Source organism: Cellulosimicrobium sp. ES-005 (assembly GCF_040448685.1).
Taxonomy (GTDB): Bacteria; Actinomycetota; Actinomycetes; order Actinomycetales; family Cellulomonadaceae; genus Cellulosimicrobium; species Cellulosimicrobium cellulans_G.
In genome coordinates this window covers 1,207,067-1,264,737 of record NZ_CP159290.1, presented here as the reverse complement: position 1 = coordinate 1,264,737, position 57,671 = coordinate 1,207,067, and the positions used below count along the sequence as shown (strand labels likewise).

Annotated in this window: 35 protein-coding genes and 3 rRNA genes (2 of these 38 running past the window's edge); 7 read left to right on the top strand and 31 right to left on the bottom strand. The window is 71.5% G+C overall.

Annotated elements, in window-relative coordinates; genetic code table 11:
* The 12 genes from pucL to ABRQ22_RS05280 all read right to left on the bottom strand — a co-directional run.
* A protein-coding gene (gene pucL, locus ABRQ22_RS05335) for a factor-independent urate hydroxylase (protein WP_253050653.1) crosses the window boundary here: on the bottom strand, nucleotides 1–39 show its beginning. It extends 903 nt beyond the left edge of the window; the window shows 39 of its 942 coding nt (coding positions 1–39); its start codon is at nucleotides 37–39; its stop codon lies beyond the left edge, outside the window.
* A gap of 1 nt (nucleotide 40) precedes the next feature.
* The gene (gene uraH, locus ABRQ22_RS05330) at nucleotides 41–409 is read right to left on the bottom strand and encodes a hydroxyisourate hydrolase (protein WP_253050656.1); all 369 of its coding nucleotides are present in this window, start codon (nucleotides 407–409) and stop codon (nucleotides 41–43) included.
* A complete protein-coding gene (gene uraD / locus ABRQ22_RS05325) occupies nucleotides 406–903 on the bottom strand; it encodes a 2-oxo-4-hydroxy-4-carboxy-5-ureidoimidazoline decarboxylase (RefSeq protein ID WP_353708817.1) in 498 nt (165 codons plus the stop codon). Before uraD ends, uraH begins: the two co-directional genes overlap by 4 nt.
* Nucleotides 904–1,257: 354 nt before the next feature.
* Nucleotides 1,258–1,863 carry a GNAT family protein gene (locus tag ABRQ22_RS05320; protein ID WP_253050660.1) on the bottom strand — a complete coding sequence of 202 codons (606 nt, stop codon included), beginning with the start codon at nucleotides 1,861–1,863 and terminating at the stop codon, nucleotides 1,258–1,260.
* A 4-nt stretch (nucleotides 1,864–1,867) separates the two neighbouring features.
* Nucleotides 1,868–3,373 (bottom strand): Asp-tRNA(Asn)/Glu-tRNA(Gln) amidotransferase subunit GatB, encoded by a 1,506-nt coding sequence (gene gatB / locus ABRQ22_RS05315; protein ID WP_253050662.1) that lies wholly within the window; start codon nucleotides 3,371–3,373, stop codon nucleotides 1,868–1,870.
* Nucleotides 3,370–4,911 (bottom strand): Asp-tRNA(Asn)/Glu-tRNA(Gln) amidotransferase subunit GatA, encoded by a 1,542-nt coding sequence (gatA, locus tag ABRQ22_RS05310; protein WP_253050664.1) that lies wholly within the window; start codon nucleotides 4,909–4,911, stop codon nucleotides 3,370–3,372. The genes gatB and gatA overlap by 4 nt, the downstream gene beginning before the upstream one ends.
* 1 nt (nucleotide 4,912) lies before the next feature.
* Nucleotides 4,913–5,209 (bottom strand): Asp-tRNA(Asn)/Glu-tRNA(Gln) amidotransferase subunit GatC, encoded by a 297-nt coding sequence (gene gatC, locus ABRQ22_RS05305; RefSeq protein WP_253050666.1) that lies wholly within the window; start codon nucleotides 5,207–5,209, stop codon nucleotides 4,913–4,915.
* A gap of 1,258 nt (nucleotides 5,210–6,467) precedes the next feature.
* Nucleotides 6,468–6,584, bottom strand: a 5S ribosomal RNA gene (gene rrf / locus ABRQ22_RS05300).
* 94 nt (nucleotides 6,585–6,678) lie between these two features.
* A 23S ribosomal RNA gene (locus ABRQ22_RS05295) occupies nucleotides 6,679–9,784 on the bottom strand.
* A gap of 482 nt (nucleotides 9,785–10,266) precedes the next feature.
* Nucleotides 10,267–11,784, bottom strand: a 16S ribosomal RNA gene (locus tag ABRQ22_RS05290).
* The 16S, 23S and 5S rRNA genes sit together here, the layout of an rRNA operon.
* A gap of 683 nt (nucleotides 11,785–12,467) precedes the next feature.
* On the bottom strand, nucleotides 12,468–14,183 hold the full coding sequence (locus ABRQ22_RS05285) for an urea amidolyase family protein (RefSeq protein ID WP_353708816.1): 1,716 nt from the start codon (nucleotides 14,181–14,183) through the stop codon (nucleotides 12,468–12,470).
* On the bottom strand, nucleotides 14,180–14,974 hold the full coding sequence (locus ABRQ22_RS05280) for a 5-oxoprolinase subunit PxpA (protein ID WP_353708815.1): 795 nt from the start codon (nucleotides 14,972–14,974) through the stop codon (nucleotides 14,180–14,182). Before ABRQ22_RS05280 ends, ABRQ22_RS05285 begins: the two co-directional genes overlap by 4 nt.
* An 81-nt stretch (nucleotides 14,975–15,055) precedes the next feature.
* Between ABRQ22_RS05280 and ABRQ22_RS05275 the strand changes: the two genes are divergently transcribed.
* Nucleotides 15,056–15,661: a GNAT family N-acetyltransferase gene (locus tag ABRQ22_RS05275; RefSeq protein WP_353708814.1), complete on the top strand. Its 606-nt coding sequence runs from the start codon at nucleotides 15,056–15,058 to the stop codon at nucleotides 15,659–15,661.
* An 81-nt stretch (nucleotides 15,662–15,742) separates the two neighbouring features.
* On the opposite strand, the gene ABRQ22_RS05270 is transcribed toward ABRQ22_RS05275, so the two are convergent.
* From ABRQ22_RS05270 to ABRQ22_RS05195, 16 genes are all read right to left on the bottom strand, one after another.
* The gene (locus ABRQ22_RS05270) at nucleotides 15,743–20,734 is read right to left on the bottom strand and encodes a ThuA domain-containing protein (protein ID WP_353708813.1); all 4,992 of its coding nucleotides are present in this window, start codon (nucleotides 20,732–20,734) and stop codon (nucleotides 15,743–15,745) included.
* A gap of 201 nt (nucleotides 20,735–20,935) precedes the next feature.
* Nucleotides 20,936–21,826 (bottom strand): hypothetical protein, encoded by an 891-nt coding sequence (locus tag ABRQ22_RS05265; protein WP_253053595.1) that lies wholly within the window; start codon nucleotides 21,824–21,826, stop codon nucleotides 20,936–20,938.
* Between the two features lie 111 nt (nucleotides 21,827–21,937).
* Nucleotides 21,938–27,520, bottom strand: coding sequence for a ThuA domain-containing protein (locus ABRQ22_RS05260; RefSeq protein WP_353708812.1), 5,583 nt, complete (start codon nucleotides 27,518–27,520; stop codon nucleotides 21,938–21,940).
* A 105-nt stretch (nucleotides 27,521–27,625) separates the two neighbouring features.
* On the bottom strand, nucleotides 27,626–28,525 hold the full coding sequence (locus ABRQ22_RS05255) for a sugar phosphate isomerase/epimerase family protein (protein ID WP_253053583.1): 900 nt from the start codon (nucleotides 28,523–28,525) through the stop codon (nucleotides 27,626–27,628).
* Between the two features lie 235 nt (nucleotides 28,526–28,760).
* Nucleotides 28,761–29,990, bottom strand: a complete 1,230-nt coding sequence (locus ABRQ22_RS05250; RefSeq protein ID WP_253053572.1) for a substrate-binding domain-containing protein — start codon at nucleotides 29,988–29,990, stop codon at nucleotides 28,761–28,763.
* A gap of 127 nt (nucleotides 29,991–30,117) precedes the next feature.
* Nucleotides 30,118–31,200, bottom strand: a complete 1,083-nt coding sequence (locus ABRQ22_RS05245; protein ID WP_353708811.1) for an ABC transporter permease — start codon at nucleotides 31,198–31,200, stop codon at nucleotides 30,118–30,120.
* Nucleotides 31,197–32,243: an ABC transporter permease gene (locus tag ABRQ22_RS05240; RefSeq protein WP_253053568.1), complete on the bottom strand. Its 1,047-nt coding sequence runs from the start codon at nucleotides 32,241–32,243 to the stop codon at nucleotides 31,197–31,199. The genes ABRQ22_RS05245 and ABRQ22_RS05240 overlap by 4 nt, the downstream gene beginning before the upstream one ends.
* Nucleotides 32,240–33,913 (bottom strand): sugar ABC transporter ATP-binding protein, encoded by a 1,674-nt coding sequence (locus ABRQ22_RS05235; RefSeq protein ID WP_353708810.1) that lies wholly within the window; start codon nucleotides 33,911–33,913, stop codon nucleotides 32,240–32,242. The genes ABRQ22_RS05240 and ABRQ22_RS05235 overlap by 4 nt, the downstream gene beginning before the upstream one ends.
* Nucleotides 33,910–35,157: a Gfo/Idh/MocA family oxidoreductase gene (locus ABRQ22_RS05230; RefSeq protein WP_253053555.1), complete on the bottom strand. Its 1,248-nt coding sequence runs from the start codon at nucleotides 35,155–35,157 to the stop codon at nucleotides 33,910–33,912. The genes ABRQ22_RS05235 and ABRQ22_RS05230 overlap by 4 nt, the downstream gene beginning before the upstream one ends.
* Nucleotides 35,158–35,431: 274 nt before the next feature.
* Nucleotides 35,432–36,433, bottom strand: coding sequence for a sugar phosphate isomerase/epimerase (locus ABRQ22_RS05225; RefSeq protein ID WP_253053553.1), 1,002 nt, complete (start codon nucleotides 36,431–36,433; stop codon nucleotides 35,432–35,434).
* 41 nt (nucleotides 36,434–36,474) lie between these two features.
* Nucleotides 36,475–37,221 (bottom strand): hypothetical protein, encoded by a 747-nt coding sequence (locus tag ABRQ22_RS05220; RefSeq protein ID WP_353708809.1) that lies wholly within the window; start codon nucleotides 37,219–37,221, stop codon nucleotides 36,475–36,477.
* Between the two features lie 256 nt (nucleotides 37,222–37,477).
* Entirely contained in the window at nucleotides 37,478–42,460 is a 4,983-nt protein-coding gene (locus ABRQ22_RS05215; protein WP_353708808.1) for a ThuA domain-containing protein, read from the bottom strand.
* Between the two features lie 278 nt (nucleotides 42,461–42,738).
* Nucleotides 42,739–43,911, bottom strand: a complete 1,173-nt coding sequence (locus ABRQ22_RS05210) for a Gfo/Idh/MocA family oxidoreductase (protein WP_253053547.1) — start codon at nucleotides 43,909–43,911, stop codon at nucleotides 42,739–42,741.
* 135 nt (nucleotides 43,912–44,046) lie between these two features.
* The gene (locus ABRQ22_RS05205) at nucleotides 44,047–45,114 is read right to left on the bottom strand and encodes a substrate-binding domain-containing protein (RefSeq protein WP_353708807.1); all 1,068 of its coding nucleotides are present in this window, start codon (nucleotides 45,112–45,114) and stop codon (nucleotides 44,047–44,049) included.
* 85 nt (nucleotides 45,115–45,199) lie between these two features.
* A complete protein-coding gene (locus ABRQ22_RS05200; protein ID WP_353709503.1) occupies nucleotides 45,200–46,135 on the bottom strand; it encodes an ABC transporter permease in 936 nt (311 codons plus the stop codon).
* A 101-nt stretch (nucleotides 46,136–46,236) separates the two neighbouring features.
* On the bottom strand, nucleotides 46,237–47,757 hold the full coding sequence (locus ABRQ22_RS05195) for a sugar ABC transporter ATP-binding protein (protein WP_353708806.1): 1,521 nt from the start codon (nucleotides 47,755–47,757) through the stop codon (nucleotides 46,237–46,239).
* A gap of 410 nt (nucleotides 47,758–48,167) precedes the next feature.
* Here ABRQ22_RS05195 and ABRQ22_RS05190 point away from each other — a divergent pair, with 410 nt between their 5' ends.
* The 3 genes from ABRQ22_RS05190 (at nucleotide 48,168) to ABRQ22_RS05180 (ending at nucleotide 51,026) form a co-directional block, all read left to right on the top strand.
* Nucleotides 48,168–49,349 (top strand): ROK family protein, encoded by a 1,182-nt coding sequence (locus ABRQ22_RS05190; protein WP_253053541.1) that lies wholly within the window; start codon nucleotides 48,168–48,170, stop codon nucleotides 49,347–49,349.
* A gap of 70 nt (nucleotides 49,350–49,419) precedes the next feature.
* A complete protein-coding gene (locus tag ABRQ22_RS05185) occupies nucleotides 49,420–50,085 on the top strand; it encodes a ThuA domain-containing protein (RefSeq protein ID WP_253053539.1) in 666 nt (221 codons plus the stop codon).
* Between the two features lie 35 nt (nucleotides 50,086–50,120).
* On the top strand, nucleotides 50,121–51,026 hold the full coding sequence (locus ABRQ22_RS05180; protein ID WP_353708805.1) for a dihydrodipicolinate synthase family protein: 906 nt from the start codon (nucleotides 50,121–50,123) through the stop codon (nucleotides 51,024–51,026).
* A 34-nt stretch (nucleotides 51,027–51,060) separates the two neighbouring features.
* Here the strand turns inward: ABRQ22_RS05180 and ligA are convergent, their stop codons facing one another.
* Nucleotides 51,061–53,481, bottom strand: a complete 2,421-nt coding sequence (gene ligA / locus ABRQ22_RS05175; RefSeq protein ID WP_353709502.1) for an NAD-dependent DNA ligase LigA — start codon at nucleotides 53,479–53,481, stop codon at nucleotides 51,061–51,063.
* A 149-nt stretch (nucleotides 53,482–53,630) separates the two neighbouring features.
* On the opposite strand from ligA, the gene ABRQ22_RS05170 reads away from it, so the two are divergent.
* A complete protein-coding gene (locus ABRQ22_RS05170) occupies nucleotides 53,631–53,825 on the top strand; it encodes a hypothetical protein (RefSeq protein WP_353708804.1) in 195 nt (64 codons plus the stop codon).
* 17 nt (nucleotides 53,826–53,842) lie between these two features.
* Here ABRQ22_RS05170 and ABRQ22_RS05165 read toward each other — a convergent pair whose 3' ends face one another.
* Nucleotides 53,843–54,418 carry a M15 family metallopeptidase gene (locus tag ABRQ22_RS05165; RefSeq protein ID WP_353708803.1) on the bottom strand — a complete coding sequence of 192 codons (576 nt, stop codon included), beginning with the start codon at nucleotides 54,416–54,418 and terminating at the stop codon, nucleotides 53,843–53,845.
* Nucleotides 54,419–54,614: 196 nt separating this feature from the next.
* On the opposite strand from ABRQ22_RS05165, the gene ABRQ22_RS05160 reads away from it, so the two are divergent.
* Both ABRQ22_RS05160 and ABRQ22_RS05155 read left to right on the top strand, forming a co-directional pair.
* On the top strand, nucleotides 54,615–55,838 hold the full coding sequence (locus ABRQ22_RS05160) for a histidine kinase (RefSeq protein ID WP_353708802.1): 1,224 nt from the start codon (nucleotides 54,615–54,617) through the stop codon (nucleotides 55,836–55,838).
* Nucleotides 55,835–56,614, top strand: a complete 780-nt coding sequence (locus ABRQ22_RS05155; protein WP_353708801.1) for a response regulator transcription factor — start codon at nucleotides 55,835–55,837, stop codon at nucleotides 56,612–56,614. The genes ABRQ22_RS05160 and ABRQ22_RS05155 overlap by 4 nt, the downstream gene beginning before the upstream one ends.
* Here the strand turns inward: ABRQ22_RS05155 and ABRQ22_RS05150 are convergent.
* Nucleotides 56,593–57,671, bottom strand: partial view of a hypothetical protein gene (locus tag ABRQ22_RS05150; protein WP_353708800.1) — the final stretch only. The gene runs 1,150 nt beyond the window's last position; only the last 1,079 of its 2,229 coding nucleotides appear in the window; its start codon lies off the right edge, out of view — the gene reads right to left on this strand; the stop codon is at nucleotides 56,593–56,595. The two genes, ABRQ22_RS05155 and ABRQ22_RS05150, sit on opposite strands and share 22 nt — an antisense overlap.

Sequence of the window (57,671 nt, the reverse complement as noted above, 5' to 3'; positions counted from 1 at the left end):
GGCCGCCGGCTGCGCGGCGGTCGTGGTGGTGGTGCTCATGTCAGCTCCCTCGATAGGTCGAGTAGGCGAACGGGCTGAGCAGGACGGGGACGTGGTAGTGCTGCTCAGCGCTCGCCACCCGGAAGACGATGACGACCTCCGGGTAGAAGGACACGGTGTCTCGCCGGTCGAAGTACTCGCCCGTGTCGAACACGAGCCGGTACGTACCGGGGACGAGGGTCTCGGGCCCGAGCTGGGGCACGCGACCGTCGTCGTTCGTGCGGGAGGACGCCACCAGGGACCAGCCCTGCCCCGTCGTCCTGTCCGCGATCTCCGGAGCCGCCTCCAGGCGGACGGCGATCCCCTCGGCGGGCCTACCGCTGGCCGCGTCGAGTACGTGCGTGGTGATGTGGCTGGCGTGGGTGCTCATGGTGTCAGCATTCCCTTCAGCCGCAGCGCGGCGATCTCGCGCAGGTTGCGGGCGGCGTTCGCCCGCTCGGTCTCGGCGTCGTTGCCGAGCCGCTCGGTGAGCTGCTCGAGGATCTCCTCGGCGCTGCGTCCGGCGGCCCGGATGAGGAACACGTGCCCGAACCGCTCCTCGTACGCGCGGTTGCCGTCGGCGAGCCGGCGCGTCACGTCGTCGTCGGAGGTGTCGACGCCGGACTGCTCGGACCGCGACATGCTCGCGTCCGCGGCGTCCCCCTGCGCACGCTCCCCGATCCGGGGGTGGCGGGAGAGCGCCGCGTCGACCTCGTCGTCCGTCCACGGGTCGGCCGCCGCGAGGGCGGCCTCGGCCGCGTCCTCGACGGTCGCGTAGGGGCGCCCGTCGGCGACGGCGTCGGCCCAGCGCGTCACGTGCGCGCACGCGAGGAGCGCGTCGCGCGCCGCCGACGGCGACAACCGGTTGAACTCGTCCAGCGTCATCGCTGCGTGTCCCTCTCGACGTCCGGCCGGTCGGCGGTGCCCGACCTGACCTGGCCTCTACGATGTCATTCCACATCTCGGAAGTTTGTTTCCGTCTTATGAATGTACGTCGGACGACTCCGTCATGTCAACCACGGTCCCCCGCCGCCGGGGTCACCGCACGTCGCTCCGAGGCGGCAGGTGCGACCTCCGCTCACGCGACACGGACTCTCCGCCGAGGGACGACACGGACCGGCTCGCGGAGTCGGCCGGGACGAGACAGACCGGGTCGCGGCCTCCCCCGGAGACGACGAAGGGCCCGGCAGCAGCTGCTGCCGGGCCCTCCGGTCGGTCGGACGCGTGGTCTCCCGCCGCTCAGGACGTACCGAGTCCCGCCCGGAACTCGTCCTCGAGGATGCTCATGACGGTGGCGTCGGCCCAGCCGTCGCCGTCGCGGTAGACGTCGCGCAACCGGCCCTCCTCGCGGAAGCCCAGCGACTCGTAGAGCATCTGCGCGCGCGGGTTGATGCTCAGCACGTCCAGGCTCACGCGGTGCAGGCGCGGACCTTCGTGCCGGTTCCCGTCGACGTCGGTCGCGCCCTCGAACGCGAACCGCAGCACCTCGAAGATCGCCTCCCGGCCGTAGCCACGGCCCCGGTAGTTCGGGAGCAGCGCGAGGCGCAGGTTCGCCGAGCGGGCGTCCTCGTCGAGGTCGTTGAGCACGATCTCGCCGATCATCTCGTCGCTCACGGGCTGACCGTCGCGCACGGCGCCCGCCGTGATGGCCCAGTCGTACCGGCCCTCACGGTCGCTGATCGTCGCCGACCACGTGTCGATCTGGTCGCGGGTGAACGTCGCCGTCGTCCCCGTGAGCCGGTTCGACTCCGGGTCCTGCAACGACTCCCACATGCGGTCGGCGTCCCGCGCCTCGATCGGGCGCAGTCGCACCATCTCCCCGAGCAGGACCGGTCCGCGCGTCACGGCGTCAGCCGATCCGCTCGAGGATGAGCTCGCGCACACGACCGGCGTCCGCCTGGCCGCGGGTCGCCTTCATGACCGCACCGATGATCGCGCCGACGGGCCCGAGATTGCCGCCCCGCACCTTCTCGACGACGTCCGGCTGCGCGGCCAGCGCCTCGTCGATCGCGGCCAGGAGCGCGCCGTCGTCCGACACGACCTCCAGGCCGCGCGCCGTGACGACGTCCTCCGGCTCCCCCTCGCCGGCGAGGACGCCGTCGAGGACCTGGCGCGCGAGCTTGTCGTTGATCCTGCCCGCGTCGACGAGCCCCTGCAGCGCCGCGACCTGCGCAGGCGTCACGGGAAGCTGCTCGAGCGCGACCTCGTCCTGCTTCGCGCGACGGGCGAGCTCGCCCATCCACCACTTGCGCGCACCGGCCGGGCTCGTCCCGGCCGCGACCGTCGCCTCGATGAGGTCGGTCGCACCCGCGTTGACGACGTCCCGCATCTCCGCGTCCGCGTAGCCCCACTCGCCCTGCAGCCGACGGCGGCGCGCGACCGGAAGCTCCGGCAGCGCGACGCGGATCTCCTCGACCCACTCGCGCGGCGGCGCGACGGGGACCAGATCGGGCTCCGGGAAGTACCGGTAGTCCTCGGCGTCGGACTTGACGCGCCCCGACGTCGTGATGCCGGTGTCCTCGTGCCAGTGCCGCGTCTCCTGGATCACCGTGCCACCCGCGTCGAGGACGGCGGCCTGGCGCGAGATCTCGTACCGGACCGCGCGCTCCACGGAGCGGAAGGAGTTGACGTTCTTCGTCTCCGTCCGGGTGCCGAGCGGCGACTCGGGCGTCGGACGCAGCGACAGGTTCACGTCCGCGCGGACGTTGCCGCGCTCCATGCGCGCCTCGGACACGTCGAGGGCCCGGAAGATGTCGCGCAGCGTCTGCACGTACGCGCGCGCGACCTCGGGGGCCCGGTCGCCCGCACCCGTGATCGGCCGCGTGACGATCTCCACGAGCGGGATGCCGGCACGGTTGTAGTCGACGAGCGAGTACTCGGCACCGTGGATGCGACCGGTCGCGCCACCCACGTGGGTGTTCTTGCCGGCGTCCTCCTCCATGTGCGCGCGCTCGATCTCGACGCGGAACACGGTCCCGTCCTCGAGTTCGACGTCGATCCACCCGTCGTACGCGATGGGCTCGTCGTACTGCGACGTCTGGAAGTTCTTCGGGACGTCCGGGTAGAAGTAGTTCTTGCGCGCGAACCGGCAGGTCTCGGCGATCTGGCAGTTCAGCGCGAGGCCGATGCGGATCGCGTACTCGACGGCCTTGCCGTTGACGACCGGCAGCGCGCCCGGCAGCCCGAGCGAGACCGGGGTGACCTGGGTGTTCGGCTCGGCGCCGAAGCTCACCTCGGCGGGGCAGAACATCTTGGTCAGCGTGCCGAGCTCGACGTGCACCTCGATCCCGATGACGGGGTCGTAGCGGCGCGTGGCGTCGGCGTAGTCGACGAGGTCGACGGTCGTGGCGGTCATCCGACCTGGCCTTCCTTCTCGATGGTGGCCGTGGGCAGCGCCGGAGCACGGTCGAGCAGCGGCCCGCCCCACGCGGTGAGGAGCGCGGACTCGAGCGCGGCACCCACCCGGTACATGCGGTCGTCCGCCTTGGCCGGCGCGAGGATCTGGAACCCGACGGGCAGGCCGTCGTCCGACAGGCCCGACGGCACCGACATCCCCGGGACCCCCGCGAGGTTCGCGGGGATGGTCGCGACGTCGTTGAGGTACATCGCGAGCGGGTCGTCGAGCTTCTCGCCGAACCGGAACGCCGTGGTCGGCGCCGTCGGCGAGACGAGCACGTCCGCCTGCTCGAAGGCCGCGGCGAAGTCGCGCTGGATGAGCGTGCGGACCTTCTGCGCGCTGCCGTAGTAGGCGTCGTAGTAGCCCGCCGACAGGGCGTACGTGCCGAGGATGATGCGGCGCTTCACCTCGTCGCCGAACCCGGCGCCGCGCGTCGCGGCCATGACGCGCTCTGCGGTCACGGGGCCCTCCTCGGGCTCCACGCGCAGGCCGAAGCGCATCCCGTCGAACTTCGCGAGGTTGCTCGACGCCTCCGACGGCATGATCAGGTAGTACGCGCCGAGCGCGTACTCGAAGTGCGGGCAGGACACCTCGACGATCTCCGCGCCCAGGCCGCGCAGGAGGTCGAGCGACTGCGCGAACCGCGCGCTCACGCCCTCCTGGTAGCCCTCGCCGTTGAGCTCCTTGACGACGCCGACGCGCACTCCCGAGAGGTCGCCCGTCGCACCCTGGACCGCGGCGTCGACGAGCGCCGGCCCACGACCGGGGATCGACGTCGAGTCACGCGGGTCGTAGCCGCCGATGAGCTCGTGGAGCAGCGCGGAGTCGAGCACGGTGCGCGTGACGGGGCCGGCCTGGTCCAGCGACGACGCCATCGCGATGAGGCCGTAGCGCGAGACGCCGCCGTACGTGGGCTTCACGCCGACGGTGCCGGTGACGGCACCCGGCTGGCGGATCGAGCCACCCGTGTCCGTGCCGATCGCGAGCGGCGCCTCGAACGCGGCGACCGCCGCCGCGGAACCGCCACCCGAACCACCGGGGATCCGGTCGAGGTCCCACGGGTTGCGCGTGTTGCCGAAGGCCGAGTGCTCGGTCGACGAGCCCATCGCGAACTCGTCCATGTTCGTCTTGCCGAGGATCGGCAGCCCGGCGGCACGGATCTTCTCGACAAGCGTCGCGTCGTACGGCGGCACCCACCCCTCGAGGATCTTCGAGCCGGCCGTCGTGGGCATGCCCTTCGTGACGACGACGTCCTTCACGGCGATCGGCACGCCCGCCAGCGGGTGCAGCTCCTCACCGGCCACGCGCCGCTCGTCGACGGAGCGCGCCGTCGCGAGCGCCTCCTCCGCGTTCACGTGCAGGAACGCGTTCACCGCACCGTCGACCGCGGCGATCCGGTCCAGGTGCGCCTGCGTCGCCTCGACGCTCGAGAAGTCCCGGGCGGTCAGCCCCTCCGCCAGCTCCGCGGCGGACAGCCTGGTCAGGTCCTCGCTCATCTCACTCCTCCCCGAGGATCTGCGGGACGGCGAAGCGCCCGTCCTCGGCCGACGGCGCCGCGGCGAGGACGTCCTCGACCGGCAGCGGCGGCTCGGGGACGTCGTCCCGGAAGACGTTGGTCATCGGGAGCGGGTGGCTCGTCGCGGGGACGTCGGGCGTCGCGACCTCGCTGACCTTGGCGATAGCGTCGACGATCACGTCGAGCTCGCCGGAGAGCCGGTCCAGCTCCTCGGGTCGCAGATCGATGCGGGCCAGCGCGGCGACGCGCGCGACCTCGTCACGGGAGATGGTGGACATGGTCGCCATTCTAGTGGGGCCCGACGCCCTGCCCACCGCGCCCCCAGCCCTCCCGCCACACGGGCGCGACCGAGCCCGCCCCGCCGAAGAGAGCCCAGCCGCACGAGGCCCGACCGCGGCCCCGAGATGGACCCACGGTCACGCGAGACAGAACAGTGGACGCGCGAGGTAGAGCCATGGACGCGCGAGGCAGAGCCATGGTCACGCGAGGTAGAGCCATAGTCGCGCGAGGCAGAGCCATGGTCATGCGAGATAGATCCGTGGTCCGGATTCATGCTCGCGGAGCCCGCTCCGCGGTGCTGCTCGGCCTCGGGCCCGCCGGGGCCGAGTCTGCGAGCCGGGTCCGCCATGCTCGGGCCGCGGTGCTCGGGGCCGCGAGTCGGCTGCGCGGTGCGGGCGGGCTCGATGCTCGGGTCTGCGGCGCCGTCGCCCCGGCCCTCCGGCCGTGGGCCCTGGAAGCGCCGCTCTGACGCCCCTACGCCTCCGAGCCCACCCCCACCGCTCGGCCGTCGGCCCACGATGGCCCGGGGACCAGCCAACCAGGCGGTCCTGGCAGCCCGACCAGCCGACCAGGCGGTCCTAGCAGTCCGACCAGGCGACCATGGCGCTTCAGAAACCCAAGACGAACCGAGACCGCCTGCTCGCGGAGGCCTCGCGACAAACCCGGTGTGGCCTCGCCGGGATTCGGCGCACGAAGGTCGCGACGACCGGGTTGACTGGCGACCGTGTCGCGACCACAGCCCTGGCCCGACGTCGGGCACCAGCGGCGCCACCGCAACTCGCCGAATGCAGCGTGCGCCGCGCGGACCTGCTGCGGCTTCACGCGGCATGCGTACGCAGCGGCGGGAACGTGCCGGCGACACCGGCACCGCGGGCGGTCGCCCAGGTGAGCGACGACGAAGGCGAGACGACGTCGGGCGGGGTGGGTGGTGGTGCCGCGTCGTGGTCGGGCCTGGCGGGAGCCGCGAGGAACGAGCGGCGGATGGAAGACGCGGCACCACCACCCACCCCGACCACCCCAAGCAACCACACGCCGTCGAACACAGAAGAACCAGGGCTCTACCTCGCGCTACCAGGGCTCTACCTGGAGCGACCAGGGCTCTACCTCGACCGACCAGGGCTCTACCTCGCGTGACCGTGGCTCTACCTGGCGTGGCCGGGTTCTGTCTTGCGGGAGTGGGGTTCGGTCCTTGGGCGTGTTGGGGTCTGGAAATGCCGAAGGCCCACCCCGTGTGGGGTGGGCCTTCGGTGAAGGGTTGTCCGGCGGCGTCCTACTCTCCCACCCCGTCTCCAGGGCAGTACCATCGGCGCTGAAGGGCTTAGCTTCCGGGTTCGGTATGGGACCGGGCGTTTCCCCTTCGCTGTGACCGCCGTAACTCTGTGAACCTGTCAACACGCTGGGGCACCCCTTGGGGGTGTGGTGTTGGTGGTTCGGGAACCGCACAGTGGACGCGTAGCAAAGTGTGTTGGTGTTGAAGTTGTCGGCTGATTAGTACCGGTCAGCTGCACGGGTCTTTCGTCCCCGCTTCCACGTCCGGCCTATCGACCCAGTGTTCTGCTGGGTGCCTCTCACCCCGTAGGGTATGGAAACCTCATCTTGAAGCAGGCTTCCCGCTTAGATGCTTTCAGCGGTTATCCCTTCCGAACGTAGCCAACCAGCGGTGCTCCTGGCGGAACAACTGGCACACCAGAGGTTCGTCCGTCCCGGTCCTCTCGTACTAGGGACAGCCCTTCTCAAGTTTCCTGCGCGCGCAGCGGATAGGGACCGAACTGTCTCACGACGTTCTAAACCCAGCTCGCGTACCGCTTTAATGGGCGAACAGCCCAACCCTTGGGACCTACTCCAGCCCCAGGATGCGACGAGCCGACATCGAGGTGCCAAACCATGCCGTCGATATGGACTCTTGGGCAAGATCAGCCTGTTATCCCCGGGGTACCTTTTATCCGTTGAGCGACGGCGCTTCCACAAGCCACCGCCGGATCACTAGTTCCGACTTTCGTCCCTGCTCGACCTGTCAGTCTCACAGTCAAGCTCCCTTGTGCACTTGCACTCGACACCTGATTGCCAACCAGGCTGAGGGAACCTTTGAGCGCCTCCGTTACATTTTAGGAGGCAACCGCCCCAGTTAAACTACCCACCAGGCACTGTCCCTGGTCCGGATCACGGACCGAGGTTAGACATCCGAAGCGGCCAGAGTGGTATTTCAACGTTGACTCCACCCGCACTGGCGTACGGGCTTCACAGTCTCCCACCTATCCTACACAAGCCGCACCGAACACCAATACCAAGCTATAGTAAAGGTCCCGGGGTCTTTCCGTCCTGCTGCGCGTAACGAGCATCTTTACTCGTAGTGCAATTTCGCCGAGTTCGCGGTTGAGACAGCGGAGAAGTCGTTACGCCATTCGTGCAGGTCGGAACTTACCCGACAAGGAATTTCGCTACCTTAGGATGGTTATAGTTACCACCGCCGTTTACTGGGGCTTAAATTCTGAGCTTCACCCCGAAGGGTTGACCCGTCCTCTTAACCTTCCAGCACCGGGCAGGCGTCAGTCCGTATACATCGTCTTGCGACTTCGCACGGACCTGTGTTTTTAGTAAACAGTCGCTTCTCCCTGGTCTCTGCGGCCGTCCACGCTCCCACCGCGAGGGTGTTCACGCTTCGGGCCCCCTTCTCCCGAAGTTACGGGGGCATTTTGCCGAGTTCCTTAACCACGATTCTCTCGATCGCCTTAGTATTCTCTACCTGACCACCTGAGTCGGTTTTGGGGTACGGGCGGCTAGAACCTCGCGCCGAGGCTTTTCTTGGCAGCATAGGATCACCCAGTTCGCGCTTGTGCGCTCACCGTCAGCTCTCAGCCTGTGTGTCTGGCGGATTTGCCTACCAGACGGCCTACGGCCTTGGACGTGGTCTACCATCGCCACGCCGGGCTACCTTCCTGCGTCACCCCTGTTAATACGCTTACCTACTACCGGTTCGGGTCCCGCGCGCCCCTGCCCGGTGGCCCCGAAGGGCCGGTGGACAGGTTTGGGCGGTTAGCATCACCGGGCTCGGTATGGGCGGTTCTTCGCCGGTAGGAGAATATCAACTCCTTGTCCATCGACTACGCCTGTCGGCCTCGCCTTAGGTCCCGACTTACCCAGGGCGGATTAACCTGGCCCTGGAACCCTTGGTCATTCGGCGGACGGGTTTCTCACCCGTCTTTCGCTACTCATGCCTGCATTCTCACTCGTGTGGGCTCCACCACTGGGTTCCCCCGCGGCTTCACTGCCCACACGACGCTCCCCTACCCACCTGCGCCTCTGGACCACGAAGGCCTGAGTTGAGCGCAGATGCCACGGCTTCGGCGGTGTACTTGAGCCCCGCTACATTGTCGGCGCGGAATCACTTGACCAGTGAGCTATTACGCACTCTTTCAAGGGTGGCTGCTTCTAAGCCAACCTCCTGGTTGTCTGTGCAACTCCACATCCTTTCCCACTTAGCACACGCTTAGGGGCCTTAGCCGGTGGTCTGGGCTGTTTCCCTCTCGACTACGGAGCTTATCCCCGCAGTCTCACTGCCACGCTTCCACTTACCGGCATTCGGAGTTTGGCTGACGTCAGTAACCTTGTAGGGCCCATCGGCCATCCAGTAGCTCTACCTCCGGCAAGAAACACGTGACGCTGCACCTAAATGCATTTCGGGGAGAACCAGCTATCACGAAGTTTGATTGGCCTTTCACCCCTAACCACAGGTCATCCCCCAGGTTTTCAACCCTGGTGGGTTCGGTCCTCCACGCGGTCTTACCCGCGCTTCAACCTGCCCATGGCTAGATCACTTCGCTTCGGGTCTAGACCCAGCGACTATGGGCGCCCTGTTCGGACTCGCTTTCGCTACGGCTTCCCCACACGGGTTAACCTCGCCACTGAGCACTAACTCGCAGGCTCATTCTTCAAAAGGCACGCTGTCACCCCAACCAAGGAGGCTCCAACGGATTGTAGGCACACGGTTTCAGGTACTATTTCACTCCCCTCCCGGGGTACTTTTCACCTTTCCCTCACGGTACTGGTCCGCTATCGGTCACTAGGTAGTATTTAGGCTTAGCAAGTGGTCTTGCCAGATTCACACGAGATTTCTCGGGCCCCGTGCTACTTGGGATCCCCTTCGGGAGGCCACGCCATTTCGTCTACCGGACTCGCACCGTCTATGGTCCGCCTTTCAATGCGGTTCGACTATGACACGACTTTCTCACTCCCCGGCGGACTGTCAGATCCACCAGAAGGGTCCCACAACCCCGAACACGCAACGCCTGACAGCTTTACCACGCGCCCGGTTTGGCCTCATCCGCTTTCGCTCGCCACTACTCACGGAATATCTCTTCCTGTCGGTACTGAGATGTTTCACTTCCCGACGTTCCCTCCACACACCCTATATATTCAGGTGCAGGTCACACGACATGACTCGTGCGGGGTTCCCCATTCGGAAACCCTCGGATCACAGCTCGTTTGCCAGCTCCCCGAGGCTTATCGCAGGCTACCACGTCCTTCTTCGGCTCCTAGTGCCAAGGCATCCACCCTGTGCCCTTAAAAACTTCAACAAAAACAACAAAACTGCAGAGAACCAAGAACCACACCCGAAGGCGTGTCTTGATCTTTACAAAGATGCTCGCGTCCACTGTGCAGTTCTCAAACAACCAACGACCCCGACCCCCACCAGACCCGCCTACCACCCCCACCCCTCCACGAAGGAGGACCAAGGACAGCGGTTCGTGGCCCGAGGACCGGCCCGTACCAGGCACCCCACCAACCGGTGGCCGGTGACCTGAGGACCCAACAGTGTGCTCGACAAGCCCCCCCCCCACCAGCGATGTTCCACCACCACCACACCCGACCCCGACACCCCGAAGGGACGACCAGAGCCTGGCGGGCCGGCAGGTACTGACACCAGCGAAGACCAGGACGCTCTTTCGTCAATGTTCCACCCATGAGCAACCACCCACCACACGTGCGGCGATGGCGTGGCACCTGTTCAACCCACCCACCAGCGAAGCCGGCCGGGCGAGCGTTGGTAGCTCCTTAGAAAGGAGGTGATCCAGCCGCACCTTCCGGTACGGCTACCTTGTTACGACTTAGTCCCAATCGCCAGTCCCACCTTCGACCACTCCCCCGCGAACGGTTGGGCCATGGGCTTCGGGTGTTACCGACTTTCGTGACTTGACGGGCGGTGTGTACAAGGCCCGGGAACGTATTCACCGCAGCGTTGCTGATCTGCGATTACTAGCGACTCCGACTTCATGGGGTCGAGTTGCAGACCCCAATCCGAACTGAGACCGGCTTTTTGGGATTCGCTCCACCTTACGGTATCGCAGCCCTTTGTACCGGCCATTGTAGCATGCGTGAAGCCCAAGACATAAGGGGCATGATGATTTGACGTCATCCCCACCTTCCTCCGAGTTGACCCCGGCAGTCTCCCATGAGTCCCCGGCATAACCCGCTGGCAACATGGGACGAGGGTTGCGCTCGTTGCGGGACTTAACCCAACATCTCACGACACGAGCTGACGACAACCATGCACCACCTGTGCACGAGTGTCCAAAGAGACCACCATCTCTGGTGGCTTCCCGTGCATGTCAAGCCTTGGTAAGGTTCTTCGCGTTGCATCGAATTAATCCGCATGCTCCGCCGCTTGTGCGGGCCCCCGTCAATTCCTTTGAGTTTTAGCCTTGCGGCCGTACTCCCCAGGCGGGGCACTTAATGCGTTTGCTGCGGCACGGAACTCGTGGAATGAGCCCCACACCTAGTGCCCAACGTTTACGGCATGGACTACCAGGGTATCTAATCCTGTTCGCTCCCCATGCTTTCGCTCCTCAGCGTCAGTTGCGGCCCAGAGACCTGCCTTCGCCATCGGTGTTCCTCCTGATATCTGCGCATTCCACCGCTACAGGAATTCCAGTCTCCCCTACCGCACTCTAGTCTGCCCGTACCCGATGCAAGCTCGAGGTTGAGCCTCGAGTTTTCACACCAGACGCGACAGACCGCCTACGAGCTCTTTACGCCCAATAATTCCGGACAACGCTTGCGCCCTACGTATTACCGCGGCTGCTGGCACGTAGTTAGCCGGCGCTTCTTCTGCAGGTACCGTCACTTGCGCTTCTTCCCTGCTGAAAGAGGTTTACAACCCGAAGGCCTTCATCCCTCACGCGGCGTCGCTGCATCAGGCTTGCGCCCATTGTGCAATATTCCCCACTGCTGCCTCCCGTAGGAGTCTGGGCCGTGTCTCAGTCCCAGTGTGGCCGGTCGCCCTCTCAGGCCGGCTACCCGTCGTCGCCTTGGTAGGCCATCACCCCACCAACAAGCTGATAGGCCGCGAGCCCATCCCTGACCGAAAAACTTTCCAACCACCCCCATGCGAGGACGGCTCATATCCGGTATTAGCCCCGGTTTCCCGGAGTTATCCCGAAGTCAAGGGCAGGTTACTCACGTGTTACTCACCCGTTCGCCACTAATCCACCCAGCAAGCTGGGCATCATCGTTCGACTTGCATGTGTTAAGCACGCCGCCAGCGTTCGTCCTGAGCCAGGATCAAACTCTCCGTAAATGAACAACGCCCACCACCAGGACAAACCCAGCAGTGAACAATCCATACGAAGCGAACCCACCAGGGTTCACAAAACTGGCATCAACACGAAAGATGACATCATCTTCCGAAATCAACCAAAGGAATCCCAGACACAACCAACCACCCCACCCGACGGGCGAAGACGATCAGCCATGCCACAGGGACAAAAAATTGGCATTGACTAACAAGCACACTGTTGAGTTCTCAAACAACCGACACACACCAACTCAGCACCACCCGACCGGGCAGAACCTCGCTTGGGGCAACCCTTCAACCTTACCAGGCCTTCCCCGAATCCTCAACCCGGCTGTTCGCCGTGGTCCAGTCGTCCTGGGACTTCCTCGCTGCGGGCAGGAGAACATCCTACGCCATGCGGTGGAAGGGTTTCGACCCCGGGACCAGCCACCCTCGATCGTTCGAGGCGGTGTCTGTTCCTCCCTGTCGGGCCGACATCCAGAACATTACGCGGCCCGTCGCGCCAGGGTCAAGCCGGGTCCGGGTGACCCGGCACACACGCCGCGCACCCGTTCGTCGGTCCTGGTCCAGGTCAGCGCCTCGGCCCTCGCCCACGCGCCGCCGGCACCTCCGTCCGCGCGTCTCCCACCCGGCGCTGCGCACCAGGCCGTGCGCACCCGTCGTGCGCGCGTGGGCGTGCGTCCTCGTCAGTACCCCCGTGTCCCCCGGAGCACGACCCGGTCGCCCGGACGGAGCTGCGCCGCGCGGTCGACGTCCTCCTCGCGCAGCACCCCGATGACGGGGTACCCGCCGGTGACGGGACGGTCCGCCAGGAACACGACCGGCCGGCCGTCGGGCGGGATCTGCACCGCCCCGCGGACGAGGCCTTCGGACGGGAGCTCGCCCGCCCGCCGCGGGACCGCCTGCCCGCCGAGGCGGATCGCGACGCGGTCGCTGTCCGCGCTCACGGTCCGCAGCGCCCGCAGCGCCTGCCACGCCCCGGGGAGGAACCAGTCGCCTCGCGGGCCCGGGATCACCTCGAGCACGGCGCCCACCCGCTCCCCCGGGCGCAGGACGCCCGGGACGTGCCGCACCGGCGCTACGTCGACCGGCAGCCACGAGCCCGGGGGCGGTGCTCCGACCCGCAGCACGTCCCCCGGGGCGAGCGGGTCCGGGCCGATCCCGGACAGGACGTCGCGGGACCGCGAGCCGAGCACCGCGTCCGCGACGATCCCGCCCCGGACCGCGACGTAGGTCCGTAGCCCTCGCGCGGCCTGGCCGAGCCGCAGCACCGCCCCGTCGGGCACCCGCACGGGCGCGTTCATGCCCACGGGAACCCCGGCGACCGTCGCCGGGACCGCCGCTCCGGAGAGCGCGACGACCGCGCGTCCCCGGAACCGGAGCGCGAGCCCGCCGAGCGTGACCTCGAGGGCCGCGGCGCCCTCACGGTTGCCGACGAGGCGGTTGGCGAGCCCGTGGGAGGTCCGGTCCGCCGCCCCCGACGGGCCGACGCCGACCGCGGCGAGGCCGGGCCGGCCGTCGTCCTCGACCAGGACGAGGGGACCCGTCGCGAGCACCTCGACGCCCGCACCCGCTCGGCTCTCTCCGTGCGGCGCGACCACCCGGTCCTCCCCCGCGGCCGCGGTCGCCGGCTCACCCCGCGTCTCGACCGGTGGCGCCGTGGGGACGGCGGGCGGCGGCCCATTCCGCGTCCCGACCGGCACGTCCTCCGGTGGCGACGCGGAGACGGCGGTCGGCGGCTCGCCGCTCGGCCCTGGGCGTCGGGGCGTGGCGCCTCCCTGCACGGGCACGAACCGGACGCGCGCTCCGGGTGCGACGAGCGCGGGTGGGTCGCGGTCGACGTCGAACATCCGTGCGGCGGTGCGGCCGAGCAGGCGCCACCCGCCCGGGGACTCGCCGGGATAGACGGCCGTGAGGTCGCCGGCGAGCGCGACGGACCCCGCGGGGACGCGCGTGCGCGGCGTCGCGAGGCGCGGCGCCGCGATGACGGGATCGACGCCCACGAGGTACGTGAAGCCCGGCGCGAAGCCGCCGAACGCGGCCTCGTACTCGCGCCCGGAGTGCCGGGCGACGACCTCCTCGGCGCTCACCCCCGCCCAGCGGGCGACGTCGTCCAGGTCGGGGCCGTCGTAGCGCACCGGGATCTCCACCACGGGACCGGCGGCCGGAGGCTCGTCGTCCGACGACGCGCGGAGCAGCGCCTCCAAGACCCAGGCGCGGGCACGGGCGACGTCACCGCGCGCCGCGCACCGGACCAGGACGGTCCGCGCGGCCGGGACCACGTCCACGACCCCGGGCGGCACGTCGGCCGCGAGCGCCCGGTGCAGCGACCGCACGGCCGCCAGGTCGGGCAGGTCGACGAGCAGCGCGGTCTCACCGAACCCGTGGACGGCACCCGTCACGGCGCGGTGCCCTCGCCCGCACCCGGCCGGGCGTCGGCGAAGGGCCGCAGCTCGACGCCCGCACCCTGGAGGGCGGCGCGGACGGCGCCCAGGAGCCCGACGGCGCCCGGCGTGTCGGAGTGGACGCACACCGAGTCGGCCTCCACGCGCAGGGGCGAGCCGTCCGCGGCGAGCACCGTGCCCGACGTGGCGAGCTCGACGACGCGCCGGGCGACCTGCTCGGCGTCGTGCACGACGGCGCCCGGCAGGCCGCGCGGGACCAGCTCGCCCGTGGGGAGGTAGGCCCGGTCGGCGAACGCCTCGCGCACCGTGGGGAGCCCGGCCGCGTCGGCGAGGCGCAGCACCGCGGAGCCGGGGAGGCCGACCACGGGGAGGGCGGGGTCGTAGGCGCGGACGGCGTCGACGACCGCGCGCGCCTGCGCCTCGTGGTGGACGATCGCGTTGTAGAGCGCCCCGTGCGGCTTGACGTAGCGCACCCGGTCCCCCGCGAGCCGCGCGAAGCCGTCGAGCGCGGCGAGCTGGTAGAGGACGTCGTCGGCGAGCTCGGCCGGGCCGACCTCCATGAAGCGCCGCCCGAAGCCCGCGAGGTCGCGGTAGCTCACGTGCGCGCCGACGCGCACGCCGCGCGCGACGGCGTCCCGCGTCACGCTCCGCATCGTCGCCGGGTCGCCCGCGTGGAACCCGCAGGCGACGTTCGCGCTGGTCACGAGGCCGAGCAGGGCCTGGTCGTCGGCGAGGGTCCAGCGGCCGAAGCCCTCGCCGAGGTCGGCGTTGAGGTCGATGCGCGTCACGCGTCCATCATGCCCGGAGGCGCCGCCGCGCGGGCGGGTGCGGGACCCGCCCGCCCGGCTCGCGGGCGTAGATTCGCAGGCATGCCCGACGACCTGACCACCGCCCCGGCCGCCGTCCGCGTGCGCCGCGCGACGACCGCCGACGCACCCGCGCTCGCCGGGCTCGCCGCCCTGACCTTCCCGCTCGCGTGCCCGCCCGGTACGTCGCCCGAGGCGATCGCCGAGCACGTCGCGACCCAGCTCTCGCCCGAGCGGTTCCGCGGGTGGGCCGCGAGCGCCGCGCACGCGCTCCTCCTCGTCGAGCCGGTGCCCGACGACGTCACGGACGACGTCCCCGACGCGCACGACGACCCGGGCCTCCTCGGGTACGCGCTCCTCGTCCGCGGCGAGCCGGACGACCCGGACGTCGCGGCGGCCGTCGGGCCCGGCGAGGCGGTCGAGCTGTCGAAGATCTACGTGCACCCCGACGCCCAGGGCACGGGTGTGGCGGGCGTGCTCATGACCGCGGCGACCGACGCGGCCGCTCGGCTCGGTCCCGGCCTGCGCGTCTGGCTCGGCACGAACGGTCTCAACGCCCGGGCGCAGGCGTTCTACCACAAGCACCGCTTCGACGTCGTCGGCGGGCGCACCTATGTGGTCGGCGGCGAGACGCACACCGACGTGGTCATGGCGCTCCCCCGCGCCTGACGCGGCGCGACGTCCCGCGCGACCGAGGGCCGGTCGGGGACGTCCCCGACCGGCCCTCGGCCTGCTGCGCGAGCTGCCGCGTCAGCCGCAGCTCGTGGCGTCGTACGCGAGATCGGCCGCGAACGTGCGGCCGTCGCCCGTCGCCGCGACGCCCACGACGCCCGCCTCGACGGACGTCGCCCGGGCGGCGAACGACTGGTACGCCGAGGCGCCCGGCCGGACGGCGGTGAACGCCTTGGTGCCGAACGGCGTCGTCAGCGTGACGTCGATCGGGACGCCGTCGGCGTTCGTCGCGCGCACCGCGACGTACGCCTTGCCGGCGAGGCACCGGACCTGGACCTCGGTCGTGACGTCGAGCGGCTGCTCGACCACCTCGCCCACGAGGACGAAGTCCTCGAACGCGACGACCGTGGGCTGGGTCTGGTTCTTGCCGAGCGCGAACGGCCCGACCCCGATCCCGTCGAGCTGGTCGTTCGTCACGGCCGCGAGCTCGGTCCACTGCTCGCCGTCGAGCGACCACGAGCCGACGAACGTGTCGCCGGACCGGGCGAGACGCACGTGGTACGTCCCGTCCGCCTCGCGCGGCAGCGAGCCGACGCCGGGCTGCGGCTGCAGCACGACGTCGCCCGTCTCGCTGCGGACCTCGAAGCCGACCGTCCCGGCGGTGCCGCCGTTGTGGATCACGCCGACCTTCACGTAGTTGGCCTGGTCCTTGTAGACCATGAGGCCGCCCTGGTGGTAGTTCTGCGTGAGGTCGGCGCGCACCGTCGTCTCGACGGTCCACTCGTCGCCCGTCACGACCTTCGAGCGGACGATGTTGGGCACGGTGGAGTTCGTCGCGCCGTACACGTCGTCGTCGGTCGTGGTGAGCTGCAGCGCGCCGTCCGCGACGGCGAGCCGCGACGGGTCGGCGTTGACGACGTACCAGCGGCACGGGTCGAGGCCGAGGCCGGACCCGCTGCCGTCGAACGTGTCGCTCGCGGTGACGTCCTCGCACACGGGGACGCCGCTGCCGTCGACCTCGCGCACGTGGTCGAACGCGACGTCGATCTGGTTCGCGCCCGCGCTCTTGCCGAGCGCGAACACGCCGACGCCCGCGTCGCCGAGCCCCGCGTGCGTGACCGCGCGCGTGGTCGGGACCCAGGTCTGCCCGTTGTCGAGCGAGAACGACCCGGTGAACGAGTCGCCGTCGCGCGACAGGCGCAGCAGGTACTCGCCGTAGACGGGCTTCGCGACGTCGAGGACGTCGCCGTTCGTGGACTGCACGACGTCGCCGATCTCGCTGCGGAGCTCGACGCGCAGGCCACCGGGGTGCTGGACCACGGCGAGCTTGACGTAGTCGGACTCCGACGCGCGGACGATGAGGCCGCCCTGCTGGTACTGGTTCGCGAACGCGGCCGTCATCTTCGTCTCGACCGTCCAGGAGTCGCCCGGCTGGTCGGTCGTGATGATGTTCGGCACGCGCTGGTTCCCGGTGCCGGCGAAGTCGGCGTCGGTCGTGCGCACGACCCACTTCCCGTCGCGCACCTGGGCGAGGTCCGGGCGGAGGTCCACGACGTCCCAGCGGCAGCCGTCGAGCGCCTCGCCCTCGAACTCGTCCGCGGGCCCGCGCTGCGGGTCCGGCTCGGTGCACTCGAGCGTGCCGTACACGGAGACCGCGACGGTCCCGGTCGCGCGTGCGCCCGACGGGTCGCTCACGGTGACCGTGGCCGTGTAGCTCCCGGCCTCGGCGTAGGTGTGCTGCGCCGTCGCGCCCGTCGCCGTGCCGCCGTCGCCGAACTCCCACGCGTACGTGAGCGCGTCGCCGTCGGCGTCGGTGGCCTGCGCGGCGAACGCGACGTCGAGCGGCGCGTCGCCCGTGGCGGGCGTCGCCGTCACGGAGCCGACCACCGGGGCCACGTTGTTCGCCGCGCCCCGGCCCGTGAAGGTGACGGAGTCGACGTCGAACATGTCGCCCGTCGCCCCCGTCGTCGAGCGCGCGACGAAGTAGAGCGTGCGCGTGCCGCCCGGGTCGGTGACCGGGACCGCCTGCGTGCGCGCCGGCGTCTCCCAGCTCCCGGTCGGCGACAGCGTGAGCGTCGCGAGGAGCGGGCCGTCCACGGCACCGTCCCGCACGTCGAGCACGCCGCCGGAGCCGCCCGAGCTGTACCGCGCGGAGATCGCGTCGATGCCCGCGAGGTTCATCCGGTCGAACGCGAACCAGTCGCCGGCCGCGATGTAGCCGAGCTGCTTGCCGCCCTCGGAGACGTCCTTCGCGACGACCTGGACGCCCTGGCTGTCGGTGAAGTACTCGGCCTGCTTGGTGCGCGTGTGCAGGACGGCCTCGTCGTCGGACGCGAGCGCGGGCACGCCGTCGGCGCCCCCGCCGTCGGTGTACGTCGCGTTGACGACGCCGAAGATGTTCGCGTCGAGGCCGTGCCCCTCGTCCTTGGCGGTCGTGAGGACGCCCTCGCAGCCCGTGGCGCTGGACAGCGGGTGGCCGTGGTTGTCGTGGCCGAGGATGTACTCGACGACGACCCGGCTGCAGTCGACCTGCGCGCCGTCCTCGGCGTCGGTGACCGTGACCCGGAAGGGGACCTGGTCGCCGAAGTCGAAGAACTGGCCGTCGGCCGGGAGCTCGAGCGTCACCTCGGGCGCGGTGTTGCCCACGGTGACGGTCGTGGTCGCCACGCCCTGCTTGCCGTCGGCGTCGGTGACGGTGAGCCGCACCTCGTGCTGGCCGTTCTCCGTGAACGTCCGCGAGACCTGGGCGTCGGTGGCGTCGGTCTCGCCGTCACCGTCGAGGTCCCAGGCGTACGTGAACTCCTTGCCGTCCGGGTGCGAGGAGCCGGTGCCGTCGAACGACACGACGAGCGGCGCCTGGCCGTTCGTCGGCGTCGCGTCGATCTGCGCGACCGGCGAGCGGCCGCCGCGCACGTAGTCGATCCGGTAGACGGCCGAGAGGGCGTCGCCCCCGAAGTAGCCGCCGCCGTAGTCGAGCACGTAGAGCGAGCCGTCCGGGCCGAACTCGAGGTTCATCGGCCGGCGCAGGTCCATGAACTCCAGCGCCGGCACGAAGCCCGCGGGGCTGCCGTCCTCGTTCCGGATCGCCTCCTTGATCCACGCGCGGTCCCACTCGTAGAGCAGCGGCTTGCCGTCGTAGTACGCGGGGAACTTGGTCTCGGACTCGAGCTCGGGGTCGTAGTCGTAGACGACGGCGCCCATCGGGGACTCGCCGCCCGTCCCGAACGCGGGCACGGACCCGCCGTCGTACGGCTGCCACGCCGGCACGGCGGGCGGGAGGTCGACGAGGCCCGTGTTGTGCGGGCTCGTGTTCTTGGGTGCCGCGCAGTCGAACTTCGGCCCGGAGACCTTCGTCTCGAAGTCGTAGTCGTTGTACGCGAGGTTGTCGCCGATGCAGTACGGCCAGCCGTAGTTGCCCGCCTCGGAGATGACGTTGAACTCGACCGTCCCGCCAGGGCCGCGGTTCGCGTTCGCGCCGCCCGCGTCGGGGCCGTAGTCGCCGAGGTGGACCTCGCCGGTCGCCTTGTCGACCGCGAAGCGGAACGGGTTGCGGAAGCCCATCGCGTAGATCTCCGGCCGGGTCTTGCCGGCCTCGTACTCGCCCTCGGGGAAGAGGTTGCCCTCGGGGACCGTGTACGACCCGTCCTCGGCGACGGTGATGCGCAGGAGCTTGCCCCGCAGGTCGTTCGTGTTGCCCGAGCTGCGGCGGGCGTCGAACGCCGGGTTGCGGGTCGCCCGCTCGTCGATCGGCGCGTAGCCGTCCGACGCGAACGGGTTCGTGTCGTCACCGGTCGACAGGTAGAGGTTGCCCTCGGCGTCGAAGTCGATCTCGCCGCCCGCGTGGCAGCACAGCCCGCGGTCGGCCGGGACCTCGAGGATCTTCTGCTCGCTCGCGAGGTCCAGCAGGTTCTGCTCCGTGAGCCGGAACCGCGAGAGCTGGTTGTACCCCTCGAACGCCTCGAACGCGGCCGGGTCGGCCGACGTCTCGGGCGCGTCGCCCGGCGGCGTGTCGAGCTTGGGCGCGTAGTAGAGGTAGACCCAGCGGTTCTCGGCGAAGCCCGGGTCGATCGCGACGCCCTGGAGGCCGTCCTCGTCGTGCGTGTACACGGGGACGGTGCCCGCGAGCGCCGTCGTCGCGTCCGCCGTCGTGTACCAGACGCGCCCGTCGCGCGAGGTGTGCAGGACGTCGCCGTCCGGCAGGACGGCCATCGCGATCGGCTCGCCCGTCTTGGCCGCGCCCTTGGCGAGCGTCACCTGCTCGAACGAGGCGTCGACCGTCGCGCCGCAGTCGGCGTCGACGGCCCCCGCGGCGGTCTGGATGCCGCCGAGCAGGTGCTGGACGAACGCCGGGTCGGTGTACGACTCGTCGGTGTGGCCGCCGCCCGTGTACCAGGACCGGCCGCCGCCGTACTCCTGGCACCACGCGATCGGGTGGTCGGCGCCCATGGCGCCCGACCCCGGCGAGTACGAGGACTCGTCGAGGCTCGCGAGCACGTGGACCTGGCCGCGCGGGTTCTCGCGGTAGTTGTACCACTCGTCGTACCGGTCCCAGGCCGCCGGGAGGTGGGCGGTCGAGGGGTGCTCGTCGTCGGCGACGACGACCGTCGCGTCCTGGTTCTGGGGGTGGCTGTTGAAGTACGCCCCGACGAGCTCGCCGTACCAGGGCCAGTCGTACTCGGTGTCGGACGCCGCGTGGACGCCGGCGTACCCGCCGCCGGCGGCGATGTACCGCTCGAACGCGCCCTGCTGCTCGTCGTTCAGGACGTCGCCCGTGGTGGACAGCCAGACGACGGCGTCGTACTGGGCGAGGTTCTCGTCCGTGAAGGCTCCCGCGTCCTCGGTCGGGGTCACGGCGAAGTGGTGCTCGGTGCCGAGCTGCTGGATCGCCGCGATGCCCGCGGGGATCGAGCCGTGCCGGAAGGCTGCGGTCTTGCTGAAGACCATGACGGAGAACTCGTCGTGCGCGGCGGCGGGGGCCGCCGTCGCGAGGGTGAGCGCCGGCGCGACGAGGGCCGCGGCGGTGACCGCCGCGACCCCCTGGCGCCGACCCCTCGAAGGTCGTGCTGTCACTTCTCCTCCTTGAGAACTGATCGGTGCGGCTCGGCGACGTCGCCGTGCCGCTGGTCGTGCTCCCCTTCCTCGTGGTGCGTCGTGCTCCGCGCGTCGTCGTGCGGAGCGCTGGGGTCAGGTCCCGGTCGGGCTCGGCCTGCACCCCGGAGGGCGCCCGACCGGGAGGTCGGTGGGGCGGCCCGTCCGTGGGGCCGCCGTGGGTCAGTGGTCGTGGTCCTCGTGCGCGTCCTCGTCCGCGGAACCGCCCTCGTGCCCGAGGTCCATGCCGCCGTCGAGCGAGTCGTCCGGGTGCACGGGCAGGAACACGTGGACGTGCCCCTGTCCCCCGGCGGTCGAGCGGAGGTCGAGCTGGATCGCGGCGAGGCCCCACGCGTCCACGGCGCGGGTGCGCAGCTCACCGGCGAGGGTGTAGAGGTCCGCGGCGGTGGTCGGGTCGCTCGCGTCCGCGGCGGCCGCGAGGCCGACCGCGTCGAGCGTGTCGCCGACGAGCCGGAGCGAGGTGAGCATCCCGTTGCGGACGATGTTGTGCTCGGAGGAGCCGCTCTGGAGCGACTCGGTCTCGGCCACGAGGCCGTCGACGGTCGCGCGCCAGTCCGCGATCTCGGCGGGGTCCGCGGGGACGGCGGTCGAGCCGTCGACGGGGAGCACCGCGTGCAGCCCGTGCAGGACGGGGACGAGCTCGGCCTGCACGTGCTCGGCGTGCTCGATCGACGCGACGAGGTTGTCGGCGTCGCGCTCCTCCTCGGCGGCCTCGAGCTCGGCGACGCGCGCGGGGTCGACGGCGAAGCCCTCGTCGGTCGCGGCCGGCGCCTGACGGGTCAGCACCACGACGAGTGCGACCACCACCGCGACGACGGCGAGCGCGGCGAGCACCAGGAGCACCCGGCGCCAGGGGTCGAGACCCGCGAACCACCGGCGCGCGCGGACGCGCGCCGGCGGCCGGGGCTCGGGGCGGCCGGCACCGCCCCGGTCGGCGGGGCGGGAGCGGGCGGGCGTCGTCGTCGGGCCACCCGTGCGGCCGGAGCCCGTGCGGGCGTCCCTCGCCGCCGGCGTCCGGGTCGCGGACGTCCGTCCTGCGGTGCGCTGTGCCACCTGTCGCTCCTGTCCCTGGGTCGTCCCGCTCGGTGTGCGCCGGCCCGGCCGCGAGGCCGGGCCGGCGCGGTGGCCGGTGACGGGAGCGGGTCGCCCGTCACCGGCCCGCCGTCAGCCGCAGCTCACGGCGTCGTACGGCACCTCGATCTCGGTCGTGACGTCGCCGAGCGTCGCCGTGACCGTGGCCGTGCCCGCGTCGAACGACGTCGCACGCGACGCGAACGACTGGTAGGCGTTGCCGCCCACCTCGACCGCGCCGAACTCCTTGGAGCCGAACGGCGTGGTCAGGGTGATCGCGACGGGCGCCTCGTCGACGTTCGTCGCCCGGATCGCGAGGTACGCCTTGCCCGCGAGGCAGCGGGCGGACGCGGTGACCTCGACGTCGACCGTCGGCTCCGGCTCGGACTCCGTCGTGAGACGGAACCAGTCGAACGCCACCGTGACCGGGGTCTCCTGCTCCGGGCCGATCGCCATGAGGCCGACCTTCGTCAGCGCCGCGTCGTTGGTGACCGGGGCGCCCAGCGGCGTCCAGGTCACCCCGCCGTCGCTGACCCAGCCCTGGTAGGTGCTGCCCACCTTCTCGAGCCGCAGGTACCAGTAGCCCGACTCGGTCGAGTCGGCGAGCTCGAGCTGGCGGTTGCCGCCGTTGCCGAACTGGCCGCCCTTCTCCGAGACGAGCTCGGCGCCGAGGTTGAGCGCCGCACCCGGTGCGTTCTTCGCGAGCACGTCGGCCTTGACGTAGTTGTCGTCGTCGCCGTACGCGATGAGGCCCGCGAGCTGCCACCGGTGCACGAGCGGCGCCTTGAACCGCGTCTCGACGACCCAGTCACCCTCCGGAGCGGTCTGGAGGACGAAGTTGCGCGGGTCGCCGTTGTTCCCGGCGTTGATGTCGCCCGGCTGGGTCGTGATGCGCAGCTCGCCGTCGGCGACGGCGACCTTCGACCCGTCGTAGCGCACGATCGCGTCCCAGCGGCAGCCGTCGAGGGCGTCGCCCTCGAACTCGTCGCTCGGCTCGCGCACGCCGTCGTCCGGCTCGGCGCCGGTGACGTGGACGTAGTCGACCTTCGCGACCGTGTCGGCGGTCGCCGTGTCGCCGCCCGCCATGACGCCGAACGTGGCGCCGGGCTTGACGGGCGCGGAGCCCCCGAGCGCCGTCCACGCCTGGCCGTCCGCCGAGTACGCCGCCGTGATCGCGGACCCGTCCGAGACGAGGCGCAGGTGGATCGACGACGGGAAGTCCGTCGCCACGTCCGTCTGGCCGTGCCACGTCCGGGCACCACCGGTCTCGGTCTGGAACTCGAGGAAGCGGGCGCCGCTCTGGTTCTTGGTGAACGCGAGCTTGGTGTACTCGTCGTCGTTCACGTGGACCAGGAGGCCGGCGTGCTGCCAGTGCCGGGCGAGCGGGACGTCGAGCTTGGTCTCGAGCGTCCACGACCCGGCGGGCGCGGGCTGACCGAGGTAGCTGATCGGCCCGGTCTGCGCCTCGTTGATGTCGCCCTGCACGACCGGCAGGACGGCGTGGCCGTCGGCGACGGTGATCGGCTTGCCGTCGGCCTGGCGGACGACCGTCCATCGCGGGTCGATCGCGTCGCCGTCGAACTCGTCGGACGAGTCCGCGAGGCACTGCGGCGGGTTCCCGCCGCCGGGCTCCTCGGTCTGCGGGTCGTCGTCGAACACGAAGTCCTGGAACTCGACCGCGCTCGTCGCCGTCGTGCTGTGCGCCGTGACGAAGAGACCCACGTCCTGGACGGACGCCGCACCCGGCAGGGCCTGCGGCTCGCCGATCTGCGTGAAGTTCTCGCCGTCCTTGCTCCAGGAGGCCGTGTACAGGTCGCCGTCGCGCACGATCCGCACCCACGCGGGGTAGCTCGTCGTGCTCGCGCCGGTCGACGCCGTGAGCTGCCCGCTGGAGTTGCCGCGCAGCCACTCGAAGCCCCCGCTCGGGCGCATGCCCAGGGCCGCGTAGCCCTGCGAGTTCGCCGTCTGCGTGACGTCGTTGCGGACGATGATCCCGGCCTTGGCGGACCCGTTCGAGTTGCCCTGGCTGTTGATCTTCACCGTCGCCGACCAGTTCTCGTCGGCGCCCTGCTCGCGGTAGATGGTCGAGTACTCGTTGGTGCCCTGCCACATGTTCGCGCCGCCCGACGTGACGAGGTACTTGCCCTCGGCGAGCTGCTCGAACGTCCCGTTCGCGTTGGTGAAGGTCTTCATCCCCGCGAAGAGGTCGCCGACCTGGGCGAGCACCACGCGCGAGCGCGTGTACAGACCCTTGTCGTTCGTGGCGACGGCGGTCAGCTCGTAGTAGTTGTCCGCCGTCGGGTTCCACGTGGCCTCGTACGGAGCCGTGTCGTCGACGCCGATCGACTCGCCGTCGACGAAGAACTCGACCTGGGTCACCGTGTTCTCGGTGTCGTCCGCCTCCGCGGTGACCGCCATCTCGCCCTGCTCGAGGCGGACGCCCGCCTCGGGGGACGTGATGCGGACCTTGGGACGGGTGGTGTCCGAGACGCCCTTGCCGTCGGCCTCGATGAAGTTGAGACGACGCTCGCCCTCACCGGGGAAGACCACGTAGAGCGTGAACGGCTCCATGGGGTCGGTGACCTCGACGGTCACGTCCGTGAACGTGCCGAGCCCGGTCTGCGGGATCTCGGCCGTGCCGAGGAGCTCGCCGTCGGCCGCGTCGCGACGCAGCTCGATCGTGCCCTCGGCCGCCGCCGCGACGCGCAGGTTCAGCGCCTGCACGCCGTAGAGGCTCACGGGGTCGTACGACGCCCAGGAACCGTTCGACCCGGTGATGACGGAGCCGCCGCCCTCGACGTCCCGGCTCGGGATCGTCGTGGTGCCGTCGGAGGTCGTGTGGAACTCCGCCTCGCGCTTCTTCGGGAAGATCAGCGTCGTGTCCGACCCGGTGAGCGCGGGCACGTCGCCCTCGCCGCCGCGGTCGGTGTAGCGCGCGTCGATCACGTAGAAGACGTTCATGTCCTCGCCGTGGCCGCCGCCGAGGCTCGTCGCCACGGTGCCCGTGCGGCCGTGCAGCGGCTCGGCGGGGTGCGCGTGCGCGTCGTGCCCGAGCGCGGGCTGGATGATGACCTGCTCGTCGTCGATCTCGTCGCCCTCGGGCGAGTCCTCCGCGTCGGTCACCGACACGTCCCACGTGATGTCGTCGCCGAACGTGAAGAAGGACCCGGTGGGCGGGAGGCCGAAGTCGACCTCGGGCCGCGTGTTGCCCACCGTGATCGGCACGGTCGCCGTGCCCACCTTGCCGGCGGGGTCGGTCACCGTGAGGCGGGCGTCGTAGACGCCGTTCTCGGTGTAGGTGTGGCTGGGCGCGGCGGACGTCGAGTCCGTCGTGCCGTCACCGTCGAAGTCCCACGCGTAGGTGAGCTCCTCGCCCTCGGGGTCGGTGCTCCCCGTGCCGTCGAACGTCACCTCGAGCGGCGCGATGCCGGAGTCGGGCGTCGCGACCGGCTTCGACACCGGCGAGCGCGAGCCCGACAGGTAGTCGATGCGGTGCAGCCCCGAGTTCGGGTTGTCGCGGCCGAAGCCGCCGCCCCAGTCGAGCACGTACATCGCGCCGTCGGGGCCGAACTTGGAGTCGATCGGCGCGAGGAACTGCTCCTGCGGGAGGAACGGGTTGACCTTCTCGACGTCGGTCGCGCCGGGCGCGGCCTCGGGGTCCTTGAGGTCGATCGTGTACATCTTGTTGCGGGCCCACTCGTAGAAGAAGGCCTTGCCGTCGTACGACGCCGGGAACTTCGTGTCGGAGTCGAGCTCCGGGTCGAACTGGTAGAACGGGCCGCCCATGGGCGCGAGACCGCCGCCGGCGTTGATCACGCCGGGGACGGACGAGCGCTGGTAGCCGTACCAGAGGTCCGCCGGCTGCGCGGGGGGCAGCTCGGTGAGGCCCGTGTTCTTCACGGAGTCGTTGACGGGGTTGTCGCAGTCGAAGAAGTCGCCCACGGTGACGGGGTTCGTCCGGTAGTCGACGTCGCGGAACGGCTCGTTGTTGCCCATGCACAGGGGCCAGCCGTAGAAGCCGGGCTCCTTGATGAGGTTCCACTCGGCGATGCCGGCCGGGCCGCGGTTCGCGAGGTTGTCCGACCCGTTGTCGGGCGAGTAGTCGGCGACGCCGAGGTTGCCCGTCTTCGCGTCGATCGTGAACCGGAACGGGTTGCGGAAGCCCATCGCGTAGATCTCGGGCAGCGTCTTCTCGGTGCCCGGGGCGAACAGGTTGCCCTCGGGGATCGAGTAGGTGCCGTCGGCCTCGGGGTGGATGCGCAGGACCTTGCCGCGCAGGTCGTTCGTGTTCGCGGACGTCGCGCGCGCGTCGTGGAACGTGCCGTCACGCTCCGAGATCGGCGCGTAGCCGCCCGACGGCTCGGAGTGCGGGTTCACGTCGTCGCCGACGCCGATGTACAGGTCACCGGTCTCGTGGTCGACGAGGAGGCCGCCGCCCGTGTGACCCGGCTCGTCGGGCAGGCGCCCGGCCGGGATCTCGATGAGCACCTTCTCGGACGCCGGGTCGATCACCGTGGAGCCGGGCCCCTCGGAGGAGACCGTGAACCGCGAGACGCGGCTGAAGAAGTTCGCCGGGTCGGAGTCGTTCGAGCTCGCCGGCGCGTAGTACTGGTACAGGTACCCGTTCTCCGCGAAGTCCTTGTCGAGCGCGATGCCGAGCAGGCCGTCCTCGCCGCCGGAGTACACCGGGATGGTGATGGCGGTCGTGGTGTTCTGCGTCCGGGGGTCGTACACGCGGATCTGCCCGCGCACGAGCTCGGTGTAGAACACGCGGCCGTCGGGCGCGACGTCCATGCCGAAGGGCGCGCTCGTGTTGGTGTCGAGCGCGATCTTCTCGAACGAGCCCCAGTCGGTGCCGCCGCAGTCGCCCTCGACGAGGCCCGCGGCCCACTGGACGCCGCCGACGATGTGCTGCACGAGGTCGGGCTCGTCGGTGTAGTGCGCCCCGAAGTGGCCCATGCCGGTCATCCAGGCGCGACCGCCGTCGTAGGGCTTGCACCACGAGATCGGGTGGTCGTAGCCCATCTTGTTGCTGCCCGCGTCGTACGTGGACTCGTCCATCGTGGCGAGCACGTGCGCGCTGCCGCGGACGTTGGCCGAGTAGTTGTACCACTCGTCCGCGCGCGTCCAGCGCTGGGACAGGTGCTCGGTCGACGGGTGCGTGCGGTCCTCCACGCGGACCGTGCCCGGCAGGCCGGGGCTGGTGCCGGTGGCGGCGTGACCGGGCATGAGCGCCCCGATCATGTCGTCCCACCAGCCGTAGCTGCCGCGCATGTCCGTGGCGTTGTGGATCGCGACGATGCCGCCGCCCGCCTGCTGGTAGCGCTCGAGCGCCGCCTTCTCGTCGGCGTTCCACGGGTCGCCCGACGTCTGGAACATGACCAGGGCGTCGTACTGCGCGAGGGTCTCGTCGTTGAAGACGGTCGAGTCCTCCGTGTGGTCGGACGCGATGCCGACCTCGGCGAACGCCGCCTCGAGCACCGGGGTGCCCTGCGTGATCGCCTCGCTGTGCCGGAACTGGGTCGTCTTGGTGAAGATGAGCACCTTGTGCTCTTCGTCCGCGGGGACGGGGTCGTCGGCGGCGCTGGCCATCGTGACGGGCGCGAGCGTGAACGCGAGCGCTCCGATGGTCAGTGCCGCGACGGACCTCGCCCTGCGTGGGCGTCGTGCGGTCATCGTGCTGCCTCCAGGGGCATGACGTGCGGACCCGGACGTCGTCGTCCGGGAAGGGTGGTCGTCATCCCGCGGCGTGCCGGCGCTGCGGTCGTGGATCGACTACGGCTACGGGTGCTCCGGCGTGGGCATCAGTCCCTTCAGGTGGGCCAGGCCATCGACGGCGATGGCGTCCTGGGTCGGCGCCAGCGGCCGCCAGATGGAGGCGGCCGTGGCGATCGTCGCGTTGTCGGCCGTGAAGGACTCGATGACGAGGGGTCCGTCGTAGCCGGTCGCGTCGAGCGCGGCGAGGAGGGCGCGCCAGTCCAGGTGGTCGTTGCCGGGTGCGCCCCGGTCGTTGCCGCACACCTGGACGTGCGCGATGCGCTCGCCCGCGCGCGCGACCGCGGCGGGCAGGTCCGTCTCCTCGATGTTCATGTGGTAGACGTCGAGCATGAGGCCGATGCCGGCCGCGGGCAGCCGCCGCACGACCTCCAGCCCCTGGTCGACGGTGTTGACGAGGCTCGTCTCGTAGCGGTTCAGCGGCTCGAGCCCGACGACGACGCCGGCCGCGATCGCGTGCTCGACGACGGGTGCCAGGTTCTCGGCGAGCTCGGAGTACGCCGCCTCGCGCTCCGCGGGGGTCAGGCGCCACGTGCGCCCGACCGACGCGTACGCGGGTCCGCCGATCACCGGGGCGCCGACCGTGCGCGCGACGTCGACGACGTGCCGCAGGTAGTCCTGCGTGGCACGCACCGTCGCGGCGTCCGCGGCGACGAGCTCGCGGCCCTCGCCCATGACGAGCGAGACGCTCGCGCCGAGGCCGTGGTCGGCGAGGACCGTCGCGGCGGTCGCCGGGTCCCAGTCGCCGGGGTTCTCCACGGGCAGCTCGAGCACGTCGAAACCCCACCCCGCGACGCGGGGCGCGAGGTCGCGCAGCGCGTCGTCGGTGAGCGGGGAGGTCCAGACCCACGTGTTGACGCCGAGCGCACGGCGGCGCAGCGGCAGGGCCGGGGTAGGAAGAGCCACGTCGCTCTCTCTCGTCGGGTCCGAGCTCTCGGCCGTCCCGCCCGCGTGCCCGACGCTGCGGGGCACCTCCGCACGGGAGGTGCGCCGCGTCGTCGGGCGGGCGGGGCGCCCGGCCGGTCGGACGGCGACCGGGCGGCCCCTGGGTGGTCCGACCGCGAGGGTCGGACCGGGTGGTTCTGCGGGACCTGTCAGGTCCCGTGCGGACGACCGGTCAGCGGTCCGGTCAGCGGTCCGGTCAGCGGTCGGTCCATGCCTCCGGGAAGCCCGGCAGGTCCTCGCCGCCGAACTTCGCGTAGTGCAGCGACGGCATGTCCTTGTTCGCCTCGAGGTACGCGTCCAGCTCCTCGGCCTCGATCGGCGCCTGCGGCAGGACCCACTCCGACGGGACCTGCTCGCCGGCCCAGATCATCTGCGCCGCGAGGATCGGGGTGCGCCACTGGAAGTTCGAGTACACGGCGCCGAGGGCGGTCATGTCCGTGTCCTTCCACTTGCGCAGGAAGCTCATCTCGTCCTCGCCCATGAAGACCGGGTAGGGCTTGCCGGCGTCCTCGAACGCCTCGACCGCCGCGACGGCGCCGTCGCCCGCGTCCATCCAGATGCCGTCCACGTCCCCGCGCTGCAGGTACTGCGTGACGATGTCCTTGATCTTCGCGCCGTCACCGCCGGTGAACTCCGCGCCCACGACCTCGAGCTCGGACTCCGAGAAGATCTTGTCGGCCGCGGCCCAGCGGTTCTCCAGCACGTCCACGCCGGGCAGGATGCGCAGCGCGAGCACCTTCGAGCCCGGCTCCAGGTTCTCGACGAGGAACTCGGCGCCGTCGGCACCGTAGGCGTAGCCGCCGATCGGGTGGATGAACGTGACCATGCAGTCGGTGTTCACGCCACGGTCGAACACGATGACGGGCTTGCCCGACTCGCACGCGGCCTCGACCGCGGGCGTGAGGGTCGCCGTCGTGGACGGGGAGATGACGATCGCGTCGCAGTCGCCCGCCTCGACGAACGCCTGGATGTCGGAGATCTGCTTGTTGTCGTCGTCCGCCGCGTCCGAGACGCGGAACTCGCCGATGACGCCCTCGGACTTCAGCACGTCGACCTGCTGCTGCATCGTGATCCAGCCGGTCACGCGCCACGGGTTGGACACCGAGGCGTTCGAGAAGCACAGCGTCTTGCCGCCACCCTCGCTCGCGTACTCGGCCGTGTCCACGTACTCGGGCTCGATCGCCTGCAGCCACGGCTGGTCGGCCGGGCCCTCGGGCACGACCTCGCGCTGGGCGAGCTGACGGTCGTAGTCCGCCTGGACGAACCACTCGGAGTCGGCGCCGCCGGACTCCTCGCTCGCGGGGCTCTCCTCGGCCGAGGTCTCGCCACCCTCGCCGGTGTCGGTGGGGGTGTCGGTCGTGCAGGCGGCCGTGAGGAACAGCGTGGCCACCGCCGCGCCGGCCAGGAGTGCTCGTGTACGTCGCATGTCCTTCTCTCCTTGGGGGTGAGACGTCGTCGTCCCGCAGCGTGCGGGGGAAGGGGTACAGCTCGGAAGGGGGTCTTTCGGGCGTGGTCGGGGTCGCGCGGGCGGGAGTCCGCCGGGGCGCCGGTGCTCAGGCGTTCGCGGGGGCGGGCTCCTTCGGTGCGGGGGTCGGGCCCGCGGCAGGCGGGGCGTCGGGGGTGGACGAGCGGCGCCGCGACCGGCGCGGCAGCGCGGCGTAGGCGACGGCCGCGATGATGATCACGCCCTGCACGGCGGGCCGGATCGTCGACGGGAGGCTGAGCTGGTTGAACAGCGTGAACAGCGCCTCGAGGGTGAGCGCGCCGGCCATCGCGGCGATCACGGTGCCCCGCCCGCCGCCGAGCACGACGCCCCCGAGCACGACGGCCGTGATGGCCATGAACTCCAGGCCCTGCCCGACCTGCGCGGTGACGCCCGCGTAGCCACCGATGAGGATGGCGGCGACCGTGGCCATGAAGCCCGAGAGGAGGAAGGCGCGCGTGCGCACCCACCACACGGAGCCTCCGGCGTAGCCGGCCGCGACGTCGTTGTCGCCGGTCGCGACGAGCGTGCGGCCGAACGGGCGGCGCATGAGCAGGGCGGCGAGGACGCCGAGCACCACGACGACCATGAGCGCGTACGGCACCTGGAACTGGCCGGGCGTGTCGGGGATGCCCCCGCGTCCCCACTGCCGGAACCCGTCGGTCAGCGCGCCCGTGGGGGCGCCGCCCGTCCAGAGCCGGATCGCGCCGTAGAGCACGAGCATCATGCCGAGCGTCGTGATGAACGACGGCACCTTGAGCAGCGTCGTCACGAGGCCGTTGACGAGGCCGACCGCGAGACCGAAGACGATCATGAGGGCCATGACGGGCCACGTCATCGAGTCCTCGCCGTCCATGAGCTTCGCCGCGATGACGACCTGGGCGCCGACGAGCGACCCGACCGAGAGGTCGAACTCGCCCGAGACGATGACGAAGTACTGTCCGATCGCGAGGATGACCAGCGGCGCCGCCTTCTTGACGAAGGCCATGAGCGACATCGGCTCGCCGAACGACGGGTTCATCACGAGGATGACCGCGAAGACGAGCACGAGCAGCGCGAACACGGTCCAGCTCCCGCCCGCGGTGAGGCGCTCGAGCCAGCCGGCCCGCGGCGCGCGCGGCGGGATGGTCCGGCGCGTGGTGTCGGTGGTCATGCGGACGCACCTCCGGTGCGGGTCGGGCGGAAGCGGGCCCGGCTGCTCGCCGGGTCGATCTGGCGCCGGGCGTACAGCGCGACGGCGGCGATGATGATGACGCCGCGCAGGACGTCCTTGAAGAACGGGTCGACGTCGAGGACGTTGAACACCGTGTCGAGCACCGCGAGGATGAGGACGCCGCCCACGGTCCCGACGATCGAGCCGCGCCCGCCCATGAGGAGCGTGCCGCCCAGCACGACGGCCGCGATCGAGTCGAGGTCGAGGCCGTAGGAGTAGACGAGCGCGTTGCCGGTGCCGAAGCGAGCGGCGATGAGCAGACCGGCGACGCCCGCGCAGACCGAGCACAGCACGTGCGCGAGGACCAGCGTCCGGTCGGTCCGGATGCCCGAGAGCCGCGCGACGTCGGTGTTCCCGCCGACCGCGAACATGTGGTAACCCGGCCGGGTGCGCGTGAGGAGCACGACGCCGACGGCCGCGACGAGCAGCATGACGATCGTCGAGATCGGCACCGGGCCGACGCGCGTGTACCCGAACATCTGGAACGAGGCGGGCACCTCGCCCGCCGGGCCCTTGAACTGCGTGTCGAGGTAGCCCTTGATGATGAGGCCCACGCCGAGCGTCGCGATGAACGCGTTGACGCGGAGCTTCGCGATGACGAGCCCGTTGACCAGGCCGACGACCGCCGCGACGCCCACCGCCGCGAGGACGCCGAGCCAGACGCGCGAGGGGTCGCCCGCCATGGTCGTCGCGCCGACGATCGAGCTGAGCGCCACGACGTAGCCGACCGACAGGTCGAGCGACTTGCAGAGGATCGCGAACGTCTGCCCGATCGCGACGAAACCGAGGAGGCTCGTCTGCGTGAGCATGTACGCCGTGTTCGCGGTGCTGAACAGGTTGCCGCCGCCGACGGCGACGAGGACGCCGGCGATCACGAGGATCCCGACGAGGGCGAGGTAGACGATCTCCGTCGACCCCAGGCGGCGCCGACGCGCGGGGGCGCGGCGCGCGGTGGGGGCGGCGGTCGCGACCGCGGTGCTCATCGGTCCTCCTGCGGGCCGTCGGTGGGGTGCTGGGCGGACGCGGACGGTCCGTCCGGCGCGGTGGCGGGCTCGGCGCCCGGGAGGTCGTCGGCGCCGGCGAGAGCGTCGAGGTCGACCTGGACGTGCTCGCCGGAGGTGTCCTCCCCCGCGCCCGTGGCGAGTGCCATGACGGTCTCCTCGTCGCTGCCGGCGGGGAGCTCGCCCGCGAGGCGGCCGTCGCGCATGACGAGCACGCGGTCCGCCATCGCGACGACCTCGGGGAGCTCGGAGGAGATGAACAGGACGGCGACTCCGCTCGCGGTGAGCTCGCGCATGAGGTCGTAGACCGCGCGCTTGGCGCCGACGTCGATGCCGCGGGTCGGCTCGTCGAGCACGATGACCTGCGGGTCGGTGACCAGCCACTTCGCGAGGACGACCTTCTGCTGGTTGCCGCCCGACAGGTACTGGACCTCGGCCTCCTGCGAGCTCGCGACGAGCTCCAGGGAGGAGAGGATGCCGGGGATGCGCTTCGCGCGCCGGTCCGCCTGGCCGGGCACGACGGCGTCGAGCACGAGCCGCGCGTTCGCGAGGATCGACTGGCCGAGCGCGAGGCCCTCCGCCTTGCGGTCCTCGGTCACGAGCGCGAGCCCGGCCCGCACCGCCTGGCGCGGCGAGCGCACGTCGACCGGCGTGCCGCCGACGAGCACGCGCCCGCGGGTGAAGCCCGCGATCCCGAAGATGCCGTGCGCGATCTCCGTGCGTCCCGAGCCCTGGAGGCCGGCGAGCGCGACGATCTCTCCCGCGCGCACCTCGAGCGAGACGTCGTCGACCTGCGTGTTGCCCACGCCCTCGAGCGCGAGGCGCACCTCGCCCGGGACCGTCGAGGGGTCCTTGTCCGGGAAGTACCCGGCGAAGTCGCGGCCGACCATGGTGCGCACGAGCCGGTCGGGGTCGATGTCGGACGTCGGCGTCGTCAGGACGTGGTTGCCGTCCTTGAGCACCGTGATGGTGTCGCAGAGGTCGAAGATCTCCTTGAGGCGGTGCGACACGTAGAGGATCGCGACGCCGCGCTCCTTGAGCCGGTGGACGAGCTCGTAGAGCAGCTCGACCTCCTGGTCGGCCAGCGCTGCCGTCGGCTCGTCCATCGAGATGATGCGCGCGTCGTAGGACACGGCCTTGACGATCTCGACGATCTGCTGCTGCGCGACCGAGAGCGAGCCGACGCGCGTCCACGAGGCGAGGCCGGTGAGGCCGAGGTCGGCGAGGAGCGCCGTGGTGTCGGCGTGCATGCGGCGGCGGTCGACGAGTCCCGCGCGGCGCGGCTCGCGACCGAGGTAGACGTTCTCGGCGACGGACCGCTCGGGCAGGAGGTTGAACTCCTGGAACACCGTCGACACGCCCGCGTGCTGCGCGGCGAGCGGCGACGCGAAGGTGGTGTCCGCGCCGTCGAGCTCGATCGTGCCCGCGTCGGGGCGGTGCACGCCCGCGATGATCTTCATGAGCGTCGACTTGCCGGCGCCGTTCTCGCCGACGAGCGCGTGCACCTCGCCCGGCCGCACGTCGAGGTCGATGCCGCGCAGCACGGAGTTGCCGAAGAACTCCTTGCCGATGCCGCGCAGCCGCAGGATCGGCCCGTCGCCGCCCTCCCCCGCCGTCGGCGGCCGAGGCTCGCGCGTGGTCGTCGCGGTCATGCCGGCACCTCCACCCAGCCGCCCGAGCGCACCGACTCGCCCACGGCGGCGGCGAGGCGGGCGGCGCGCAGGCCGTCGTCGAACGTGGGCAGCCCGTCCGGGACCTCGCCGCGGATCGCCGCCGCCGTGTCGCCGACGAGCGCGTCGAAGCAGTCCTGGTAGCCCTGGGGGTGCCCGGCGGGCAGGCGCGAGTAGCGCGCGGCGGCCGGGGAGAGCGCCTCGGGGTCGCGGACGAGGAGGCGCGAGACGTCGCGGCGGCCCTCCCACAGCGTCTCGGGCTGCTCCTGGTCGAACGACAGCGTCGACTCCGAGCCGGAGATCTCGAGGTAGAGACGGTTCTTGCGGCCCGCCGACACCTGGGAGATGACCGCGGTCCCGAGCGCCCCGCCGTCCGTCGCGTACTGGAGCGTGACGGCGTCCTCGGTCGCCACCTCGTGCACGACGCCGTCCGCGCCCCGGCGGTGCGGGTTGACGGTGGCCGACTGCGCGACGAGCCGGACGATGCGCTGCCCGGTGGTGAACTCGAGCAGGTCGCAGAAGTGGGAGCCGATGTCCCCGAAGGCCCGGCTCGCGCCGCCGAGCGCGGGGTCGACGCGCCAGTTGTCGTCCGACTCCCGCAGGAGCCAGTCCTGCAGGTACGAGCCGTGCACGAGCGAGATGGTGCCGACCTCGCCGCGGCGCACGCGCTCGCGCGCCTCGCGCACCATCGCGTGGAACCGGTACGTGAACGGCACGACGGCGACCCGGCCGTCCGCCGCGCGGGCCTCGGCGGCCAGGCCGGCGAGCTCGACCGCGCCCTCGACGTCGGTCGCGAGCGGCTTCTCGCACACGACGTGCTTGCCCGCCGCGAGCGCGGCGCGGGCGAGGGGCACGTGCAGGTGGTTGGGCGTGCACACGTGCACGACGTCGACCTCGGGGTCGGCGAGCAGCTCCTCCGCGGTGGCGACGGCGCGCTCGGCCCCGAGCCCCGGCGCGGCTGCGCGGGCGATGTCGAGGTCGGCGGCCGCGACGCTGACGACCCGGCCGCCGCCGGTGCGCACGGCCCGCGCGTGGACGCCCCCCATGAACCCGGCGCCGAGGATTCCCGCGCGATAGCCGGAGGCCGGCAGACCGCCCGCGTCGGGGGCGCTGGCGGGGAAGGTCGTACGGGCGGCAGGGGCCCCTGTCGTGGTCGCTCCGGGGAGGTGGGCACCCGGGTCCAGCACCGGGGTACGCACGTCCTGCGCGACGTCGTCGGCTCGCATGGATGACAACGTAGGGCCACTTCTGTCGAGCGTCAAGCAAAAGCCGAACATTGATCGTCACGGTTAGATAACCCAAGCCACGAAACAAATGTGAAGGATCACATGGCCGCAGCCAGCGACGACGCGGAGGGCGACGCGCGACGGGACGACGGACGAGACCCGGACGCGGGCACGCCACCGCCCCCGGCCGTCGAGGGGCCGGGGGCGGTGGCGTGTCGGACTGTTCTCCCCCACCCGCCGGCCGGCAGAGCCGGCCGGCGGGAGACTGTGCGTGCTACTTGGTCGAGAACGCGGCGTCGAAGGCCGCGTCCGGAGCGTCGAAGGCGTACTTCTTGACGAACGCGAGCGCCTCGGGCGCGCCGACCAGGCGGTCCATGCCGGCGTCCTCCCACTCGACGGAGATCGGGCCCTCGTAGCCGATCGTGTTGAGCATGCGGAACGCGTCCTCCCACGGCACGTCGCCGTGGCCCGTCGAGATGAAGTCCCAGCCGCGGCGCGGGTCCGCCCAGGCGAGGTGCGAGCCCATCCGGCCGTTGCGGCCGTTGTGCATCCGCTTCTTCGTGTCCTTGCAGTCCACGTGGTAGATGCGGTCCTTGAAGTCCCACAGGAAGCTCACCGGGTCGAGGTCCTGCCACACCATGTGGCTCGGGTCCCAGTTGAGGCCGAACGCCTCGCGGTGCCCGATCGCCTCGAGCGTGCGGACGGTCGTCCAGTAGTCGTACGCGATCTCGCTCGGGTGCACCTCGTGGGCGAACTTCACGCCGACCTCGTCGAAGACGTCGAGGATCGGGTTCCAGCGGTCGGCGAAGTCCTGGTAGCCGGCGTCGATCGCCTCCTGCGAGACGGGCGGGAACATCGCGACGTACTTCCAGATCGCCGAGCCCGTGAAGCCCACGACGGTCTTCACGCCCAGCTTCGCCGCGAGGCGCGCGGTGTGCTTCATCTCCTCGGCGGCACGCTGGCGCACGCCCTCGGGGTCGCCGTCGCCCCACACGACGTCGGGGAGGATGTCGCGGTGGCGCTGGTCGATCGGGTCGTCGCAGACGGCCTGGCCCTTGAGGTGGTTCGAGATCGCGTAGACCTTGAGGTCGTACTTGGCCAGCAGGTCGAGCTTGCCCTGGACGTACTCGTCGTCGTCCCAGCGCCACGGGTCGAGGTGGTCTCCCCAGCAGGCGATCTCCAGGCCGTCGTAGCCCCAGCCGGACGCGAGCCGCGCCACCTCCTCGAACGGCAGGTCGGCCCACTGCCCGGTGAAGAGGGTGATCGGTCGTGCCATGGTCGTGTCTCCTTCGGTCGTTCTCGGTATCGCGCCCGGGGTCACCGGGCGGACGTGCTGGACAGGGATCGGGGCTTGCCGTCCGACGCCTCGTCGGCGGCGGCTGTGCGTGCACGGCGGCGGACGACGACGTACCCGCCGACGAGGAGGAGCGCGGCGACCACGGCGACGGCGATCCACACGCCCGCGCCGCTCCCGCTCGACTCGTCGTCCGCGGTACCGGACCCCTCCGCCGAGGCGTCGGCGTCCTCGTCGGCCCCGTCCGCGGCGCCGCCCTCGGCGTCGGCCGCGGCCTCGTCGGCCGCGGCCTCGTCGGCCGCCTCCGGAGCGAGCTCGGGCAGCGGCACGACGTCGACCTGCGCGGTGGCGGTCGCCTCGGCCGGGTGGGTGATCGTGGCGGTGAGGGTCCAGTTGCCCTCGGCGAGGACGCCGGGCTCGGACGTGTACCAGCCGACGCCCTCCGACGCCGAGGAGAGGGTGAGCGGTCCGACGGTCTCGCCGTCGGCGGACTCCGCGGTCACGGAGACGTCGGCAGACTCCTCGACCGGGTGCCCGTCGATCTTGTAGGTGAGGTTGGCGGAGATGCCGCCCTCCCCGTCGGTGCCGAGGGAGATCACGACGTCGCCGCCGTGCGCGGCCGCGGGGGCCGCGACGCCCAGCAGCGCGACGACGGCGCCGAGCAGCACGCCGAGCGCCGCGGTGAGAAGAGCGCGCACCCCGACGCGGGGTCGGGTGCGGGTGCTGGTGCCGCTGCGGGTGCCGCTGGGCTGCGCAGACGTTCGGGACATCGGGTCATCACCTCGTCGTGGTCTGTGGGTGGCTCCGGGGCCGACGGCGGTCGTCGGACCCCGGGGGTGCCCCGGCGCCGGGCCGGAGCGCCCGTTCCCGGGCGCCGGGGCCGGAGACCCGGAGGTCCCCGTCGTGCTCGTCGTGCGGGCAGCGTACGGTCGGCCCGGCCGATGGGCCGCCCGTCCGCCGAGCGCCCGCACGCCGAGCGCGGTGCCCGGCGGGCCGGTGCTCAGAGCACCGGCCCGCCGGAACCTGTCAGGAGCAGGCCCGGGCGGCGTAGTCCGCCGTCCCGGAGAACGTCCTCCCCTCGGCGTCGGTCGCGGTCACCGTCACGGTGCCGGCGTCGATCCCCGTGGCACGCGACGCGAACGACTGGTAGGCGTTCGCACCCGGCGCCACGTCCGCGAACTCCTTCGACCCGTACGGGGTCTCGAGAGTGATCGCGACCGGGACCGCGTCGTCGTTCGTCGCGCGGACCGCGACGAACACCTTGCCGGCCATGCAGCGCGTCTCCGCGGTGATGGTCACCGCGATCGGCTCGACCTCGTCGCCGACCACCCGGAAGTAGTCGAACGACGCCGCCGCACCGGTGTCGGCCGACGCACCGAGCGCGAAGAGACCGACCTGGGCGTCCGCCGCGGCCGTGTTCGCCACGGTCTGGTCGAACGTGGTCCAGGTCTCGCCGTCCGCGCTGTACGCACCGGTGAACGTGTCACCGGAGCGGGTCAGGCGCAGGTGCCAGACCGACTCGGCGAGGCTCGCCGTCTGCGGCTGCGGGTTCTGGACCACGCCGCCGACCTCGCTGCGCAGCTCGATCCGGGCGTTCTTGGCCTGGCCCGCCTGGTTGTCGACCACGTAGTCGAGCTTGACGTAGTTGTCGTCGTCGGCGTAGGCGATCAGACCACCCTGCTGGTACTGACGGTCGAACGCCGAGCCGTCGACGACGGTCTCGATCGTCCACTCGTCACCCGGCTGCTCCTGGAGCATGATGTTCGGCACGTCCGTGTTGCCCGTCCCGTAGATGTCGGTCGGGGTCGTGTCGATCTGGAGCGAGCCGTCCGCCACGCGGTAGCCGGTCGGGTCCTCGCGGACGATCGACCAGCGGCACGCGTCGAGGGCGGTGCCGTCGAACTCGTCGTCCGGCCCGGGGGCGGACGCCGTGTCGTCGGGCGTGATCGAGAACCAGTCGAACTCGGCGTCGATCACCGGGGACGTGGTGTTGTTCCCCTTGAGCGACACGAGGCCGATCTTCGCGTTCTCCAGGTCGGCGATCGACTTGGTCTCCGACATCGTCGTGAAGTCGACGCCGTCGGCCGAGTACGCCGCCTGGAGGTTCTCGCCGTTGCTGACGAACCGGACGTAGACCGTGTCCGGGTAGTCCGCGCCGAGGTTCGCCGTGTTGGACGCGCTGACCTCGTTCGGCTGGGCGTTCTCCTCACGGATGAACTGGAAGATCCGGGTCGCCGGGTCCGCGGACTGCGAACGGCCCTGGAGCACCATCTTGGCGTAGTTGTCCTGGTCCTCCCAGATCACCAGACCGGCCTGCTGGTACTGCTGGCGAGCCGGCAGCGTGAGCTTGGCCGTGGCCGTGAACGGCCCGTCCGGCAGGTCCTGGAGCACGACGTTCGGCACCGTGGTGTTGCCCGTGCTGTAGAAGTCGGTCGCCGTCGTCGGGATGACGAGCTTGCCGTCCCGGACGACCAGGTTCTGGTCACGGTTGAGCACCGACCAGCGGTTCTCGTCGAGGTCCGTCCCGAGGAAGTCGTCCGAGCGGCCCGAGAAGCACATCCCCGGCCCGGTCTGCGGCGCCTTCACCGTCACGGTCGTGTACTCCACCGAGTACGCGCCGCGCTCGTCGGAGGCACGCACCTGGAGCCGGTACGTGCCCGGCTGGTCGTACGTGACCTCGAACGAGTCGGTCCCGTCGGCGAAGCCGTCACCGAGACCCGCGTCCCACGCGAAGGTGATCGCGTCGTCCTCGGGGTCGGAGGCGGTCGCCGTCGCGGTCACCGTCAGCGGGGCGGTGCCCGTCGTCGGGGTGACCTCGAACGAGTCGATGGTCGGGCGCTCGTTGTCCGTGACGCCGCGGCCGTCGAACTCGAGCCAGTTGACGTTGGCCTGGCCGGACGTCAGGACGAAGTAGAGCGTCCCCGTGCCCGCGGGCACGTCGGTCAGGGTCCCGGAGACGTTCTGGTAGACCTGCCAGTCCCCGGTGCCGGGCACCTGCACGGTCCCGATCTCGGGCCCGTCGGCAGCGTTCCAGCGGATGGAGATCGTGGCGTTGCTCGGCGACGCCGCGCGCAGCGCGATCGAGTCCACGCCGTAGAGCGAGATCGGGTCGTAGGCCCACCAGTCGCCCGGCTCGATGTAGCCGATGTTCTGGCCACCGCCGGCCGTGTCGCCCGTCGTCTCACGCTGCACGCCCGGGTCACCCGTGCTCGTGGAGCTCGCGAGGCGACCGGTGGAGGTGAAGAACTCCGCCTGGAGCAGCTTGGGCTGGAGCACCTGGAGGTCGTTCGCGGTGAGCGGGGCGCCGGCGGCGCCACCGTCGTCCGTGTACGACGCCTCGATCACCCAGAAGATGTTCGACTCGATGCCGTGGCCCTCGTCGCGCGCCGTCTGGAAGACGCCCTCGCAGCCGCCGAGCACGTCCATCGGGTGGGCGTGCGAGTCGTGACCGAGCGACGTCGAGAGCTCGACCTGGCTGCAGTCGACCTCACCGTCGGGGTCGTCGACCGCGATCTCGTACCGGACCTGGTCACCCCACTGGAAGAACCCGCCGTTGTCGGGGAACGTGATGGAGATCGTCGGCGCGTCGTTGCCGACGACGACCGACACGTTCGCGACCCCCGTCTGACCCTGGGAGTCCGTCGCCACGAGCTGAGCCGTGTACGAGCCGTTCTCCGTGTAGGTGTGGACCGGGTTGGCCTCGGTCGACGGCTCCGAGCCGTCGCCGAACGTCCACTGGAGGGCCAGCGCGTCTCCGGACGGGTGGCGCGTGCCCTCCGAGGAGAACTGCACCGTCAGCGGCGCGTGACCGCTCGTCACGTCGGCGCTCGCCCGCGCGATCGGCGACGGGTTGCCCTTGACGTAGTTGACCTTGTAGATCCCGCTCGAGTCGTTGTCGCCGCCGAAGCCCGAGCCCCAGTCCACGACGTAGAGCGCGCCGTCGGGACCGAAGTCGAAGTCCATCGCACGGTCGAACCCGGCGCTCGGGTCGAAGATCTTGGGCAGGACGCGGTTGACGTCGACGATGTCGTCGCGGTTCTCCCCGTCGAGCTGGACCGAGTACAGCTTGCCCTGGTTCCACTCGCCCAGGAACGCCTTGCCGTCCCAGTACTCGGGCCACTGGACGTCGGAGTCGAGCTCGGGGTCGAACTGGTAGACGGGGCCGCCCATGGGCGCACCGCCGCCGCCGATCTCCGGGAAGTCCGGGTTGCCGGCGTAGTTGTACCAGATCTCGGCCTCGATGGCCGGGGGCAGCTGGGTCAGGCCCGTGTTGTTCGGGGACTGGTTGACCGGGCCGGCGTCGCAGTTGAACGCCGCGCCGGACTGGCCGGTCGCGAAGTTGTACTTGAGGTAGTCCGCGTTCGCGCCCGTGCAGTACGGCCAGCCGTAGAAGCCGGGCTCGCTGACGACGTTCCACTCCACCGTGTTGCCCGGGCCACGCGTCGGGCTCGCGCTACCGGCGTCGGGGCCGTAGTCACCCACGAGGATGTTGCCCGAGTAGGGATCCACCCCGATGCGGAACGGGTTGCGGAAGCCCATGGCGAAGATCTCGGGACGCGTCTTCTCGGTGCCGGGGGCGAAGAGGTTGCCCTCGGGGATCGTGTACGTCCCGTCGGCCTCCGGGTGGATGCGCAGGACCTTGCCGCGCAGGTCGTTGGTGTTGGCCGACGACCGCTGGGCGTCGTAGTCCTGACGACCGGCGCGCTCGTCGTGGGGCGAGTAGCCACCCGACTCGAACGGGTTGGTGTTGTCGCCCGTCGCGAGGATCAGGTTGCCGTCCTCGTCGAAGACCATGTCACCGCCGGCGTGGCAGCACGTGTTGCGCTGCGTCGTGACGGTGAGGACCTTCTTCTCCGTGGCCTGGTCGATCGTGCCCGTGGCCGGGTCGAAGTCGAACCGCGAGATCCGGTTGTGCGGGCCGTCGGAGCCGACGTTCGACGGAGCCCAGTAGGTGTAGACCCACCCGTTCTCCGAGAAGGCCGGGTCGAGCACGAGCCCGAGCAGACCGTCCTCGTTGGCGGTGGTCACCGGGAGGGTGGTCGCGGTGTGCGTCGTGTTGGTCGACGGGTCGATGACCTGCACACGGCCGTCGCGCTCGGCGTAGAACACCGTGCCGTCGTCCGCGACGTCCAGGACCATCGGGTTGCGCGTCTCCTCGTCGAGCGCGATCTGCTCGTAGCTCGCGGACTGCGTCGCCGCGCAGTCCGACGCCACGGCGCCCGCGGCCGTCTGGATGCCGCCCAGCAGGTGCTGGAGGAAGGCCGGGTCGGCGTACGACTCGTCGGTGTGGCCACCGCCGGTGTACCAGGAGCGGCCGCCGTCGTAGACCTGGCACCACGCCGTCGGGTGCTCGGCGCCCATCGCGCCGCTGCCCGCGTTGTACGTGGTCTCGTCGAGGCTCGCGAGCACGTGCACCGTGTCACGCGGGTTCGTGCGGAAGTTGTACCACTCGTCGAACCGCTCCCACCGCGAGGGCAGGTGCGCCGTCGACTCGTGGACGTGGTCCTCGACCTTGACGGTCGCGGTCTGGTTCTGGGGGTGAGCGCTGAAGTACGCGCCGACCAGCCCGCCGTACCAGGGCCAGTCGTACTCGGTGTCGGACGCCGCGTGGATGCCCGCGTACCCGCCCCCGTTCTGGATGTACCGCTCGAACGCGGCCTGCTGGTCGTCGTTGAGCACGTCACCGGTCGTGGACAGCCACACGACGGCGTCGTACTGCGCGAGGTTCGCGTCCGTGAACGCGCCCGCGTCCTCGGTCGCGGTGACCTCGAAGTTGTTCTCGGTACCGAGCTTCTGGATCGCTGCGATACCCGCCGGGATCGACCCGTGGCGGAAGCCACCGGTCTTGCTGAAGACGAGCACGTCGAACGGTTCGGTGTCCGCGGCCGTGACGACGGGCGCCGCCGCGACGCCCGTGGGCACCGGTGCGGCCGTCGCCGACGTCGCCGCCGCCATGGTCAGAGGGAGAGCGACCGCTGCCGCGGCGGCTGCCGCGACCGTCCGCCTCATGGCGAGCGATCCTCCTAGCACGTTTCTCACAAGGTCTCCTCGTCGAGATGGGGAATCAGTGCTGCGCTCCGCCGGGTGCCGCCATCGGCCGGCCGCCGTCCCGGGATATTCGACCGACAATTTTGATTGCCCGTCGTACTAAATGCGCGCCGTCGCGGCGCGTCCAGCCTCCTTTCTCCAAGCCGGTTCCGGCCGGCCGTGCTGCGCTGCAACGGCCGGCACCGTCGGGCCGGTGTCCGGGTCGACCCTCCGCCCCGCGGGCCGACCCGGACTCGATACTACGGTTGGACCCAGCCGCCCGACGCCGCGCTCCGCTCGACCGCGTCGAGCACGCGCTGCACCACGAGGCCGTCCGCGAAGGTCGGCGCCGGGTGCGTCCCGGAGGCGATCCCCTCGACGAGGTCGACCGCCTGGTGCGTGAAGGCGTGCTCGTACCCGAGCCCGTGACCCGCGGGCCACCAGTGCGCGACGTACGCGTGCTCCGGCTCCGTGACGACGATGCGCCGGAAGCCGGCGACGACCGCGTCGTCCGCGGCGTCGAAGAAGTGCAGGACGTTCATGTCCTCGAAGTCGAACGCGACCGACCCCTTCGAGCCGTTGATCTCGAGGCGGATCGCGTTCTTGCGGCCGTACGCGAAGCGCGTGGCCTCGAAGGTCCCGATGCCCCCGCCGGACAGCCGGGCGAGGAACACCGCCGCGTCGTCCACGGTGACGGGCCCGCGCTCGGTGCCGCCCTGGCCGGACAGCCCCGCGAACTCCGTCGCGACCGGACGCTCCGTCACGAAGGTCTCGAGCAGTCCCGAGACGCTCGTGATCTTCTCGCCGGTGATGAACTGCGCGAGGTCGATGACGTGGGCGCCGATGTCGCCGAGCGCCCCGCTGCCGGCCTTCGACTTGTCGAGCCGCCACGACAGCGGCGCGTTCTCGTCCGCGATCCAGTCCTGGAGGTACTGCGCGCGGACGTGGCGCACGGTCCCGATCCGCCCGTCGACGACGAGCTGGCGCGCGAGCTGGATGGCCGGCACGCGGCGGTAGGTGAAGCCCACCATCGCGACCTGACCGCGCGCGGCCGCGGCCTCGGCCACCTCGACCATCTTCTCCGCCTCGGCGACCGTGTTGGCGAGCGGCTTCTCGCACAGCACGTGCTTGCCGGCCTCGAGCGCCGCGATCGCGATCTCGGCGTGCGTGTCGCCGGGCGTGCACACGTCGACGAGGTCGACGTCGTCCCGCGCGACGAGCGCCTGCCAGCTCGTCTCGGTGGACTCCCAGCCGAGCCGCTGGGCGGCGGCGGCCAGCGCCTCCGGGTTGCGGCCGCCGAGCACCCGCATGCGCGGGTCGAGAGGGAGGTCGAAGAACCGGGGGGCAGTCCGCCAGGCCTGCGAGTGCGCTGCCCCCATGAACGAGTACCCGACCATGCCGACGCCGAGCTGCGCGCCGTCGTTTCCTGCCATGACGTTCCTTCCGTGCGCATGTTCCTGCGCGTGACGTGAGCACGCCCACGGTCCGGCCGGGGTCGTCCCGGGCGGACCGTGGGCGTGGTCCGCGTGCTTTCGTGCTGCGTGCTGACGACGGGCGTCAGCGGCCCGTCAGGACTGGAACGCCGTGGGCAGGTACTGGTCGACGTTGTCCTTCGTCACGACCGGCGCGAAGAGCTGGATCGTGCGGGGGACGCCGGACGACGCGAGGTCGCTCATGCTGCGCTCGTGCGCGACGAGGCGGGCGAGCTTGATGCCGTCCGCGGCCTGGGTCGACGGGTAGACGACGGTCGCCTGGAGGACGGAGTCGCCGGCCTTGATGTGCTCCATGACCTGCTTCGAGCCGGCGCCGCCGACCATGAAGAACTCGTCGCGGCCCGCGTTCTCGATCGCGGAGAGCACGCCGACGCCCTGGTCGTCGTCGTGGTTCCAGATGGCGTCGATCTTCGGCGCGGCCTGGAGCAGGTTCGCCGTCGCGGCCTCGCCGCCCTGGACGGTGAAGTCGGCCGCGACGCGGTTGTCGACGTCGAGGCCGCAGTCGGACAGCGCGTCCTCGAAGCCCTGGCTACGGTCCTGCGTGAGCGGGAGCGAGTCGATGCCCGCGATCTCCGCGACGACCGCGTCGGGGTTGTCCCCGAGCTGCTCGCAGATGTACTGGCCGGCGCTCACGCCCATGCCGTAGTTGTCGCCGAGGATCGTGGCCCGGGCGGCGAACGGGCTCGAGAACTCGCGGTCGACGTTGATGACCGGGATCCCGGCGTTCATCGCCTTGGTCGCGACCTCGGTGAGCGCGGCGCCGTCGAACGGCAGGAGCACGATCGCGTCCACGCCGTCGTTGATGAAGCCCTCGATCTGGCTGATCTGGACGTTGACGTCGTTCGTCCCGTCCGCGACGCGGAGCTCGACGTCCTCGTACTCCGCGGCCTCGGCCTCGGCCGCGGTCGTGATGGCGCCCATCCAGCCGTGGTCGGCAGCGGGGGCCGAGAAGCCGATGACGATCGGGTCGCCCGGGGCGTCGTTGTCGGAGACGGCCTCGTTGCTGCTGCCGCCTCCGTCGCCGTCCGCGGTGTCCTCGGTGGTCGGGGTGTTCGACGTGCACGCCGTGGCGATCAGGGCGATCGAGGCGGCCGAGACCGTCGCGATCATGAAGCGGCGGCGCAGGGTGGTGCGTGCGGACATGGGATCTCCTTCGATGCTGTCCTGCGGGAGGAACTCTGCGGAACTTGTGGGGGGTGAGTGGTGTCGTGGGTCGTAGGAGGAATGGCTAGGTGGTCCGCCGGGCGAGGCGCTGCTGGAGCAGGACCGCGCCGACGATGATCGCGCCCTTGGCGATCTGCTGGACCGAGCTGTCGACGTTGTTGATGATGAAGACGTTCGTGAGCGTCGTGAAGATCAGGACGCCCAGGACCGTGCCGACGATCGTGCCTCGACCGCCCACGAGGAGCGTGCCACCGACGACCACTGCGGCGATGGCGTCGAGCTCGATGAGCAGCCCGTTGGTCGAGGAACCCGCGCTCGTCCGGGCGAGGAACATGACGGCAGCGATACCGGCGGTGAGCCCGGACAGCGCGTACACGTACATGAGGTGCCGCTTCACCTTGATTCCCGCGAGACGCGCGGCCTCGGGGTTGCCGCCGACGGCGACCGTCCGGCGTCCGAACGTCGTGCGGTTGAAGAGGAACCAGCCGAGCACGGCGACGATCGCGAAGATCCAGACGATCTTCGGGACCCCGAGGAGGTTGCCCCGGAAGATGTCGTTGAACTCCGCGACGTTGACGATCTGCGTGCGCTTCTGCGCGATGAGCTCGGCGAGGCCACGCGCCGCGACGAGCATCGCAAGGGTCGCGATGAACGCGACGACCCGCCCGTAGGCGATGATCACGCCGTTGATGAGACCGGCACCGACGCCGACCGCGAGTGCGCAGATGACCATGACGACCCAGCCGTACGACTGGGTCGCGAGCGTCGTCGCCCACACCGACGCCAGCCCGACCACGGAGCCGACCGACAGGTCGATGCCGCCCGTCGTGATGACGAACGTCATGCCGATGGCCAAGACACCGAGGATCGACCCGAGGCTGAGGATCGTCATGAGGTTGCTGACGCTCGCGAACCGCTCGCCCCCCGTAGCGAAGCCCACGACGCACAGGAGCAGCAGTGCGACGACGAGGCCGATGTTGCGACCCGCCGGCCCGGACATGAACCCGCCCTTGCGGCGCTCGCTCGCGGCCTTCTCGACCCGGGCCGACTCGTCGGCGTCCGGCTTGTCCGTCGGCTTCGAGGCCGACACCTGCTGCTCGCTCACGCGACACTTCCTTCCATGACCATGTCGAGCACCTGGTGCTCGTCGATGGAGCTCGAGGGCCCCTCGTGCACGACGCGACCCTCGGAGACGACGAGGACCCGGTCGGCGAGGCCGAGGACTTCGGGGATCTCGCTGGACACGACGACGACGGCGGCACCCTCGTCGGCGAGCCTGCGGATGAGGGCGTAGATCTCGGCGCGCGCACCGACGTCGACACCGCGCGTCGGCTCGTCGAGGAGCAGCACGCGGCAGCCGTGGACCAGCCAGCGGGCGAGCATCGCCTTCTGCTGGTTGCCGCCCGAGAGCGTGCGGATCGCGCGGTCGACGCCGGCGGGCCGCAGCTCGAGCGAGTCGGCCTGCTCCTTGGCCGCCTTGCGCTCCGCGCCCTCGTCGAGGAAGCCGCCGCGCGCGAAGCGGGCGAACGTCGAGAGGGTGACGTTGCGGTAGACGGGCTCGTCGAGGAGCAGACCCTGGCTCTTGCGCTCCTCCGGCGCGAGCCCGATCCCGGCGTCCACGGCGGAGGCCACGGAGCCGGCGCGAAGCCGCTTCGAGTCCACCCGGACCGTGCCCGCCGTCGCGCGCCGCGCGCCGTAGATCGTCTCGATGATCTCCGAGCGGCCGGCGCCCACCAGGCCCGCCAGGCCGACGATCTCCCCGGCGCGCACCTGGAGCGACACGTCCTCGAACGTGCCCCGCAGGGACAGGCCCTCGACGTCGAGCACGACGGGTGCGTCGGCGGCGAGCTCCTGGGAGTCGGGGAAGACGTACTCGACCGAGCGCCCGGTCATCAGGGTGATGAGCTTCGCCGTCGGCGTCTCGGAGACCGGGAGGTTCTGCGCGACGGTCCGGCCGTCCTTGAGCACCGTGATGCGGTCGCCGATCTCGCGGATCTCCTCGAGACGGTGCGAGATGTAGACGACGGCGACCCCGGCCTTGGTCAGCTCCTTGACCACGCGGAAGAGGTTGCCGACCTCCTCGGAGTCGAGCACGGCGGACGGCTCGTCCATGATGATGACGCGCGCGTCGTGGGACAACGCCCGGGCCATCGAGACGATCTGCTTCCCCGCTGCCGAGAGGTGCTCGACCTCCGTGGTCGGCGAGATCTCCGAGTGGCCGAGCCGCTTGAGGATCGCCCGCGTCTTGCGCACGGCCTCGCGGCGCTGGGAGAACCCGAGCGTCGCGAGCTCGTGCCCGAGGTACACGTTCTCCGCGACGGTCAGGCCGTCGACGACGTCGAGCTCCTGGTACATGGTCGCGACGCCGTGCTTCAGCGCGGCGACGGGGTCGGAGATGGTGATGGGCTCGCCGTCGAGGAGGATCTGACCCTCGGTGGGCTGGTGGGCACCGGCGAGCACCTTGATGAGGGTGGACTTGCCGGCGCCGTTCTGCCCGAGGAGGCAGTGGACCTCTCCGGGGAGGATCTCGAGATCGACGCCGTCGAGCGCTCGAGCCCCGGGGAAGACCTTGACGATGCCCTGCATCTGCAGGAGCGGCTGGGGAGGGTCTGCGGTGACCATGCGGTGAACCTAGCCGACCTTTTGACGACGGTCAATCATAAGATCGCAGCCTTTTGCTGCCGTTACAACTTCGTTACCAGCAAAAGTGGACAAGCGCTGTCAGGGCGAGGGAACGCTCCCACGCTGCGGGCGGACGGTGCTCGACGCGTCAGGTCGACGGGTGGCACGACGGCCGGCTGACGAGCCGAACCACCGAGAAAGTCGGCTGGGGGTCGGGGTCTGCACGAGCAGGTGGGGCGCGTGTTCGCCCGGACGGGAGACCCTTCCTCGGGTCTCCACAACTTCCGACGACGTCCGTGTCGCCTTGGGAGGGGACAGTAGGGTACCTTTTGGCGATCGTCAAGCAAAAGCCGATGACTCGTCCGGCACGTACGGACGACCGACGAGAGGCTCCGTGATTCACTGTGCCCATGGAGGAACTGCTGAAGTTCGCGCCGCGCCCGACCGGCGCCGGCGACATGTTCCAGCTGCTCCGGGACGGTCAGCCGCGCACGCGCGCGGACCTCGCAGCGATCACGGGGCAGGCGCGATCCACCATCGCCGCCCGGATCGACCTCCTCATGTCGGCGGGCCTCATCGCCCCCGCGGGAGAGGCGAGCTCGACCGGCGGGCGACCGCCCGTGACCTTCGCCTTCAGCCCTGAGGCGCGCATCGTGCTCGCCGTCGACCTCGGTGCGACGCACGCCCGCCTCGCCGTGACGGACCTCGCGTCCAACGTGCTCGCCGAGACCGACGCCGCGCTCGCGATCGCGGACGGCCCCGACGTGGTGCTGTCGTGGGTCGCGGACACGGGCGAGAAGCTCGTCGCGACGACCGGGCGGAGCCTCGACGACCTCGTGAGCGTCGGCGTCGGCCTGCCCGGGCCCGTCGAGCACTCGTCCGGTCGGCCCATCAACCCGCCGATCATGCCCGCGTGGGACGACGTCGACGTCGCCGGCATCCTGCAGAAGCGGTTCAACGCGTCGGTCCTCGTGGACAACGACGTGAACATCATGGCGCTCGGCGAGCACCGCACCGCCTGGCCCGCCGTGACCGACATGCTGTTCGTCAAGGTCGCCACCGGCATCGGGTCCGGCATCATCGCCGACGGCGAGCTGCGGCGCGGCGCGCAGGGCGCCGCCGGGGACATCGGCCACGTCGCCGTCCCGAGCGCGGCCGACGTCCCGTGCCGCTGCGGGAACGTCGGGTGCCTCGAGGCCGTCGCGAGCGGACAGGCGGTCGCCGCCGCGCTCGCCGCCGCGGGCCTCGACGCGACGAACAGCGCCGACGTCGTCACCCTCGTCCGTGGCGGGGACCTCACCGCGAGCCAGGCCGTCCGCCAGGCGGGACGCGACATCGGCTCGGTGCTCGCGGCGTGCGTGAGCCTCCTCAACCCGTCGCTCATCGTCATCGGCGGCATCGTCGCCGAGGCCGGCGAGCACCTGATCGCGGGCATCCGCGAGATCGTGTACCAGCGGTCGCTCCCCCTCGCGACGCAGCACCTGCGTATCGTCACGTCGCAGGCGCGTGGCCAGGCCGGCGTGCTCGGTGCGAGCGCCATGGCCGTGGATCACGTACTCTCGCCCGCAGCGATCGACGCGCTCATCGCCTGAGCGCGGTCGCCGGGGGCCGCTGCCCGCGACATGCGGGCGCGACGAGTGTGACGAGGCACGAGGAGGAGTCATGACCGAGCGGGACCGTCGAGCGCTCGTGGTCCGGGGCGGTTGGCCCGGGCACGCACCCGAGGAGGCGGCGGAGCTGTTCGTCCCGTTCCTGGAGGCGTCCGGGTACGACGTGACGCTCGAGGGATCGTTGGAGTCGTACGCCGACGAGGAGTTCATGGCGAGCCTGGACCTCGTCGTGCAGTGCTGGACGATGGGCGAGATCCTGCCCGACGAGATGCGTGGGCTGCGCACCGCGATCGCGAACGGTACCGGGTTCGCCGGCTGGCACGGCGGGATCGTGGACTCGTTCCGCCTCGCGACCGACTACCTGCAGATGGTGGGCGGGCAGTTCGCCGCGCACGCGCACGACCTCATCGACCACACGATCGACATCGCGCCGGAGCACGCGGACCACCCGATCGTCGCGGGCATCGACTCGATCTCGCTGCACTCCGAGCAGTACTGGGTGCTCGCCGACTCGTACAACGAGGTCCTCGCGACGACGACCATCGTCCCGCGCGACGGCGACCCGTGGCACGAGCCGGTCGTCTCCCCCGCCGTGTGGACGCGCCGCTGGGGTGCCGGCCGCATCTTCGTGTGCGCAGCCGGCCACCAGCTCGCCGACCTCGAGGTCCCGCCCGTCCGCACCATCGTGGAGCGCGGCATCCTCTGGGCGAGCCGCTGACGCTCGACGCGCGCCCCGGTCCCTCCACCCAGCACGTGACCTCGTTCTGCGGGCTCCTCGCCTACCCGATCACCCCGCTCACCCCCTCGGACGCGCCCGACCCGCACGCGCTCGCCGCCCTCGTGGACGGTGCGGCGCGGGCAGGGGTCGACGGCGTCGTCGTCCTCGCGTCGTCGGGCGCGGGCGTGACGTTCACGCCCGACGAGCGCGACGCCGTCGTGCGCGCCGCCGTCGCGGCGGGCTCGGCGCCCGGCGCGCCGCGCGTCCCCGTGCACGTCGCCGTGAGCGGCGCGTCCACGCGCGAGGTCCTGGCGCGTGCCCGCGCGGCGCGTGACTGCGGGGCGGACGGGCTCGTGCTCGCGCCGTTCTCCTACCTGCCGCTCGACGAGCACGAGGTCGTGGCGGTGTTCGAGGCCGTGGCGGGGACCGTCGACCTGCCGGTCTGCTACTACAACCGGAGCGTCCAGACGGCGTACGACCTCACGCCCGAGGCGCTCGGCCACCTCGCGCGCACCACGACCGTCGCGGCCGTCAAGGACCCGGCGTCCACGCCGGCGCGGCCGACCGGCCGGGTCGCGGCGCTGCGCGCGGCGACGGCGGGGCTCGGCCTGAGCGTCGGGCTCAGCGGCGACCCCGCGATCGTCGGCGGCGCTGAGGCGGCCGACGCCTGGCACACCGGTCTCGCTGCGCTCGTGCCCGCCGAGTACGTCGCGCTGCGGCGCGCCCGGGCCGGGGGCACCGCGCCCGACGCCCAGGTCGTGGACTGGCTGCGCGACCTCACGGACGTCCTGGCCTCGCTGCGCCCGGTGAGCGGGTTCCACGCGCTCGCGACCCTGCTCGGCGTGCCGACCGCTCCCCCGCGCGGCCCGTCGCTGCCCGTCCCGCCCGACGGCGTCGCGCGGCTGCGGGAGGTCGTGGCCCGACGCCCGTCGACGCCCTGATCCACCCTCGCGACGTCGTGGCGCGTCGGACTCCTCAGCCGTCCGCGCCGGAACCTGCCTCGTCGCCCGCGCCGGACGCGTCGCCTCCGACGCGGTCGGCGACGGCGTCCGGCCCGCCGGCGAGCAGCGCGACGAAGCCCTCCTCGTCGAGGATCGGCAGGCCGAGGTCGCGGGCCTTGGTCTCCTTCGAGCCCGCGTTCGCACCGACGACGACGTAGTCGGTCTTCTTCGAGACCGACCCCGACGACTTGCCGCCCGCCGCGATCACCGCCTCCTTGGCGCCGTCGCGGCTGAAGCCCTCGAGCGACCCCGTGACGACGACGGTGAGTCCCGCGAGCGGTCCGGTGGGTGCCTGCCGGGCGCCCGGACCGGGATGCCCCGGGATGGAGAACCGCACCCCGTCCCGCTTCCACTGGTCGACGATCTCCTGGTGCCAACCGACCTCGAGCCAGGCGATCACCTCGTCGGCGATGACGGGCCCGACGCCCTCGACCGCCGCGAGCGCCTCGCGGCCCCCGTCGCGGATCGCCTCCTCGATGGCGTCCAGGGACCCGAACCAGTCCGCGAGCGCGCGCGCCGCGACGGGGCCGACGTGCCGGATGTTGAGGCTCACGAGGATGCGCCACAGGTCCTTGGTCCTCGCGAGCCGCAGCTCGTCGACGAGGGTCTGCGCCGTGCTCGACGGCCCGTACACCGGGTAGTCCTTGCGGACGCCCGCAGCCCGGCGCTCGGCCGGCGTCGCGTCCTCGAACCCCGGCGGGTAGGTGCGCGCGGCGACCTTCTGGAAGGGTCGGACGACCTTGGCGAGCAGCACCGAGCCGTCGGACATCGGGACCTCTCCCGACTCCCCCACGCCCTCGTACGGCCGGGGCAGGCCGGTCTCCGGGTCGCGCACGACGACCTTGATCGGCGCGAGCTGCTCGACCGTGAGGCCGAAGAGGTTCTTCTCGGTGCGCAGCGGGGGCTCGGCCGGCTCGTAGGGCTGGGTGAGCGCGGCGGCGGTGACCTCGCCGAGCGCCTCGACGTCGAGGCCGCCGCGCGAGCCGATGTGCTCGACGCGGCCTCGCACCTGGGCCGGGCACGACTCGGCGTTGGGGCAGCGCAGGTCGACGTCGCCCTCCTTCATGGGGCGCAGCGGCGTGCCGCACTCCGGGCAGTCGGCGGGCATGAAGAAGTCCTCGCGCGGGTAGCCGTCGTCCGCGAGCGCCGCGACGGGACCGAGGATCTCCGGGATGACGTCGCCGGCCTTGCGCAGCACGACCATGTCGCCGATGCGCACGCCCTTGGCCCGGACGACGTCCTGGTTGTGGAGGGTCGCCTGGCGCACGGTGCTGCCGGCGACCTTCACCGGCTCCATGACCGCGTAGGGGGTCGCGCGGCCCGTGCGGCCCACGCCGACCTGGATCGCGAGCAGACGCGTGTTGACCTCCTCGGGCGGGTACTTGTAGGCGATGGCCCACCGGGGCGCGCGGCTCGTGGCGCCGAGCCGGCGCTGGAGGGCGAGCTCGTCGACCTTGACGACGATCCCGTCGAGCTCGTGCTCGATGTCGTGGCGGTGCTCCCCGAAGTACGCGATGCGCTCCATCACCTCGTCGAGCCCGTGCACCACCCGGTTGTGCGGCGAGACGGGCACGCCCCACTGCGCGAACAGCGCGTACGCGTCGGACTGGCGCGCGAGCTCGGCGTGCTCGCCCGCCTCCCACTGCAGGGCGCCCACCCCGTGCGCGTACATCCGCAGGTTGCGGCTCGCCGTGACGGCGGGGTCCTTCTGCCGCAGCGACCCGGCCGCGGTGTTGCGCGGGTTGGCGTACGGGTCCTGCCCGGCGGCGACGAGCTTCTCGTTGAGCGCGGCGAAGTCCGCGACGCCCATGAAGACCTCGCCGCGGATCTCGATGACGTCGGGGTGGGTCGCCGGGTCGCCGCCGAGGCGCTGCGGGATGCTCTCGATCGTCCGCACGTTGGCGGACACGTCCTCGCCCGTGCGCCCGTCCCCGCGCGTGGCCGCCCGGACGAGCCGGCCCTTCTCGTAGAGCAGCGCGATGGCGAGGCCGTCGATCTTCACCTCGCACAGGTAGTCGACCGCCGCGTCCTCCGCGACGCCGAGGTCGCGGTGCACGCGCGCCGCCCACGCGGCGAGGTCCTCCTCGCTGAACGCGTTGTCGAGCGACAGCATCGGCTCGAGGTGCTGGACCGTCGCGAAGCCCGCCGCGGCGCGGCCCCCGACGCGCTGGGTGGGCGACTCGGGCGACTGGAGGGCGGGGTGCGCGGCCTCGAGCGCCTGGAGCTCGTGCATCCGGGCGTCGTACTCGGCGTCCGAGGAGACGGGCTGGTCCTCCTCGTAGTACGCGCGCTGGTCGGCCTCGACCTGCGCGACGAGCTCGGCCCAGCGTCGCTGCGCGGCGGCCTCGTCGAGCTCGGCGGCGGACGTGGCCGCGGGGACCTCCTCGTCCGTCACGGTCGGGGTGGTCGGGGCGGACGTCGCGGGGGTGCTCTCGCTCACCCGCACATCATCGCGCGGACCGCCGACATCCGCCGCCCTCGGCGGCGGTGCGGGTCCGCTTCCGCGAGGTCGTCGCGCGCTCAGCGTCGGTGCGAGGGGACGAGGTGGGCGGCGAGGCGGTCGACGGCGCGGGCGCACGGGACACGGTCATGAGGGCGCCGAACCTCGAGGCGTTCGTCCCGCACGTCGAGGTCGTGGAGCTGGACTGCGGCCACCGGATCCAGCAGGAGCTCCCGGAGGAGACCACCCGCCTGATCCTGGCGGGGCTCCAGCGGCAGGAGGCCGCGCTCGGGTCGTGACCCCGGGCGGCGGGCGGTCACCCCCAACCGTGGGACGCGTCGTCGTGCATCGGCGGGCACGTGCCGCCGGGCTCGGTCGCGGCCTCGAAGTGCCACAGCTCGTTCGCGTACGTGCGGCACAGCCCGAACTCGGCCCCGTGCTGCTCGAGCCACAGCGCGCCGTCCGTCGGCCCGACGTCGATCGCGAGCCCCGCGACGTGCTCGGACGACTCGGGCGGCAGCACCCAGCGGTGCGCCTCCTCGGCCGAGCCGTAGCGCTCCAGCGCCGCGTCCACGAGCTCCTGCTGCTCGGCCGCCGTGCGCCACCCGGACGTCAGGGTGAGCTCGACGCCGTCGGCGTCCGCGGCGGCGCGTGCCGCGTCGAAGCGGCGCTCCAGCTCCGGGTCGAGCCGGGTCGCGGCCTGCGGGCGCAGCGACGGCGAGGGGTCGGCCACGGCGGCGCCACCGCCGTCGCGCGTCACGGTGAGGTACGTGAGGGCCCCCGCCGCACCGAGCGCCCCGACGGCGAGGACGCCGGCCACGGTGCGGGCGACGCGACGGGGACCGGGACGGCCGGGGACGTGGCGGGCGGGGCGAAGCGGTGTCGTGGTCATGCCTCGAGGCTCGCCCGCGGCGGTCCCTCGCCACATCGACCCGTCGGCGGCACCTCGACCCCCGCCGTCCGGCGCACCCGCGCGTCCCGGGTCCGCCCCCGGCCCGACGCGGCTCCGCCCTGGGGCTGAGCCCAGGTCTCCCGACCTCGGCCCCCGGGCGGTGCCGTCCGTACGGGCACCCGGCTACCGTGGACGGGTGCACCGGCTCACCCGTCTGCCCGTGTGGGCGCAGGACCTCGGGACCGCGCTCGCCGCGGGCCTCGTGTGGTTCGGTGTCATCACCGTGATGGAGAACGGGGACTACTGGTACCCCCGCCACCCCGAGTCGTACCGCGTGGCGGGGCTGTGGATCGTCCTGACCCTCGCCCTGCGCCGGGTCGTGCCGGGGCCGCTCTTCTGGGCGACGGCGATGCTCTATCCCCTCGCCCTGCCGTGGCCGATGCAGACGCCGTTCGAGCTCCTCCCGCTCCTCGTCGCGGGGTTCGCCGCGACCCGCTCGGGCGCCGTCCCGTGGGCGCTCGCCGGCCTCGCGGGCGGGCTCTCCGCCTACGCGACGCAGCTCTGGGATCGCCCCCACCTGACGTTCCCCCCGGTGCCCTTCTCCCCACGATGGATCGGGCTCGCCCAGTCGCCGTCGGACGTGCTGCTCGCCCTCGCGCTCGTCCTGGGCGCGGTCGCGGCCGGCTACTTCTTCCGTCGCCTCGCGCTGACGTCCGAGCGGCTGCGCGAGCGCAACGCCGAGCTCCAGGCCCTCCAGGCGGAGCTCGCCGAGCGCGCCGTGCTCGCCGAGCGGACGCGCATCGCGCGCGAGCTGCACGACGTCGTCGCGCACCACATGTCCGCGATCGTGGTCCGGGCGCAGGCCGCCGACCGCGTCGCGGCCAACAGACCCGAGGCCCCGGCCGAGGCGGTGCGCTGGATCAGCGACGAGGGCAAGCAGGCGCTGACCGCGATGCGCTCGGTCGTGCAGGTGCTGCGCCGCGGGACCGAGACCGACGGCGGGACGGCGGCCCTCGCACCGACGCCGGACGGCGCCCGCGCGCCCGACGAACTGCGCGCGGCCGCCAGGCGGCTGCGCGACGCGGGCCGCGACGTCGACCTCACGCTCCCCCGTCCGTGGCCGACGACGAGCGCCGAGTCCGGGCTCGCCGTCGTCCGCATCGTCCAGGAGGCCCTGACCAACGTGCTGCTCCACTCGCTCGCCCCCGAGGTCGCCGTGGCCGTGGCCGACGACGGCGCCGACCTGCGCCTGCGCGTCCACGACCCGGGTCCGCCCCTCCCGAGCACCGCGGGACGCCAGGGGCACGGCCTGACCTCCATGCGCGAGCGCGCGCTCGCGGCCGGGGGCGCACTGGCCGCCGGCCCGGACGGGCGCGGCGGATGGACCGTCGAGGCACGCATCCCCCGGGAGCCGGCGTGACCGCCCCGGTGCCGGGCGTCGACGGGAGCGGGGCCGCCACGCTCCCGCCGGTCCGCGTCGTCGTCGTCGACGACCAGTCCACGATCCGCCTGGGCCTGCGCATGATCCTCGACAACGAGCCCGACGTGACCGTCGTCGGCGAGGCCGGGGACGGCGAGACCGCGGTGACGATGGCACGCGCGCTGCGACCCGACGTCGTGCTCATGGACGTGCGCATGCCGCGGCTCGACGGCATCGAGGCGACCGCGCGAATCGTCGCCGACCCCGACCTCGCCGACGTGCGCACGCTCGTCCTGACGACCTTCGACGACGACGAGTACGTGTACGGCGCGCTGCGCGCCGGGGCGTCCGGGTTCCTCCTGAAGGACGCGGACCCGCAGACGCTCGTCGACGCCGTGCACCGCGTCCGCGCGGGCGACTCGCTGCTCGACCCGGCCGTCACCGGACGCATCATCTCGACGTACGTCGAGCTCGCGCGGCTCGCGCCGCTCGGGCACGACGCCGACGGGAACGCCGCCGACGGGAGCGGCGAGCCCGGGACCGGGCTGGGCGCGGCCACCCCGCGCGAGCGCGAGGTGCTGCTCGCCGTCGCGCGCGGGCTGTCGAACCGCGAGATCGGCGCCGAGCTGCACCTCACCGAGGCGACGGTGAAGAGCCACGTGCGCTCGCTGCTCACGAAGGTCGGCCTGACCAACCGCGTGCAGCTCGTCATCCTCGCCTACGAGGCAGGCATCGTCCGTCCGGGACGCGACGGTCATCCCGCGTCGACGAGCTGAGCGACGTCGCCCACGCGCCAGGCCCGGACGCCGCCCTCTCCGGCGAGCGTCACGACGGCGTCCGACCCGTCCGGGTGGACCGTTCCCTCACCTCCCGGCTCGGGCGTCGGCAGCACGAGCTGCTGCCACTCCTCCGCGTCGGCAGACATCCACAGGACCGACCGTTCCACGCCCGACGCGACGACCGTGCCGACCGCGGCGTACCCCTCGGCGACTCGGACGACGCGACCGAACGTCTCGCCTCGACCCGTCGCGCCGACGAGCTCGAAGGTCGTGCCGTCCGTGGTCCCGCGCAGCTCGGAGCGCCCGTCGACCTGCACCTGGAGCAGGGGGCGAGCGTCGCCGTCACCCTCGACACACCCCTCGACCTCGAACGCCTCCTCCGCGTCGATCACCGCGCGCTCCCAGCCGGTGCTCTCGCCGACCCAGGACGCGTCGACCTCCCGGTCGCCGTCGACGACCGTGCCCAGCACCCACGGACGACCGTCGGCGAGAAGGCACACGTGCCGCGCGGAGGACCGACCGTCACCGCCCTCGAACCCCTCGTCGAGGGTCCAGACGAGGCCGTCCTCGGACCGCCAGGCCGCGGCGTGCCGCACGCTCGCGCCCTCCGGGCTGTCGGCTCGCACCCCGACCGCGACCCACCCCCCGTCGACCGCGCGGACGCCGTGGATCTCCGCGTGCCCGGAGGACGGCCAGCCGGAACCCTCCGTCCACCCACCGCCCGCGGGACGGAACCACGACCGCACCGTGACGGCGTTCTCGCCCTCCTCCCAGCCGAACGTGACCGTCACCTCGCTCCCGTCCGTGGCCACAGACCGGACCAGGGCGAGGTCCTCCCCGGTCCAGGGGACGTCCGCCGACGTCTCGACCAGGGCACGACCATCGACGGTGTACACCGCTGACGAGACCCACCTCCGCCAGCCGTCGCCCGCGGTCGAGACCTCCGCGCGACGCGCCACGAGCGCCCCGTCGCCCGCGTCGACCTCCGTCGGCCGGAACCAGCGCCGAGGCATCGCGAGGGTCGCGAGCCGACGCCACCGCCCGTCGCGGAGCT

Bases quoted from the DNA above. Each gene is read 5' to 3' on its own strand.
- ABRQ22_RS05190 (WP_253053541.1), top strand. From the start codon at position 48,168: ATGGAGGAACTGCTGAAGTTCGCGCCGCGCCCGACCGGCGCCGGCGAC.
- ABRQ22_RS05215 (WP_353708808.1), bottom strand. From the start codon at position 42,460: ATGAGGCGGACGGTCGCGGCAGCCGCCGCGGCAGCGGTCGCTCTCCCT.
- uraD (WP_353708817.1), bottom strand. From the start codon at position 903: ATGACGCTGGACGAGTTCAACCGGTTGTCGCCGTCGGCGGCGCGCGAC.
- ABRQ22_RS05275 (WP_353708814.1), top strand. From the start codon at position 15,056: ATGCCCGACGACCTGACCACCGCCCCGGCCGCCGTCCGCGTGCGCCGC.
- ABRQ22_RS05205 (WP_353708807.1), bottom strand. From the start codon at position 45,114: ATGTCCGCACGCACCACCCTGCGCCGCCGCTTCATGATCGCGACGGTC.
- ABRQ22_RS05220 (WP_353708809.1), bottom strand. From the start codon at position 37,221: ATGTCCCGAACGTCTGCGCAGCCCAGCGGCACCCGCAGCGGCACCAGC.
- ABRQ22_RS05210 (WP_253053547.1), bottom strand. From the start codon at position 43,911: ATGGCAGGAAACGACGGCGCGCAGCTCGGCGTCGGCATGGTCGGGTAC.
- ABRQ22_RS05235 (WP_353708810.1), bottom strand. From the start codon at position 33,913: ATGACCGCGACGACCACGCGCGAGCCTCGGCCGCCGACGGCGGGGGAG.
- ABRQ22_RS05260 (WP_353708812.1), bottom strand. From the start codon at position 27,520: ATGACCGCACGACGCCCACGCAGGGCGAGGTCCGTCGCGGCACTGACC.
- ABRQ22_RS05200 (WP_353709503.1), bottom strand. From the start codon at position 46,135: ATGTCCGGGCCGGCGGGTCGCAACATCGGCCTCGTCGTCGCACTGCTG.
- ABRQ22_RS05230 (WP_253053555.1), bottom strand. From the start codon at position 35,157: ATGCGAGCCGACGACGTCGCGCAGGACGTGCGTACCCCGGTGCTGGAC.
- uraH (WP_253050656.1), bottom strand. From the start codon at position 409: ATGAGCACCCACGCCAGCCACATCACCACGCACGTACTCGACGCGGCC.
- gatB (WP_253050662.1), bottom strand. From the start codon at position 3,373: ATGACCGCCACGACCGTCGACCTCGTCGACTACGCCGACGCCACGCGC.
- ABRQ22_RS05185 (WP_253053539.1), top strand. From the start codon at position 49,420: ATGACCGAGCGGGACCGTCGAGCGCTCGTGGTCCGGGGCGGTTGGCCC.
- ABRQ22_RS05195 (WP_353708806.1), bottom strand. From the start codon at position 47,757: ATGGTCACCGCAGACCCTCCCCAGCCGCTCCTGCAGATGCAGGGCATC.
- ABRQ22_RS05250 (WP_253053572.1), bottom strand. From the start codon at position 29,990: ATGCGACGTACACGAGCACTCCTGGCCGGCGCGGCGGTGGCCACGCTG.
- ABRQ22_RS05245 (WP_353708811.1), bottom strand. From the start codon at position 31,200: ATGACCACCGACACCACGCGCCGGACCATCCCGCCGCGCGCGCCGCGG.
- gatC (WP_253050666.1), bottom strand. From the start codon at position 5,209: ATGTCCACCATCTCCCGTGACGAGGTCGCGCGCGTCGCCGCGCTGGCC.
- ABRQ22_RS05225 (WP_253053553.1), bottom strand. From the start codon at position 36,433: ATGGCACGACCGATCACCCTCTTCACCGGGCAGTGGGCCGACCTGCCG.
- ABRQ22_RS05165 (WP_353708803.1), bottom strand. From the start codon at position 54,418: ATGACCACGACACCGCTTCGCCCCGCCCGCCACGTCCCCGGCCGTCCC.
- gatA (WP_253050664.1), bottom strand. From the start codon at position 4,911: ATGAGCGAGGACCTGACCAGGCTGTCCGCCGCGGAGCTGGCGGAGGGG.
- ABRQ22_RS05240 (WP_253053568.1), bottom strand. From the start codon at position 32,243: ATGAGCACCGCGGTCGCGACCGCCGCCCCCACCGCGCGCCGCGCCCCC.